This is a genomic window from Streptomyces sp. NPDC048514, assembly GCF_043199955.1.
In the GTDB taxonomy this organism is placed as follows: domain Bacteria; phylum Actinomycetota; class Actinomycetes; order Streptomycetales; family Streptomycetaceae; genus Streptomyces.
On the sequence record NZ_JBICWT010000010.1, the window covers coordinates 1 to 56311 of the forward strand.

Below are 56311 nucleotides of genomic sequence, written 5' to 3' on the forward strand. Positions count from 1 at the left end.
GAACGCGGGAAGAACTCGTACCACGAGCCGTACAGGGCCCGCTCCCGCTCCACCAGCAGCGGCATCGGATCCGAGGCCGTCACCAGCTCCCGCAACGGATGGCGGGCCAGCAGCGACTCCACCTCCGGGGCCAGAGCCGCCTTGAGGCGGTCGTGCACCGACAGCGTGTCGTCGCCGAGGGCGTGTGCGGCGGCCAGCACCAGGTCCCGTTCCGGGCCCCTGGGCACTCCGGCGGCCGCACGCTCGTACAGCTCCGCGCCCTCCTCCAGGACGAGACCGGTGTCGATACCGGCAGGCACCTTGACGGACGCCGTGTGCCGCCACGTCGCCAGCGGATGGCTCCACGCCTCCACGCGGTACGTCCAGCGGCCCGTCGCGTCCGGGGTGATCTCCGCTCCCCAGCGGTCGCTGCCGGGGGACAGCTCCCGCATCGGAGTCCAGGGGCCACGACGGCCCTGGGGATCGCGCAGCACCACATTGGCGCCCACGGCGTCGTGCCCCTCGCGGAACACCGTGGCCGTGACCTCGAAGGTCTCCCCGACCACCGCCTTCGCCGGCCGCCTGCCACACTCCACGGCCGGCCGGACGTCACGTACCGGTACACGGCCGATGGCCGGGGTCCTGCGCATGTATCTCACCTCCGCCGTGCGCGAAGCCGGGCACGCGGCCCGGCTTCGCGATCCGAGACGGGCCGACCGCGTCGGTCCGTGGGGAACGCCTTGTACGGTGCCAGGTCAAGAGCTTGGCGCCGTGGAACGCCGCTCCGGTGGCGGCGCTCTTCTCGCCGCCCGGCGCGACTTCGGCCGTCCGTCCTGCTCGCGCAGGTAGGTGACCAGGTTGGTGCGCAGATAACGCTCCGCCGCCTCCGCGGCCTCGCGGGCGCACCGCTTGCCCATCAGGACGCAGAGCGTGTAGCCCGCATCCTCGAAGGTGGCCCGGACCGTGCGGTCGTGGGGCGAGGCGAGCATCACGCGCTCCCACGCCCGGTAACGCCGCAACTGCCGGGCCACTTCGGCCTTGGCGGGTAGCAGCATTGCCCTCTTCACCCTCCACGCTCTCGACTGGGCGCGTTCCCGGCGGTCGGGTGGTGTCCGCGCGCGGGGAGGCGCGGCACCGTTACGGCGATCGAGGCTTTCACTCATGGTGCACGGACGACGACGCAGCGTCTTGTTGGAGCTTCAACCATTGCTGGTGTCGAGTGCTCGTGTTGCACGAATGGCGTAGTAGCCGCACCGTGGAGGTGACTCAGAAGCGATCAGCGCTCACGCTATGTGTCCGGGATCCCTCCCGGACGGGCGAGGGGAGCGAAAGCTTCGCCGGTGAGGAGCAAGCGACGATGAAGACCGCAGTGCCCTGCTACTACCACCTCGACGTGGAAGTCAGCCCGGAACGGGTAAGTCAGGTCAGCCGCATCCTGGCCGCCCACTTGCGCTACTGGGACCTCGAGAACCTCACGGATCCCGTCTGCCGCGGCGCCGAACTGCTGTTGCGGGCGATCGACGAGCACGCCCGCGACAAGCACACCTCGATCGAGATGTGGTGGAACGGCCAGCATCTCATCACCGCCTTCGGCGACGACGACCCCGATCTCCGCCCCGACCAGGACCTGCGGGCCTGCCTGGCCGACATCGCCGCGATGAGCGACGGCTGGGGCTGCTGCGCCTCGGCGACGGGCAGCAAGATCATCTGGTTCTCGCAGCGCGCCCGCGCCGGCCAGCGTGTCCCGCTGGTCCCCCTCGCCCCCGCGCCGAGTCTGCGCACCGGCCTGAAAGTGCCGCGCTCCGCACGCGTGCCCGCGCTCGCCGCTCCCGCCCGTGCCGACGCTCTGGAGGGCAGCCGGTGACCACCCGCAAGACACGCAAAGGGGTGCCCGTGTGGAGCGGGCACCCCTACCCGTTGGGTGCCTCGTTCGACGGACAGGGCACCAACTTCGCCCTGTTCAGCGAGGTCGCCGAGCGGGTCGAGCTGATCCTGGTCGACGACGCGGGCCGCCGGAGGCCCGTCCCGCTGCACGAGGTCGACGGCTTCGTCTGGCACGGCTACCTGCCCGGTGTCGGCCCCGGCCAGCGCTACGGCTACCGGGTGCACGGCCCCTGGCAGCCCTCGCTCGGCCACCGGTGCAATCCGGCGAAGCTGCTGCTCGACCCGTACGCCCGTGCCGTGGACGGCCAGATCGACAACCACGCCTCCCTGTACGAGCGCGCCCCCGACGGGCCGGCGCCGGCCGACAGCGCGGGGCATTCCATGCTGGGGGTGGTCACCGACCCCTCCTTCGACTGGGGCGACGACCGCCCGCCGCGCACGCCCTACGCGGACTCGGTGATCTACGAGGCACACGTCCGGGGCCTGACCCGCACCCACCCGGACGTCCCCGAGCGGCTGCGCGGCACCTACGCCGGACTCGCCCACCCCTCGGTGATCGAGCACCTGACCTCGCTCGGCGTCACCGCGGTGGAGCTGATGCCGGTGCACCAGTTCGTCCAGGACGGTGTGCTGCAGGACCGCGGCCTGTCCAACTACTGGGGCTACAACACCATCGGCTTCTTCGCCCCGCACAACGACTACGCCGCCTTCGGCAGCCTGGGCCAGCAGGTCGACGAGTTCAAGGCCATGGTGAAGGCGCTGCACGCGGCCGGTCTCGAGGTGATCCTCGACGTGGTCTACAACCACACCGCCGAGGGCAACGAGATGGGGCCCACGCTGTCCCTGCGGGGCATCGACAACGCCTCCTACTACCGTCTGGTGGACGGCGACTGGGGGCACTACTACGACACCACCGGCACCGGCAACAGCCTGCTGATGCGGCACCCCCACGTGCTTCAGCTGATCATGGACTCGCTGCGGTACTGGGTCACCGAGATGCATGTCGACGGCTTCCGCTTCGACCTCGCGGCGACGCTCGCCCGGCAGTTCCACGAGGTGGACCGGCTCTCGGCCTTCTTCGACCTCATCCAGCAGGATCCGGTGATCAGCCGGGTCAAGCTGATCGCCGAGCCCTGGGACCTGGGGGAGGGCGGCTACCAGGTGGGCAACTTCCCGCCGCTGTGGTCCGAGTGGAACGGCAAGTACCGGGACGCCGTACGGGACTTCTGGCGGGCCGAGCCCGGTTCGCTCGGTGAGTTCGCCTCCCGGCTGACCGGCTCCTCCGACATCTACCAGCACAGCCGGCGCCGGCCGCGCGCGAGCGTCAACTTCGTGACCGCGCACGACGGTTTCACGCTGCGCGACCTCGTCTCGTACAACGACAAGCACAACGAGGCCAACGGCGAGGACAACCGGGACGGCGAGGGCCACAACCGGTCCTGGAACTGCGGGGTGGAGGGCGACACCGACGATCCGGCCGTCCTCGAACTCCGGGCCCGCCAGCAGCGCAACCTGCTCGCCACCCTGCTGCTCTCGCAGGGCATCCCGATGCTCTGCCACGGTGACGAACTCGGCCGCACCCAGCGGGGCAACAACAACGCCTACTGCCAGGACAACGAGATCTCCTGGATCGACTGGGAACTCGCGCAGGAACAGCAGGCCCTCGCCGAGTTCACCCGGCACCTGATCGCCCTGCGCGCCGCGCACCCGGTGCTGCGCCGCCGGCGCTTCTTCCGCGGGGAGACCGCCACCAAGCCCGAACAGCCGCTGCCCGACCTGATGTGGCTACGGCCGGACGCCCGCGAGATGACCGGCCGGGACTGGCAACGCGGTGACGCGCACTCGGTGGGGGCGTTCCTCAACGGCGACGCCATCGCCGAACGGGACTCCTACGGGCGCCGTATGGTCGACGACTCCTTCCTGCTGCTCGTCAACGGCTACTGGGAACCGGTCGACTTCCGTCTGCCCGACGGCTCCTTCGGCGAGCGCTGGACCACCCTGATCGACACCGCGGAGCAGGACGGCATCCCCGACGAACGCGAGCGCAAGGCCGGTACCAGGCTCCGCCTGGAGGCCCGCAGCCTCGTCCTGCTGTCCCGGCCTTCACGCACCGCCGGCTAGGTTCGGCCGATCATGTCCGGAGCCGGATGACGGTTGCCGCGGCGATGACGGTGCCCGGATGGACGTACACCTGCACCCAAGATCGGCCGGACAGGACCTAGCGGCGGCCCAGGCCCGGATCGGACGAGGATCCGGGCCCTTGTGGCGTGCGGGTCTCTTCGGTGACGGGTCGCCGGTCTGGTCTCAGGGTCTCAGTGGGCGCGGCGTGACGTCACCGTGAACTGCGCTCCGTCGGCGTCGCGCAGGATCGCCTCGTACGCGTCCTCGCGCAGTACGCTGCCGCCGTGCTTCTCCGCCGCGCGGGCGCAGGCCGCCACGTCTGCCACGGCGAAGTGGATCTGCCAGTGCGGCCGCACGGAGGGATCCGGGGCGGCCTCCACGGCACCCGAGTCGATCCGCGCCACGACGTCACCCTGACTGCGCAGCACGACCTCGCCGCCCTCGTACTCGACCTCGCAGCACCCCGGCTGCCCGGAGGCCCAGTCGAGGATCTCGCCGTAGAAGATCGCCGAATCGAAGGCGTTGCGGGTGTGCAGCCGGATGAACGTCGGCGCCGCCCGCCGCCACGCCTCCCAGTTGGAGACCAGCTCGCCCTGCCAGATGCCGAACGTCGCCCCGTCCCGGTCGGCGAGCAGCGCGGCCCGGCCCGGCGGGAAGGAGAGCGGCCCCACGGCCGTCGTACCGCCGCGCTCCCGCGCCCGGGCCACGGCCACGTCGGCGTCCGGGACGGCGAAGTACGGCGTCCAGGCGACCGCCATCTGCCACATGGCGGCGACGGCGGCGATCCCGGCCACCGGCACGCCGCCCGCCAGGGCGATGCGGAAGTGCTCGCCGAGCTTGGCACCACGCCAGCGCCAGCCGAGCACGGCCGTGTAGAAGTCCTGCGTGGCCTGCAGGTCCCGGCTGGTCAGGCTCACCCAGCAGGGCGCGCCGAAGACGGCGTGCGTGGAGACGATGTCCCTGCGTCTCGGACCGCCGGTACTCGGTGCTTCGCCGGCGGGGTTGACTTGGTTCATGGCGGTCGCGTCCTGCTCTCGGGGCCTGGCGGCCACCGTCCTGTGCCCAGTGTCCAGCGGGAAGGGGCTGATGTGCCTGTCGAGTACCCCAGGTGGCGGGTGTCCAGGCCCCCTGCACACGATGGTGGGACGGGAAGGACCGAACCGGATCGGATCGCCGGGCTGCAGACACAGGCCGGCCAGCTGAAGGAGGCGATGTCCTCCCACGCCGTCTCCTCCGGGCGCCGGCGCGCCGGCCGGTGGGACAATCCCCGGGTGGAGTCACGTCAGGCATGCCGAGCGGCGGGCATCGGCGCGGTCACGGTCAGCGAACACACCGGCCGGCCCCGGCTGCACCGGGCCCTCCCGGCCCTGTCGGCACGCCTGGTCATCAGCCTCGGAGCGCCCATCGAGGTCCGGTACGGCGGCAGCTCCCGGCACCTGCAGTCCGTGGTGGCGGGACTGATGCGGCCCGGCGTGGCCACGCCCACCCTCGTCCTGCGGCCCGGCCAGCCGACGGTGCGCGTCGATCTGTCCGCCGCGGCGGCGCAGCGACTCACGGGGGTGCCACTCGGCGAAGTGGACGCGGGCGGTGTCGGCGCCGAGGCCCTGCTGCCCTGGGTGAGCCGCCTGAGCGAGGAGCTGGCGGACCACCCGGCAGGCCGGCGGGAGCCGATCATGCGGGCCCGGCTGCTCGAGCGGCTGGAACGGGCCACCGAGGCCGACCCGTCCCGGCACGCCCTTGAGGCCCTGCGGATCATCGCGGTCAGCGGCGGGCAGGTGTCCGTGGAGGAGCTGGCCCGCCAGGTGCACCTGAGCCCGCGTCGCCTGCGGGTCGTGATGCACGGTTCCCTCGGGGTGGGCCCGAAGTTCGCCTCGCGTGTCGCGCGGCTGGCGGCCGCCGTCCGCCGGGCCGCGGACGGGGCCGACTCCTGGACCCGGATCGCGGCGGAGAGCGCCTACCACGACCAGAGCCACCTGGTGCGTGACTTCCACGACCTGATGCGGACGACGCCGAACGCCTGGCTCGCCGAGGAGGGCCGAAAACTACAAGGCCGGCGCGGTCCTTCCCCGGGATCATCGGGTCATGACCAGTGAACTCCACCCCAAGCTGCTGGTGTCCGACGCCGACGCGGCGATCGACTACTACACCAAGGCTCTCGGAGCCACCCTGACCGAACGCGTGGCCGACGACCAGGGAGTCGTGATCCACGCCGAACTGGCCCTGGGCTCCGGGACCTTCGCGCTGGCGCAGAGCGTCGACGAGTGGGGGTGGCTCGATCCCGCGTCGGTGGGCGGCTCACCCGTCCTGCTCATGGCCGACCTGCCCGACCCGGCCGGGACAGCGGATCGTATGGCACACCTGGGGGCCGAGATCGTCATCCCGGTCGAGGACCGCCCGTACGGCAAGCGGCAGGGCAGGGTGAAGGACCCGTTCGGGCACCTGTGGGTGCTCAGCGGCGACATCGGCTAGCCGGCCGGACACATCGGGCGGGACGGCCCGGCACGGCCCCGGCGGGGGCCGTGCCGGGGCCGGTCAGCGAACCTGGACCTCGGCGAGCAGCTCCTCGCGCAACCGGTCGAAGCAGCTGCTGAGCAGCCGCGAGACGTGCATCTGCGAGATGCCGAGTTGCTCGGCGATCCGGCTCTGGGTCATCCCCCGGAAGAACCGCAGGTACAGGATGGTGCGCTCACGCTCGGGCAGCGCTTCCAGACACGGCTTGACCGCGGCCCGGTCGACCACGAGGTCGAACCCCGGATCGGCCGCCCCGAGGGAGTCCCCCAGCGCGTAGCCGTCCGTGCCGGACACCTCGGCGTCCAGCGACAGCGCGGAGAAGCACTCCAGCGCCTCCATGCCGGTGCGCACCTCGTCCTCGGTGAGCCGGGTGTACGCGGCGATCTCGGCGACGCTGGGGGACCGGCCCGAGGCGGTCTGCGACAGCTCCTTCGTGGCGGAGCGGACGCGGTTGCGCAGGTCCTGCACCCGCCGGGGCACGTGCAGGGTCCACATGTGGTCACGGAAGTGGCGCTTGATCTCACCGGTGATCGTGGGCACGGCGTACGCCTCGAACGCGCGGCCGCGCTCCGGATCGTAGTGGTCGACGGCCTTCACCAGGCCCAGTGCGGCGACCTGGTACAGGTCCTCCAGGGCCTCCCCACGGCCGCGGAAGCGCACCGCGATCCGCTCGGCCATGGGCAGCCACAGCTCGACCAGCTCGTCCCGCAGCGCCCGTCGCTCGGGGCCGTCCGGCAGCTTCGCCAGCCGCTGGAAGGACTCGGCCGTGTCGGGGGCGTCGTCGTGAGGATGGGACTTCGTGCTGCCGGTGACACTCATCGTGCGCACCTCTCTCGGCAGGTGCTGGATGGACAGACACCGTGGGAGGTGCGCTCGGACCGGGAGAGACGCCGGGGGCGCCCGGCACGGCCGGATCCCGCGGGCGTGCCTCCTGTCCGAAGCACTGTTGTTGGCTTTCCCGCTCACGCAATTCCCAAACAAATCGATATATATGGGACAGAGGGGCGGGTCCGGTCCGGGCTCGACCGGTCCCTGGGGCAATACCTCTGAAGCAGAGGTAATCTTCCGCATGTGGAACCCGAGACTTTCCCCGAGGAGCTGGCCGACACCCTGGTGCGCATCCAGCGGCTGATCCGGCGCCGGCTGCGCGGCCAGCTCGCGGGGCCCCGGCTGCGCGGTGCCGAGGTGGAGCTGCTGCGGCTGGTCGACTCCCGGCCCGGCATCGGCATCTCGGACGCGGCCCGGGAGCTGCACCTGGCGGGCAACTCGGTGTCGACCCTGGTCAACCAGCTCGCCCGGGGCGGCTATCTGCTCCGGGAGACCGACCCGGCCGACCGGCGTGCCGCGCGCCTGCTGCTGACCGAGGCCGCCGAGAAGCGCCTGAGGGACTGGCAGCGGCGCCGGGCCGAACTGGTCGTCCGGCACGTCTCGCGGCTCGGCGAAGCCGACCGGGAGGCCCTGCACGCGGCCTTGCCGGCGCTGCGCAAACTGGCCGTCACCCTGCACGAGGAGGCCGAGGACCTATGACACCGGACCAGCAGACGAGCGACGGCGCGGACCTGCCGGGCACCGCCGCCCCCGCGCCCGCCCCCGCAGCCGCCCCCGCGCCTGCCCCTGTAGCCGCCTCCGCGCCTGCCCCTGTAGCCGCCTCCGCAGCCGCGCCTGCCCGCGCAGTCGCGCCCGGCCGCCCCGCGGCCGTCGCCTGCGCCGGGCTCGTGTACGCCTTCGGTGAGACCAACGCCGTCGACGGGCTCGACCTGACCGTCCGGGAGGGTGAGGTGTTCGGGCTGCTCGGGCCCAACGGCGCGGGCAAGACCACGGCGATCCGCTGCGTCACCACCCTGCTGCCCGTCCCCGCGTGCATGGTCCGCGTCTTCGGGCACGACGCCGCCAGGGAACGCATGGCGGTGCGCCGCCTGCTCGGCTACGTCCCGCAGCAGCTGTCCGCCGACAGCGGGCTGACCGGGCGGGAGAACGTCGCCCTCTTCGCCCGCGTGTTCGACGTGCCGCGCCGCGAGCGTGCCGAGCGCGTCGCCCAGGCCCTCGGCGCCGTCGGTCTCGCCGACGCCGCCGACCGGCTCGCCGGCACCTACTCCGGCGGCATGGTCCGCCGGCTCGAACTCGCCCAGGCCCTGGTCAGCGCGCCCAGGCTGCTCATCCTCGACGAGCCCACCATCGGCCTCGACCCGATAGCCCGCACCGGCGTGTGGGAACACATCAACGCCGTACGCGCCGCCACCGGTATGACCGTCCTGGTCACCACCCACTACATGGACGAGGCCGACCAGTACTGCGACCGGATCGGCCTCATGCACCGCGGCCGTGTCCGCGCCCTCGGCACCCCGGGCGAGCTGCGGGCGGGCCTCGCCGAGCGCCGGGGGACAGGCACCCTGCCCACGCTGGAGGACGTCTTCCGGGACGTCGCCGGCAGCGGCCTCGACGACACCTCCGGAGGAGGATTCCGCGATGTCCGAAGCACCCGCCGCACCGCGCGCCGTGTCGGCTGACGGCACCCTCGACCGCGGCACCGCGCTGCTGCTCAGCCCGCCGGTGCCGCGCCCCGGCTGGCGGCTGCTGCCGGCCCGGGTGGTCGCCATGTGCGCGGTCGAACTGCAGAAGCTGCGCCACGACCGCACCGAGCTGTACACCCGCGCCGTCCAGCCCGCCCTGTGGCTGCTGATCTTCGGGCAGACCTTCACCCGGATCCGGGCGATACCCACCGGCGGCATCCCCTACATCGACTACATGGCGCCCGGCATCATCGCCCAGTCGGCGATGTTCATCGCGATCTTCTACGGCATCCAGATCATCTGGGAGCGCGACGCGGGCGTCCTGAACAAGCTCCTCGTCACCCCGACCCCCCGCTCGGCGCTGATCACCGGCAAGGCGTTCGCCGCCGGGGTGAAGTCGCTGGTGCAGGCGATCGTCGTCATCGTCATCGCCGCCCTGCTCGGCGTCGCCCTCACCTGGAACCCGCTGAAGCTGCTCGGCGTCGCCGTCGCGGTGATCCTCGCCTCCGTGTTCTTCTCCTGCCTGTCGATGACCATCGCCGGCATCGTCCTCAGCCGCGACCGCCTGATGGGCTTCGGGCAGGCGATCACCATGCCGCTGTTCTTCGGCTCCAACGCCCTCTATCCCGTTTCGGTGATGCCGGGCTGGCTGCAGGCCGTCAGCAAGGTCAACCCGCTGAGCTATCAAGTCGACGCCCTGCGCGGCCTGCTGCTCGGCACGCCCGCGCATCTCGCCGCCGACTTCGGGGTGCTGGCGGTGGCCGCCGCCCTCGGCATCACCGCGGCCTCCGCACTGCTCGGCCGCCTCGCCCGGTGATCTCTCCCGGCCACCCGTCCGGTGATCTTGCCGCGGACGTGATGTGCGGCACGCGCGCGTACCCCGCCCGAAGCCGTCGCGAACGGATTCTTCCTGGGCAGCGCTTGATCACCGATCAAATCGGGTGAACCCGCTGGCCACAGCGCATTCCGCTCATTTGACAGTGCGATCGGCACACAGATAGACAGCAGCTCTCGAAGGTCGAGAGGGGAACTGTGTACGAGCCGAACGTGGTCGGGGACTGGCACGAGTACGACGAGCATGCCGGTCTGCGGGTCCGCGTCCACCGTCTGGAGGCGGCCGAGCCGCCGCGCGGACGCGACGACGCCGCCGTCGGGCTGACGTACTTCAGTGTCCGGGTCACCATCGAGAACCGCGGCGAGCGCCACTACGGCATCCATCTGGAGGACGGCCAGCTCGACGTCCGGGTCGGCCCCGACGGCGAGGGCGCCTTCATCGACTGGCGCAGCTCCCAGTTCATCGAGGGCTTCGACGTCTATCCGCTGCGCCGGGCCACCGCCGTCCTCTACGCCGCCGCGCCCGAGGCCGCCCTCTCCCATGTGGACGTGCAGGTGCAACTGAGGGTGGACGAGGAGTGGACTGACCGCCGGCTGTGGGCGGGCGGCATCGGCGTCGTGGAGGCGGCCACCGCGCCGGCCCCCGCCGGCTGCGGCCAGGCCGGCCTGGCCCACCAGGTCAGCGCCTTCCTGCGGGACCAGGCGGAGCCCGGCACCGCCTGAGGCGGGTGGCGGTGGCGCCGTACGGTCAGTGCGCGATGCCGTCGATGATCTCCCGTGCGCCCTGCCGCAGCAACGCCACCGCGACCGACGTGCCCAACGTGGCCGGGTCCAGCCGGCCCGCCCACTCGTGGGCGTTCAGCCGGGTCTTGCCGTCCGGGGTGAACACACAGGCGCGAAGGGACAGTTCACCACTGCGGTCCACGCGCGCGTAGCCGGCGATCGGGCTGTTGCAGTGCCCCTGCAGCACGTGCAGGAACATCCGTTCGGCGGTGGCCTCGCGATGGGTCGCCGGGTCACCGAGCCCGCTCACCACGTCGATCAGCTCGGTGTCGTCCTCCCGGCACTGCAGAGCGAGGATGCCCGCACCGATCGGCGGCATCATCGTCTCCGGTGACAGCACCTCGCTGATGACGTCCGCGCGGCCGATGCGCTCCAGGCCGGACACCGCGAGCAGCAGCGCGTCCGCCTCGCCGGCGGCCAGCTTCTCCAGCCGCCGGTTGGCGTTGCCGCGGAACGGCACGCACTCCAGCTGCGGGTGCGTGGCGGCCAGCTGGGCGATCCGGCGGACGGAGGAGGTGCCGATCCGGGTACCGGCCGGCAGCTCGTCCAGGGTCAGCCCGCCCGGATGCACCAGCGCGTCCCGGACGTCGTCCCGCTTCAGGAAGGCGGCGAACACCGTCCCGGCGGGCAGGGGCCGGTCGGCGGGCACGTCCTTGACGCAGTGCACCGCGAGATCCGCCTCTCCGGCCAGCAGGGCGGCGTCCACCTCCTTGGTGAACGCCCCCTTGCCCTCGACCTGGGACAGATCGCCCATCCACTTGTCGCCGGTCGTTTTCACGGGCACGACCTCGGTCCGCACCCCCGGGTGCAGTACGGCCAACTCGGCGCGGACGCGCTCGACCTGGGCCAGGGCCATCGGCGAGTCACGGGAGACGATACGGATCAGTTCCGGCGCAGACATGGGGACACGATAGACCCTGGCGTCCCGGGCTTTCGGCACGGTCACAGCATGACGTGCTTGACCTGCGTGTAGTCGAGCAGGCCGGTGAGCGACAGGTCGCTGCCGTAGCCGGAGTGCCGTACGCCCCCGTGCGGCATCTCGGACACCGTGGTGCCGTGGGTGTTGACCCAGACGATGCCGGTGTGCAGCGCCCGGCTCGCCCGCATCGCGCGGTCGTGGTCACGGGTCCACACACTCGCCGCCAGCCCCTGGGGAACGGCGTTGGCCAGCCGGATGGCCTCAACCTCGTCGGTGAACGGCTGGACGGTGACGACCGGGCCGAAGACCTCGCCGCGCACGATCTCGTCCTCCTGCCGCACCCCGGTGACCACCGTCGGCCGGTGGAAGAACCCGGGACGGTCCACGACGGTGCCGCCCGTGACGATTTCGGCGTGATCCGGAAGTCCGGCCAGCACCCCGCGTACGGTGGCGAGTTGGGCTGCGTGCGCGAGTGGCCCGAAGTCGGTGTCCGGCGCGTCGGGGGAGCCGGTCCGCAGCCGGGCGGCCCGCTCCGAGAACGCGGTGACGAAGTCGTCATGGAGGTGCCGGTGCACCAGGAGGCGGGTGGCGGCCGTGCAGTCCTGGCCCGCGTTGTAGAAGGCCAGGGACGACAACTGCTCGACCGCGTCGTCGAGATCGGCGTCTTCGTGGACCAGCACCGGGGCGTTGCCGCCCAGCTCCAGGTGCAGCCGCTTGAGGTCCGCCGCCGCCGCCGCGGCGATCTCCCGCCCGGCCCGGACGCTGCCGGTGACGGCCACCAGCCGGACACCGGGATGCGCGACCAGCAGACGCCCGGTGTCGCGGTCGCCGCACACCACGTTGAGCACGCCGGGCGGCAGGTGCTCGGCGGCCAGCCGGGCGAGGAGCGTGGCGGAGGTCGGCGTGGTGTCGGAGGGCTTCAGCACGACCGTGTTGCCGGCGGCCAGCGCGGGCGCGACCTTCCACACCGCCATCATCAGCGGATAGTTCCACGGCGTGATCTGCGCGCAGACACCGACCGGTTCGCGGCGCAGCACGGAGGTGCGGCCCGGCGTGTACTCGGCGGCGGCGGCGCCCGGCAGATTCCGCGCGGCCCCGGCGAAGTAGCGCAACACATCCACGATCGCCGGGAGTTCGTCCGCCAGGAACAGCGCCCGCGGCTTGCCCGTGTCGGCGACCTCCGCGTCGGTCACGGTGCCGGCGTCGCGCTCCAGCGCGTCGGCGATCCTCAGCAGCGCGGACTGCCGCTGCGCCGGGGTGGTGGCCGACCAGCCGGGAAAGGCCAGCTCGGCCGAGCGCTGGGCGGCGTCGACGTCCTCGGCGCCGGACAGCGGCGCGCTGCCGTGGACGCGGCCGGTGGCCGGGTCGGTCAGGCTCAGGGTGGCGCCCGAGGCGGCGGGCAGGTCCTTGCCGCCGACGTGGTTGAGCACGCGGGGCGCCTGCAGGGGATCAGCCACGGCGCAGGGCCTCCTCGGCGGCGGCGCGGCCGGTACGGACGGCGCCTTCCATGTAGCCGGCGACCCACTGGTCGGAGCCGCAGACGTAGAACGGGGGTTCGTGGGTGCCGTGCGACGGGCCGACGGCCATGACCTCGCCCGGCGGCCACTGGGTGACATATCCCCGGGTCGACGGGTCGGTGCCCCACAACCGCAGATGACAGGCGAGCGGACGGTGGGCCGCTTCGCCGAACATGGCGGCGATCTCCGCGAGCAGCTCGGGCGCGCGCCGGTGCGGTGGGATGCCGAGCAGGACGCCGAAGCGCTCGGGCGGTATCAGCGCCGACAGGACGCCCTCGCTCTGCGGCCACGTGCTGCCCAGCACCCCCTCCGCCTCGGACAGGCCGTTCAGACCGGCCGCACGCCAGAAGGGGGTGTCGTAGACGGCGGCGAACTTGGCCGCGACGGCGTGGCGTTGACGGTGCAGGGAGGCGAGGCGGGCGTCGCTGACGCCGGTGACGGACACCGACCGCAGGGGGCCCACCGGGAGGGCGCTCACCACGGCGGCGGCGGTGAAAACCTCGCCGGTGACCAGGCGCACCGTGCAGCGGCCGGGCCGGATGCCGACCCCGGCGACGGGTGACCCCAGGCGGACGCGCCCTTCCAGCTCGCGGCCCATGACCTCCGCGAGGGTCGCCGAGCCGTCGGCGAGCCGCAGCCCCTCCCAGTCCTCGTAGTCGTAGTCGCCGCTGCCGGAACCCGGCACCGCCGCGCTCTTGCGCAGCGCCGCCAGCAGCGAGATCCGCTCGTAGGAGCCGCCCGCGAGGGCGAGCTGGCCGATGTCCCACAGGCGTACGACGGCCGGTGTGGCGTGCCGGGAGCGCAGCCAGTCGGCCACGGACAGCCGGTCCAGGGCGGCCGCCTCCGGATGCGACCAGGGGTCGTCCGGGTCGACGGTGGCCGCGAGGGCCGTGAACTCGGCACCCAGCCGGGTGTGTAGGGCGGGGTCACCGGGGCCGAACCAGTGCGGGGGGTCGCCGGCCGAGTGCCCCTGCGGGGTGGCGCGGGTGATGAGTCCGGGCTCGTCGACATAGCTCGGCACCAGCTTCAGCCCCAGCTCGCCGGCGAGCCGGAGATAGGCGGTGTGGGCGCGGCCCACCACCTCACCGCCCAGCTGGACGGTACGGCCGTCGGGTGTGCGGATCTGCTCGACCCGGCCGCCCACGCGGTCCCGGGCCTCGAGGACGAGTACGTCGGTGCCGGCGGCCGCCAGGTCCCGGGCGGCGGCGAGCCCGGCAAGGCCCGCGCCGAGCACGATCACGTCGTGATGCATCTGCTTCGCTTTCGTCAGGGGGCGGGGTCAGGCCAGGACCAGGCAGTGTTCCGGCCGCCAGCCGAACTCCACCCGCTCGCCACCGCCCCAGCGGTCCTCCATGCGCGCGCGGTCCGTGTTCTGCTCCAGGACGGACAGGGTGACGCCGGGGGCCAGTTCGATGAGATAGGTCGTGGTCGGGCCGCTGTAGACGGTCTCCCGGACGACGCCGCTGAGCAGCGACATGCCCGGTGCGAAGTCGGACAGCCAGATCTTCTCGGGGCGTACGGAGACGCTGACGGCGGTGCCGTCCGCGATGCCGGTACGGCGGCCGACCGGCAGGGCCGGACCCTCGTCCAGGGCGACCTCGCCGCCGCGGTAGGTGCCCGTCATCAGGTTGGAAGTGCCCATGAAGGAAGCCACGAAGCGGCTGGCCGGGTGCTCGTACACGTCCTCGGGGGTGCCGCACTGCTCGACCCGGCCGGCGTTCAGCACGGCGATCCGGTCGGACATGGTGAGCGCCTCGTCCTGGTCGTGGGTGACGAAGACGAAGGTGATGCCCACCTCGCGCTGGATCTGCTTCAGCTCCACCTGCATCTGCCGGCGCAGCTTCAGATCGAGCGCGGCCAGCGGCTCGTCGAGCAGCAGCACCGCGGGCCGGTTGACGAGGGCACGGGCCAGGGCCACACGCTGGCGCTGGCCGCCGGAGAGGGTACGGGGCCGCCGGTCGGCGAGCCCGCCGAGCTGGACCAGCTCCAGCATCTCGGCCACCCGCCTGCGGGTCTCGGCCCGGTCCACGCCCTTGCGCTTGAGGCCGAAGGCGATGTTGTCGGCGATGCTCAGATGGTCGAAGAGGGCGTAGCTCTGGAAGACGGTGTTGACGTTGCGCCGGTTGGGCGGCAGCCCGGTGACGTCCTCACCGGCGAGCAGCACCGAGCCCTCGGTGGGGTCGGTGAACCCGCCGATCATGCGCAGCGAGGTGGTCTTGCCGCACCCCGAGGGGCCCAGCAGCGAGAAGAAGTGGCCGGCCTCGATGTCGAGGTGCAGGTCGTGGACGGCGTAGGAGTCCGCGAACTGCTTGGAGACGCCGTCGAGCCGGACGGCCGGGGTCGCATCGGTCGCGTCCATGGAAGTCACTCTCCGGAGAGGATGTCGAGGCCGCCGCGGCGGCCGAACAGGCGCGGTATGAAGAGCGCCAGGGCGATCAGGCAGATGGAGCCGGCGAGCATCAGGGTGCCCACGGCGTTGATGGTGGGCTGCACCCCGAAACGGATCGCGGAGTAGATCCGCACCGACAGCGGCTGGGGGTCGACGCCGGTGGTGAAGTAGGCCAGCACGAAGTCGTCGAAGACGAGCGCGAAGATCAGTACGGCACTGGCGAGCACCGCGGGCAGCAGTGCCGGCAGGGTGACCAGGCGGACCGCCTGCCAGCGGGTGGCGCCCAGGTCCATCGCGGCCTCCTCCACCTCCGGGTTCAGCGCGGCGACCCGGGAGCGGAGGATGACGGTGACGTACGAGATGGAGAAGGTGATCTCCGACAGCATCACCGTGCTCGTGGACAGCGCCACGCCCAGCCCCTTGAACAGCAGCATCGACGCGACGCCGGTGACGATCTCCGGGGTGATCAGCGGGACGAGCATGACCAGGCCCGCCAGCGAGCCGAGCCGGGTACGGCAGCGCACCAGGCCGAGGGCGAGGGCCACGCCGAGGACGAGCGAACCGGCCATCGCCACCAGGGAGATGCGCAGGCTGGTGCCGAGCGAGGAGATGAGCACGTCGTCGTGGGCGAAGGCCCGGTACCAGCGCAGGCTGAACCCGCCGAAGACGGTCAGGGACTTCCTGGAGTTGAAGGAGAACAGCGTCACGACGGCGATGGGCAGGTAGAGCAGCGCGAAGAACAGGGCCGTGACGGCCGTCAGGACGCGCGGCCGGCGGTCGGCGCGGCCGCGCCGGGTGCGGGGCCGGGTGGTGGGCCGGGAGGCGGCGGTGGCCGAGGGCGGTCGCAGCGGTGTCATCGGCGGGCCTCCGCCTCGTCCTTGCGGGTGCGCCGCAGGTAGCCGAACATCCCGAGCAGCAGCACCAGCATCAGCAGCATGGTGAGCGCCGAGCCGAGCGGCCAGTTCTGGCCCTGGAAGAACTTGTCCTGGATGAGATTGCCGATCATGATCTGGTCCGGGCCTCCCATGAGCTGTGCGCTGACGAAGTCGCCCATGGCGGGCAGGAAGACCAGGACGAGACCGGCCGCCGCGCCCTGCCGGGTGGCGGGCAGGGTGACGAAGACGAAGGTCCGCACCGGCCCGCCGTACAGGTCGCGGCCGGCCTCGATGAGGGAGACGTCCAGCCGTTCCAGGGCCGCGTACAGCGGGATGATCATGAAGACGACGAAGCCGTAGACGAGTCCCGCGACCACGCCGACGCCGGTGTTCAGGATCTTCGTGCCGTCGTCGGCCAGGCCGACCGCGCGCAGGGCGCGCAGCACCGGCCCGTCGTCGGAGAGGACCACCGACCAGCCGTACATGCGGACCAGGTAGTTGGCGAAGAACGGCACCACGATCGCGGCGATCAGCGCGTTCTTGTACCGGCCGCCGTACAGGGCGATGGTGTACGCCACCGGGTAGGCGATCAGCAGGCAGATGACGCAGGTCAGCAGGGCGTATCCGAGCGACCGCGCCAGGACCTCGGTGTACGCCGGGTCGGCCAGGGCGCGCACACCGGCGAGGTCGAAGCCGAAGCGTGGGTTGCCGAGTTCGTCGGTCGTGCCGACGGCGAGGACGGCGACGAGGACCAGCGAGGCGATCAGGAATCCGGTCATCCAGATGGTGCCGGGCAGCATGAACAAGGTCCACATGCGGCTGCCGCTGGGGTCCGGTTTGCGGCGCCGGGTGCGGGAGGAGGAGCGGAGCAGTGCCATGGATCAGCCCGCCTTCACATGGGTCCAGGCGGTGTCGCGTGCGTCCTCGGCCGTGCGGCTGCCGTTGCGGAAGAACAGGTCCGCCTTCAGGTCGTCCTCGGTGACCAGGCACTCGGGGAAGGGTTCGACGAGGTCGGCGTAGATCTTCTCGGAGCCGGCCACCGGCATCGGGTATCCGATGTACTCGATGTTCTTCCGCACGTTCTCCGGCCGGAGCATGTAGTCGATGAAGAGCATCGCGGTACCGGGGTGCGGGGCGTTCCACGGGATGGCGTAGCAGTCGGAGTTGATCGGTGTGCCCTCCCTGGGCGCCTGGAAGCCGAAGACGGAGGGGTCGTCGGCCTGGTTCAGCATGGCGGCCATGTCACCGCTCCAGGCCTGTGTCATCACCGCGTTGCCGTTCAGCAGGTTGTTGTAGCTGTCGCTGGAGAAGCCGCGCAGCCGGGGGCGGAGGGTGCCCAGCAGCGAGGAGATGCGGTGCAGCTCGCCGGGGTCGCCGGTGCTGACGCCGAGGCCCAGCTCCAGGGCGCCCATGCCGAGGACCTCGTCGCGGTCGTCGAGCAGGAACACCTTGCCGCGGGCCTTGTCGCTCCACAGGTCCCGCCAGGAGCCGGTCAGTTCACCGATCCTGTCGCGCCGCCAGCCGATGCCGGTCTTGTACGCGGTGAAGGGGACCGTGTGCGCGGAGCCCGGGTCGTACCAGGGGTCGGCGAAGTAGGTGTACGAGCCGAACACGGCCTTCGCGTGGGGCAGCTGGGAGTGGTCGATGCGGCGCAGCCGGCCGCCGCGGACCAGGCGCTGGGCCCATTTGGCGGTGGGGAAGACGATGTCGTATCGGTTGCCCGCGTTGAGCTTGGCGACCATGCCCTCCATGGAGTCGAAGTTCGACTGGACGACCTTGACGCCGTACTCCTTCTCGAAGCCCTCGAACACGGACGGGTCGACGAAGTCGGCCCAGTTGAAGTAGACGAGATCGCCGTCCACGCGGGCCCGGACGGGGGCGAGGGCCTTGGCGTCGGGTGGCGCGGCGGGCATGAACCCGCAGCCGGCGGCCGCGGCGCCCAGCAGGCCACAGGCCCCTGCCCGCAGTACGGCGCGGCGGGTCGGCGGGGTGGATGGTGGATCGGGGAGAGCGGGGGACATGAAGCGTCCTCTCCGTCGAGGAACGGCGCAAGTCCAGGGCGGACCGGTTGGTCGGCTCACGGAGGCCCTGACTCCGTAGTGAAGACCGGTCTGGGGAGTGTGCGAGCGCGGATCAGCGGGGGAGTGGTAAGCCCCGCAGGCGCAGTGCGCGCCGCGTGCGCGATCCGCCGGGCGTCACCGGGCGTCGCCCTTCAGCTCTTGCGGGACCCGGCGGGCGTCGTTCCGGTCCTGGGCCCGCTGGGCGTCGCCGTGCAGCTCCCGCGGGCCCCGGCGGGCGTCGCCCCCCAGGTCCTCCCGGACCCGGCGGGCGAACCAGCCGACCGCGGCCTCGCGGCGGGAGAGCGGGCCCGGCTCGAAGCCGGGCGTGGTGAGGCCGGCCTGGACGCGTTCCACCAGTTCGGCGTCCTCGTCGTTGGTGACCCAGCCGATGTGGATGTTCAGCCGCCGGGCCAGCCGGGTGCGCACGCTCTCGCCGTGCCGGGTGTAGAAGGCGCCCGGGATCGCCGCCCGGTCCTGGGCGGTCGGCAGGGCGGTCCACGCGAGCACGTGGTCGGGGTAGAAGTCGATGAGCGTGTTCGGATAGATCACGGCGTACCGCCACACCCGCCGGTCGGCCTCGGTGAGGCCCGGCATCGGGGTGGCGAGGCGCTGGTAGAGCCGCTCGGTCCAGTTCGAGGACGGCTTGTCGCGCAGGGGTGACTCGAACAGCACGTAGTTCTCCTGCACGTCCACCGTGTACGCCTGGTAGTCGAGCAGGCGCATCAGTGCCGGGTGGGCCACCGGGACGTGGTAGCCCTCGAGGTAGTTGTCGACGATCACCTTCCAGTTGGCGTTCTGCTCCTCGCCGTCGACGAGGTCGTGGATGCGGTGCTTCCCGACCGGTACGAGACCGGGCCCGGCGTAGTGACCGACGGCCTCGGCCAGTCCGGCGCAGGTCTCGGCGAGGGGCGCGGCCTCCAGGTCGAGGTTGACGAAGACGAAGCCGAGGAAGGATTCGACGTTGACAGGGTGGAGGCCGAGCCGGGGTTTGTCCAGGCAGGGGATCCGGCGGGCTTCGGGGGCGCCGACGAGCCGTCCGTCCAGCTTGTACGTCCAGCCGTGGTAGGGGCAGCGGATCGCCTTGCCCGACGGTTCCGGGGCGGTGACCAGGCGTGTGCCGCGATGCCGGCAGACGTTGAGGTGGGCGGCGAGGGCGCCGTCCTCGGTGCGGACCACCAGAACCTCTCGGCCGGCGACCGTGCCGGTCAGCCGGGCGCCCGGCCCGGGGAGGTCGGATTCGTGGCAGACGAGCTGCCAGGACCTGGCGAAGATGTGCTCGGTCTCCGCCTCGGCGACGGCCGGATCGGTGTAGTAGTGCGCGGACAGTGCTTCCCCGGGATCCCCGGAAGGTGGCTGGCCGGCCCCGGGGGACGGCGGGGAGGCGGCCGCGGGAGTGGCGTCTGCCCGGGTGGTCGAGGGGTGCATGGAGTCCTCCTCCGCGCCGCGGCGGCGGCGATGGGCGGTGAGGCTGCGGGCGGGAGAGCGGGCTGGTCCCACGCGGGACCGGACCTGCCCGTCCCGGCTGACTGATTGGTTAGTCAGACTGGGCTCAGGCCGGGGGCAAGTCAAGACTTGTGGGCTGACTAATTAGTTAGTTAGTGTCGTGGGCAGGTCGGACGCGTCGGCTCCAGCAGAGGGCTGTCCGGGCGTGTCCCCTGATCGCGCGGCCCTGTGAGCCGCCCCGCTCCCCACCACGCCACGGCACCGGAGCACCCCCCAACCCGCCATCGCCGCGCCACCCCGTTCCCGCGACCAGCGGAACGGTGCGCCCCGGGAGGCACGCATGAGCGATCGCCGAAGTCTGGTCTGGCTCGGGCTCACCCCGGAGCCCGAACAGGAGCTGCCCGCAGCGGTGGCCGCCCTGCGGGCCCCCCTGGACGACCGACCGCCGCCGGCCCTCGTCGCCGCCGAGCGGCACCGCGTCGAACGGCTGGTGCTGCGCGGCACGCAGCGCGGCTGGCTGCGCTACCTCCGTGAGGTCACGGAGCTGGTCGTGGCCGCCGCCACGGGACCAGCGGCCGGCGATCCACGGCCCGCGCTGCTGGCGGGGGAGGTCGTCCTCGACCACCACCGCATGCTGATCGGCCTGCCCGGAGCCGGATACGCCCGCACCGCCGCCCAGCGGCGGGACCTGGAACACGCCCTGGACCGCCTGCGATCCGGCAGCGGCACCGGCCCCTTCGGTTCCTCGCACCCCGCCGGCCACTCCGAGCCCAGGAGCACCGCATGACCGGCGTCTTCTCCCTCCTCCCCGACGGACGGCCCGGCCTCCTCGGCCCGCTGCCGTCCGGCGCCCGGCCGTCCGCCGCCGGGGGCGAGGACGCCTCCCGGTACCTGGCCGCGGGCGGCTACGCCCCGCTGCCGGCGCCGGACCGGATGCTCGACCTGATCGCCGCGGCGGGCCTGCGCGGCCGCGGCGGGGCCGGGTTTCCCGCCGCCGTCAAGCTGCGCGCCGTACGCGACGCCCCGGGCCGGGCCGTCGTCGTCGCCAACGGCGAGGAGGGCGAGCCGGGATCCGTGAAGGACCGCTGGCTGCTGCGCCACCGGCCCCACGCGGTCCTGGACGGCCTGCGGCTCGCGGCGGCCATGACCGGCGCCGAACGCGGCTGCGTGTACCTCTCCGACGCCCCGGCCGAGCGGGCCGTACGCCGCGCGCTCGCCGAATGCCCCGCCGACCTGTGCATCGACGTCGTACGGACTGAGCACGCCTACGTCGCGGGCGAGGAGAGCGCGGTCGTACGGCGCATCGACGGCGGCCCGGCGCTGCCCCGGGCGAAACCCCCGCGCCCCTTCGAGAGCGGAGTCGGCGGCGCGCCCACCCTCGTCGCCAACGTGGAGACGCTGGCCCGCGTCGCGCGCATGCACGCACACCCCGAGGCCGCGGACGCCGTCGCCGGAGCACACCTGGTGACCCTGTCGGGAACGAGCCGTACCCGCGCCGAGACGGACACCGGCGGTGCCACGGCGCTGGCCGAGGTGCCCGCCGGTACCCGTCTGAAGGTCCTCGCCGACCTGTGCGGACACGGAGCGGCCGACTCCGTGCTGCTCGGCGGCCTCTTCGGCGGCCTGCACGGAGCCGGCTGGACCGACCTGCCCCTCGACCACGACCGCCTGAGCGCGGCCGGCGGCGCCCTGGGCTGCGGGGCACTGCACTTCCTGCACCCGCGGGACTGCCCGGTCGCCGTGGCCACCGAGGCCGCCGCCTACCTCGCCGCGCAGAGCGCCCGGCAGTGCGGGGTGTGCGTGTCCGGCACCGGGGCCCTGGCCGCGGCCCTGGCGTCCGTCGCGCGCGGCGAGGCGGACGCCGAGACCACCGGCAAGCTGCACCGCTGGTCGCGCCAGCTGCCCGGGCGCGGAGCCTGCGGCCTGCTCGACGCCGCCGCCCGCATCGTCGCCACCCTGCTCGCCCACTTCCCCGACCGGGTGGACGGCCACCGCGGCTCCGCCTGCCCCGCCTGTGCGGGCGCGGCACCCGAGGACGGACGCCGGTTCACGGTGCCGGTGCCCTGACGCGTCTCCCGGCCGCCCCGCACACCTCACGCCCCCACGTCTCCACCGCCCCCGCCGCACCGAAAGGTCCGTGTCATGAAACTGCTGCTGGACGCCACCCGCTGCCAGGGCTACGGCCTGTGCCAGGAACCCGCACCCGAGTTGATCGACCTCGACGAGTGGGGCTACGCGCAGGTGAGCGACACCCCCGTGCCCGAGGGCGGCGAAGAGGCCGCCGCCGAGGCCGTCGCCGCCTGCCCCAACTCCGCGCTGCGGCTGGTGAAGTGACATGGGACGCGATCTGTCGGCACTCTTCGACCCGGTCTCCGTCGCGGTGGTCGGAGCCAGCGACGACCCCGCCAAGTACGGCCACGCCATCGCCGCCCAGGCGCTGCGCGCGAACGGGCGCCGCCCCGTCCACCTGGTCAACCGGCGCGGCGGCACGGTGCTCGGCCGCACCGCGGCCCCCAGCCTGGGCGCGATCGGCGAACCCGTCGACCTGGCCGTGGTCTCGGTGCCCGCCGCGGGCTTCGAGGAGGCCGTCGAGGAGGCCCTGCGGTGCGGCGCCCGGGCCATCGTCGCGATCACGGCGGGCTTCGCCGAGACCGGCGACGCGGGCCGGGTCCGCCAGCGGGCGGTCGCCGAACGGGTGCGGGCCGCCGGTGCCGTCATGGTCGGCCCCAACTGCCTCGGCCTCGCCGACAACACCACCGACCTCTTCCTCGCCTCCGACTCCTTCACGCCCGGCGGTGTCGCCCTGCTCAGCCAGAGCGGCAACCTCGCCCTCGAACTCCAGCTCCGCTTCCGCCCGCACGGCCTCGGCTTCTCCCGGTTCGTCTCGCTGGGCAATCAGGCCGACGTCACCCTCGTGGACCTGCTCGCCGACTGCGCGCGGCACGAGGGAACGCGCGCGATAGCCGTCTACGCGGAGGACTTCGGCGACGGACGCGCCTTCGCCGAGGCCGCCGCCGGCGCCGGGAAGCCGGTGGTCCTGCTGACCGCCGGCCGCGGAGACGCCTCCGCCCGCAGCGCACAGTCGCACACCGGTGCCCTCACCACCTCCGCCGACGTGGTGAGCGCGGCCTGCCGGGACGCGGGCGTGGAACTGGTCGCCGGCCCGCGCGAACTCACCGTCGTACTCGCCGCGTTGGCCGGCGGGCGGCGCTCAACCGGCCATCGGGTCGCCGTCCTCACGGACGGTGGCGGACACGGGGTCGTGGCCGCCGACGCCGTGGAGGGGACCGGCCTGGAGGTGCCCGAGCTGCTGCCGCCGACACGGCAGCGGCTGCGGGAGGCCCTGTGGGAACAGTCGGCCGTCGCCAACCCGGTGGACCTGGCCGGCATGGGCGAGCAGGATCCGGGCTCCTACGCGGAGACGGTGGCCGCTCTGCTGGCCGCCGAGGAGGCCGACGCCGTGCTGCTGACCGGTTACTTCGGCGGCTACGCGGCAGCCGCCGGCGGGCTCGGCGGCGGCGGCACGGCGCTGGCGGACGGGGAGCGGGAAGCCGCACACCTGATCGCCGCCCGTCACCGGGCCTCGGCGAAACCCCTGGTGGTGCAGTCGATGTACCCCGACTCACCGAGCTGCCGCACCCTCACCGCCGTCGGCATCCCGGTGTTCGACGCCACGGAGGACGCGGCCCGTGCCCTCGCCGCCACGGCACGGCGACCACTCGGTACCGTCCTCACCCCCCTGCCGCCGCCCGCCCCACCACTGCGGGCGACCGGCTACCTGGACACGCGCCACGCCCTCGAAGCGGCCGGACTGCCCTTCCCGGCGGCGCGAGAGATCCACGACGAGTCCGAACTCCTCGCCGCAACCGACGAGTTCACCGGCCCGTACGTGCTGAAGGCTCTGCATCTGCTGCACAAGTCCGACGCGGGCGGCGTGGCCCTGAACCTGGCGGGCCCCGCCGAACTCCTCGCCGCCTTCCGTGAGATGCACGCCCGGCTCGGCGCGCCCTCCTACTCCGTGGAGGCCATGGCCGACCTGTCCCACGGCATCGAACTGATCGTCGGCGTCAACCGCGACCCGCGCTTCGGTCCGGTGGCCATGGTGGGCCTCGGCGGAATCCTGGCGGAGGCACTGCGCGACGTCGCCTTCGCTCTCGCCCCCGTCCCCGCCGACCGCGCCGAGGCGCTGCTGCGCGGACTGCGCACCGCCGCCCTGCTGGACGGCGTACGCGGCAGGCCGGCCGTCGACCTCGCCGCGGCCGCGGCCGCCGTCGAGACGATCACCGCGTTCGCCGCCGCGCACCCCGAGATCGCCGAGATCGAGGTCAACCCACTCCTGGTGCGGCCCCACGGCGTCCTGGCCCTGGACTCCCGAGCCGTACCGACCACACCTGACCGCACCTGACCTGCCCCGACCTGACCGGGACGGACCCGGCACAGCACCCGGCCGCCCGGCCCGACCGTGCTCGATCCCACCCCCTGCCCGACCCGACCGCACACCCGGCCCCGCCCCGATGCGATGCCCGGCCCGCCCCACCCACGACCGCACCGCACGCCGTCTCCCGGAAAGCCAGAGGCCCCCATGGACATGCGCTACACCCCCGAGCAGGCCGACCTCAAGCGCCGCGCCGCCGACTACGCCCGGCTGCTGATGCGGTACGAGGACCAGTCCGAGCTGGCCGGCGGCCCGCTGCCCGAGCAGCTCGTCGCGGAACTGACCCGGGCCGCCATGGACGCCGGCGTCTACGCCATCAACATGCCCGCCGAGTGGGGCGGCGCCGGGCTGAGCCTGCTCGACCAGGTCATCGTGGAGGAGGAGTTCGGCAAGGTCACCAACTGCCTGTGGGACATCCCCTGGCGGCCCGCCAACGTCCTGGCCCACGGCGACGAGCGGCAGCGCGAGAAATACCTGATGCCCGTGATCCGCGGCGAGAGGTTCGACGCGTTCGCCGTCACCGAGCCCGGCGCCGGATCCGACCCGTCCGCCGGCACCTCCACCGCCACCCGGACCGACGGCGGCTGGCTGCTGAACGGCGAGAAGTGGTTCGTCACCTGCGGGGACGTCGCCGACTTCCTGCTGGTGCAGGCGGACGCGGGTCCGGAGAAGCTGCCCACCCTGTTCTTCGTCGACAAGACCGCGCCCGGCGTCGAGCTGACCCGCCTGCCCCGCTTCATGCACTCCGCGGTCAACGGGCACCCCGAGTTCACCTTCACCGACGTGTTCGTGGCCGACGAGGACGTGCTCGGCGGCGTCGGCAACGGCTACGAGCTGACCAAGGAGTGGTTCACCGACGAGCGCCTGATGATCGCGGCGCGTACGGTCGGCGCGGCCGAGCGGGCGCTGGAGCTGGCCCGCGACTGGGCGGTGGAGCGAGAGCAGTTCGGGGCGCCGATCGCCTCGTACCAGCTGATCCAGGGCATGCTCGCCGACTGCGCCGTGGACATCGCCGTCAACCGGGCCTACACCCACCAGGTCGCCTGGGAGGCCGACCGGCCGGACACCGACCGCAAGACCCTGCACGCCAAGGCCTCCACCGCCAAGCTCGCCGCCAGCGAGGCCGCCGGCCGGGTCGCCGACCGCTGTCTGCAGATCTTCGGCGGCCGTGGCTACGACCGCACCTACCCCGTCGAGCGCATGTACCGCGAGCTGCGCGTCGACCGGATCTGGGAGGGCACCTCCGAGATCCAGCGGCTGATCATCGCCAACGAGCTGATCAAGCGCGGCACGGGCGCCCTGGCGCTGCCCACCGCCTGAGCCCTTCGCCCCTCATCCCCCGAACAGCGAGGACTTCCATGGACTTCCGCCTCACCCCGCGCCAAGTGCAGCTCAAGGCCGACGCGCGCGCCCTCACCGACCTCATCGCCGGCTACGAGCTGCAGTGCGAGGAGAACAACGGTCTCCCCGCCGACGCACACGCCAAGATCCGGGACGCGGTCCTGGAGTCCGGGCTGCAGGCCGTCAACATGCCGGCCGAATGGGGCGGCGCCGGTCTCACCATCGCCGAACAGGTCACGGTCCAGGAGGAGCTGGGGCGCCTCACGGGCGCCCTGTGGGACATGGTGTGGCGGCCCGCCAACGCGCTCCGGTTCTGCACCCCCGAGCAGCGCGAGCGCTTCCTGATCCCGGTGATCCGGGGCGAGCGGCGGGACTGCTACGCCGTCACCGAACCCGGTGCGGGGTCGGACCCCCAGAACCTCGCGACCACCGCCACCAAGAACGACCTGGGGTGGGTCCTCGACGGCGAGAAGTGGTTCGTCACGGTCGGCGACCACGCCGACTTCATGATCGTCCTCGCCGCGGCGGGCCCCGAGCGCGCCCCCACCCTGTTCCTCGTCGACAAGGACACCCCCGGCATCGAGATGACCCGGGTCCCGCGCTGGATGCACACCTTCGTCTACGAGCACCCCGAGTTCACCTTCACCGGCGTCCAGGTGGGCGACGACGCCGTGCTCGGCGGCATCGGCGAGGGGTACGACATCACCCGATCCTGGTTCACCGAGGAACGCCTGATGATCGCGGCCCGCACAACCGGCGCGGCCGAGCGGGCGCTGGAGCTGGCCCGCGACTGGGCGGTGGAGCGAGAGCAGTTCGGGGCGCCGATCGCCTCGTACCAGCTGATCCAGGGCATGCTCGCCGACAGTGCCGTGGACATCGCCGTCAACCGGGCCTACACCCACCAGGTCGCCTGGGAGATCGACCAGGCCTCGGCCGAGGACCGCAAGCGGCTGCACGCCAAGGCGGCCATCGCCAAGCTCTCGGCGAGCGAGGCCTCGGGCCGGGTGATCGACCGGTGCCTGCAGATCCACGGCGGACGCGGCTACGACCGCTCGTACGCCGTCGAACGGCTCTACCGCGAGCTGCGCGTGGACCGCATCTGGGAGGGCACCTCGGAGATCCAGCGACTGATCATCGCCAACGAACTGGTGCGGCGCGGCACCGGGGTCCTGGACCTGCCCACCGCCTGAGACACCGGCCGACACAGATCGAAGGGAAGCTCGGATGACCGGCATCGAACGCGTCGGAGTCGTCGGCTGCGGCCTGATGGGCGCGGGCATCGCGGAGGTCTGTGCGCGGGCCGGCCTGCCGGTGACCGTGGTCGAACGCGACGCGCAGGCGGCCCGCTCGGGGCGCCTGCGCATCACCCGCTCACTCGACCGGGCCACCACCCACGGCAGGCTCACGAAGGAGCGGCGCGACTCCGCCGCCGGGCTGATCACCGTGACCGACGCGATGGAGGCGCTCCACGACCGCGACCTGGTGATCGAGGCCGTGGCCGAGGACGAGCGCCTCAAGCTCGAGGTCTTCACCCGGCTGGACTCCGTCCTCACCGACGACCACGCCCTCCTCGCGACCAACACCTCCTCCATCCCGGTGATCCGGCTCGCCGCCGCGACCACCCGCCCGGCACAGGTCGTCGGCGTGCACTTCTTCAACCCCGTACCGGTCCTGCCGCTGGTCGAACTCGTCCCGTCCCTGCTCACCTCGGCCGACACCGTGACCCGGGCCGAGGCCTTCGTGACCGGCGGGCTCGGCAAGGAGGTCGTCCGCACCCGGGATCGGGCCGGGTTCGTCGTCAACGCCCTGCTCGTGCCGTACCTGCTGGCGGCCGTCCGCATGGTGGAGGCGGGTGGCGCGAGCGTGGGGGACATCGACCGGGCCATGGTGCTGGGCTGTGCGCACCCCCTCGGCCCGCTCGCCCTGACGGACCTCATCGGCCTGGACACCACGAGGGCCATCGCCGAGTCGCTGTACGCCGAGTTCCGCGAGCCCCAGTACTCGCCACCGCCGCTGCTGTCCCGGATGGTGGAGGCGGGCCTGCTGGGCCGGAAATCGGGGCGCGGTTTCCACACGTACCCGGACACCGGCGGGACGGCCGTACCGGCGGACCGGCCGTGAGGGAAAATGGTCCCGGCGTACGACCACCGAACGAGGGGAGCCGCAGGGTGCCGACCAAGATGCGCAACACGGCGGAGACGCGCGAGCGCATCCTGACCGCGGCATGCGAGGTCATCGCCGAGACCGGCTTCGAGAAGATCCGGATGCGCATGGTCGCGGAGCGGGCCGGTGTGTCCACCGCGCTGCTGCACTACCACTTCGACACTCGCGAGAAGCTGTTCACCGAGGCGATGACCCACTCCTTCGCCCACACGGCCCTGGACGCCGAACGCGACGCGGGGACGGCGCCCGCGGCGGTCGTCCTGGCCCGCATCCTGCGCAACCTGCTGCCGACCGACCCCGAACTGCACCAGGACTGGCGGCTCTGGCAGGAACTGTGGGCCCGGGCGCTGCGCGACGAGACGACCCGGGTCTTCGCCGTCGACCTCTACGCCCAGCTGCACGCGTGGGTGGCCGGTGCGATCCGCCGCGGCATCGCCTCCGGGGAGTTCACGCCGGCCGACGTGGACGACCTCGGCACCCTCGTGCTGTCCCTCAGCGACGGCTACGGGATCCGCCTGATGCTGCGCGACCCCACGGTCACCCTGGACACGGCCCTCACGGCGATCTGGCGGCACGTGTCCGGCGCACTGGGCCTCCCCGAGGCATTCCCGGAGACCTAGGACCGGCCCGACGGATCCTGCCGGGCCGACCAGGCGCAGGCGTACATGGACATCGCCGCGCGCCGTGGGTACGAGGCCGTGATCACGGTGTCGAACGACGTCGCGCTGGAGGGCAGCCCGCTCGTCGACGTCAAGATCGACGGACGCCGGAAGCACAAGGTGGCGCTCCGGCACCTCTCGTGGGCGGAAGTCGCGCACCAGGCGCAGCTGCTGATCCGGCACGAGGGTGTCGGCAACGGCGCGCACGCCTGGCTCCTGCAGGAACTGCTCCACTACCTGCAGCACGAGAACTCGGGCTGCCACGGCTTCCAGAACATGGGCCGGGCCTGGGTGCCGGTCCGCAACGGCATCGACGACGAAACCCTGTGTCAGGGGGATCCGCGGGCCCTGGAGGTCGTCGAGAGCTGGGAGCGGCTGGTCCGGCAGGTGTGCCTCGCTCTCGGCGGGGAGCTGGGGCAGAAGGTACTGCCCGTGCAGCGCGTCAAGCGGGGAACGGATCCGGGAGCACGGCGGAGCGGTCTCGCCGATCAGCTCTGCCGCGACGGAAGGCTGCAGGCCGAGCTGCGCATCGAGGGCATGCCCGGCATCCTGGCGATCAGCGCGGACCTCCGTACGGGCAGGCTGCGCACCTCCATCGAGATCCCGGCACCCGAGCAGGGCTACCCCCTCTCCTGGGCGAAACGGCTCATCCGGCAGCTGGCCGAGGCACCGGCGGACCTCCATGTCGAGACGCTCGTCGAGGGGGAGACGAGCGGCCCTAGAAGCACGCTGGAGCGGCTGCGTCCAGAGCCGGCGGACATACTGCCGAGGGACGGCGCGCGCATCACGGGCTTCCGCCTGTCCCTGCTCAAGGGCATGGGCAGCAGCCGCGGCAACGCCGAGTCCGGCTTCATCCGCAGCGTCGACGACGCGGTCCACCGCTTCTACACCGCGGTGGTGGTTCCCCTGGACCGAGCGGCACCTCGCCGCACGGCTCTCAGGGACCACGTGATGCCGGGATGAGTCCGGTCTCCCGCCCGCACCGCGCGGCCGCACGCCGCGGACACGCCGCCCCGGTGGGTTGCCGATCCGCGAAGACGCCGTCCCGGGCGACCGGTGCGTTGCCGATCTGCCAAGACGCCGTCCCGGGCGATCGGTGGGCTGCCGGTCGGTGGAGGCGTTGGCCGGGGTGATCGGTGGGTTGTCGTTCGGTGGCGGTGTCGGCCGGGGTGATCGGTGGGTTGTCGGTCGGTGGCGGTGTCGCCGGGGCGACCGGTGGGCTGCCGGTCGGTGGAGGGTGCCGGCCCGGGTGGCGGGCGGCCGCCGGCCGGGTGACCGGTGGCCTTCCCGGTGGGTCCGGGCCGCCGCTTCACCGTCACGGGCCGAGGTCCTCCGGCAGGTCCGCCGCCGATTCATCGGGTGCGAGGTCCGGGCGCAGCCGGAGCCAGGACGGCTGGCGCAGCATTCCGGACCGGGTGCGGGTGCTGTAGCCGACCTCGCCGACCAGCCGGGGCAGCACCCAGTGGGCGTCCGCGATCCGTGGCGCGGGCTCGAAGGGGCACCGGCTGCTCGCGGCGGCCCGCAGCAGCCGGGCCAGCTCGGTCCGTTCCGCCTCGCTCCAGCCGGTGCCGACCCCGCCGACGTAGCGCAGCCGGCCGGCCGCCCGCTGACCGACCAGCACCGCGCCCGGCAGCCCGGTCAGCCGCCCCTTGCCGGGGAGCCAGCCACCGACGATCACGTCCTCGGACCGCATGTTCCGGATCTTGATCCAGGCCCGGGACCGCACCCCAGGCTCGTACACCGAGTCCAGGCGCTTGCACACCAGGCCCTCCAGGCCGTGCTCCCGGGTCGCCGCGAGCGCCTCGGCGCCGTGCCCGGTCACGGCCCCCGGCGTCGACCAGTACGGCCCCGCCAGTCCCAGCTCCCGCAGCCGTGCCCGCCGTCGTACGTACGGCAGCCGCACCAGTGACTCCGCCAGGTACGGAACGTCGAACAGCACCAGGTGCACCGGCACCCGGCTGGCCCGGCGGGCCGCCCGCGCGGGGGCGTGCGCGAGGCCCATCCGGCTCTGCAGCAGCTGGAAATCGGCCCGGCCCCGCTCGTCCAGGGCCAGCACCTCGCCGTCCAGGACCGCGGGCGTCCCGGACAGCGCGGCACCCAGGGGCCGCAGTTCGGGGTAGGCCGCCGTGATGTCCTCGCCCGAGCGGGCGCGCAACAGCACACTGCCGTCGCCGGGCAGGTAGACCATCACCCGCTGGCCGTCCTGCTTGGTCTCGTACGCCCACCGCTCGTCCTGGGCGGCGGGCGGCAGGCTGCCGGGCGTGGCGAGCATGGGCGGGATGAGCGGCAGGGTCACGGCGGTCACGGCTGAAGGTCTCGACCGCTGCCCGGACCCTCACGCGCCTTTCGTCACCGGTTCGCCTGAACGGGCCCGGGACCGCCCGTGCCGTACGACGCGTGACCGAGCCCGCGCGCAATCGGCTCGCCTGCCCTCGGCTTCCCCCGCTCCGGTGGGCGGACGGCTCGCCTGCCCTCGGCTTCCCCCGCTCCGGTGGGCGGACGGTTCGCCTGCCCCCGGCGTCCCCCTCGCCGGTGCGGGGGAGGTGCGGCCAGTGGCCGGCACCGGTCAGCCCCACCCGCTGACCCCCGGCACCGTCGTAGCCCGGCCGGGCTTTCAGTGTGCTCGCGGTTGTCCGGCCCAGCCCAGGGACCGTTCCACCGCCCGCTGCCAGTTGTCGTACTCCGACTCCCGCGGCCCGGGGTCCATGCCGGGCAGCCACTGGGCGGCGCGGTGCCAGTTGTGGCGCAGTACCTCGAGGTCCGGCCAGTAGCCGGCGGCGAGTCCGGCGGCGTAGGCGGCGCCGAGGGAGACCGTCTCGGCGACCATGGGCCGCACCACGGGAACGTCGAGCACGTCGGCCACGAACTGCATGAGCAGGTTGTTCGCGGTCATGCCCCCGTCCACCTTGAGCTCCTGCAGGGAGACCGGGAAATCGGCGTTCATGGCGTCGACCACCTCGCGGGTCTGCCATCCGGTGGCCTCCAGGACGGCACGCGCCAGGTGTCCCTTGGTGACGTACGAGGTGAGTCCGACGATGACCCCGCGCGCGTCGCTGCGCCAGCGGGGCGCGAACAGGCCGGAGAAGGCGGGGACGATGTAGCAGCCGCCGTTGTCCTCGACCGTCCGCGCCAGCGTCTCGATCTCCGGGGCGCTGCTGATCAGACCCAGGCGGTCGCGGAACCACTGGACGAGGGCGCCGGTGATGGCGATCGACCCCTCCAGGGCGTAGACCGGCTGCTGGTCCCCGATCTTGTACGCGACGGTCGTGAGGAGCCCGTTCCGGGACCGCACGATGTCGCGCCCGGTGTTCAGCAGCAGGAAGCTGCCCGTTCCGTAGGTGCACTTGGCCTCGCCGGGGGAGAAGCAGGTCTGGCCGAAGAGGGCGGCCTGCTGGTCGCCGAGGGCGGCCGTGATGGAGACGCCGGGCAGCAGCGAACGGGCCTCGCCGTAGGTCTCGGCGGAGGACCTGATCTCGGGCAGCATCGAGCGGGGCACGCCGAAGAAGGCCAGCAGCTCGTCGTCCCAGCCGAGCGTGCGGATGTTCATCAGCATCGTGCGGCTGGCGTTGGTGGCGTCGGTGATGTGCAGGCCGCCGTCGGCGCCTCCGGTGAGATTCCAGATCAGCCAGCTCTCCATCGTGCCGAACAGCACCTCGCCGTCCCGTGCGCGCTGCTCAAGCCCCTTGACGTGGTCGAACAGCCACCGGATCCGCAGCGCCGAGAAGTAGGTGGAGGGCGGCAGAGCACACCGTTCCAGGAAGAACGCCTCTCCGGGGTGCTGCCCGAGGTCGTCGACGAGGGATGCGGTGCGGGTGTCCTGCCAGACGATCGCCCGGCCGAGCGGGGCTCCGGTCCGCCGGTCCCAGAGCACCGTCGTCTCCCGCTGGTTCGCCAGGCCGATGGCGATGACCTGCCCGCTGTCCACACCGGCTTCGGACAGGGCCTCGGGTACGACCCGTCGCAGGTTCTGCCAGATCTCGACGGCGTCGTGCTCGACCCACCCCGGCCGGGGGAAGTGCTGCTGGTGCTCCTTCTGCGCGACCGAGACCAGGCGCCCACGGTGGTCGAACAGGATGCATCGGGTGGAGTTGGTGCCCTGATCGATGGACATTACGTACCGTTCAGCCATGATCGGGTCTGCCTTCCGACGGATCGAGGGGCGGCTGTCGTGGCCCTACCAGCGGGCGGCTCCCAGATCCCTGGAGACCGCCCGCGCGGCTTCCCGGATCAGGCTGATCAGCGGCGGGCGAGGGCGGCCCTGGGCGTCGCAGATCCGCTCGACCGGCCCGGACAGCCCGATGGCGCCGACGACGAGCCCGCCGTGCCCCCGGATCGGAGCGGCGAGGCCGGCCTCGCCCATGCTCATCTCCTGCGTCTCGGCGGCCCACCCGACCTCCCTGACCTCGGCGAGTGCCCGGGCGAGCTGCTCGGGGTCGACCAGGGTGTGGCGGGTGTACGCCTCGAGCCCCGGCTCCCGGGCCGGCTCGACGGTCGCGGTCCCGTAGGCCAGCAGCACCTTGCCGAGCGAGGAGGCGTGCAACGGCAGCAGCGCGCCCACGTCCAGGGTCTGGAAGGTGTCGTCCGGCCGGAACACGTGGTGGACGATGAGCACCCTGCCCTCCAGCGGAGTGCCGAGGCGTACCGCCTCCCCGCTGCGGGCGGCCAGGGCATCGGCCCAGTTGAGAGAGCGGGAGCGCAGCTCGTTGACGTCCAGGTAGCTGGTGCCGAGGTGCAGCAGGGCCGCTCCGAGCTGGTACTTCCCGGTAGCCCCGTCCTGCTCCACGAAGTCCACGTGCTGGAGCGTGCGCAGAATGCCGTGGGCGGTCCCCTTCGCCAGCCCGAGCGACGCCGCCACCTCGCCGAGCCCGAGTCGGCGAGGCCCACCGGCGAGCAGGCGCAAGATCGCCGCCGCCCGTTCGATCGACTGGACCGGGCCCGTCATGAAGCGAGCCTATTACCGACTCGCACGCCCTGCCCGTGGACGGAGGGACGTCCCGAGAGCGGTCCCGTTCGGTAATGCCGACCATCGTTCATTGACCAGCCCGATTTGTCTCCATACGGTGCCTGAAGGTCTGGAACGCGCCGGATCGCGGCGCGGAGCCGGCAGCACACACCACCGGGAGAGAACATGGCGGCACAGCTCAACACGCTGCTTCGGGCGGCATGCGAACACGTGTGTCCGGTCCCGCCCGTCGCAGGCGCCGTCCCGGCCGTACGCCGGCGGGTGGCCGCGGTCCTCGCCGACTGGAACGTGTGCCCGGAGATCGTCGAGGACTCGCTCCTGGTGGTGTCGGAACTGGCCACCAACGCGATCATCCACGCCCGGCCGCCGGCCGTGCTGAAACTGTCGTGGACGTGGATCGCCGGCGGCGGCACCCTGCGGGTCGAGCTCACGGACGCCGGACCCACGCTTCCCCCGGGCCGGTCCCCGGCCGGGATCGACCCGGACGAGCACGGCCGGGGTGAGGCGATCGTGCACGCCCTGGCGACGCGCCACGGCCTACGGGCCCACCCCGCCGGAATCACCCGGTGGGCCGAACTCGTCGCGCTCTAGAGCGCGGGTGCCCAGGAAGGCACCCGAACCGGCTCGTCCGCCGTCTTGCGCAACAGGAGCAGGGCGGCATCGTCATGCAGCCGGCCGCCCACATGGGCCAGGAGCTCGTCGTGGAGCGCGGTGAGGGTGCGGGCCGGCTCGTCGCAGACATGGCGGGCCACCCCTTCGGCCAGCGGATAGAACGCGCGCGTGTGGTCGCGGGCCTCGGTGACCCCGTCGGTGTGGAGCAGCAGTTGCTCCCCCACCGCGAAGGGCAGCCGCTGCAGGCGGGGGGCCTGGCCCGACAGGGCGCGCAGCCCGAGCGGCGGCGCGGGATGGTCGGCCTCCACCGCCCTGACCTCTCCCGAGGCGGATATCAGCAGCGGAGGCGTGTGCCCGCAGTTGACGATCTCCAGCTGTCCCGACCCGCTGTGTCCGGCGACCACGGCGGTCACGAAGTCGTCGGGGCCGAGGTTGCGCGCCAGGCTCCGCTCGATCCTGCCGACGACGGAGAGCAGGTCGGGCTCGTCGTACGCGGCCTCGCGGAACACGCCGAGCACGAGCGCCGCCGTTCCCACGGCGGGCAGCCCCTTGCCGCGCACGTCGCCGACGATCAGCCTGATCCCGTGCGGGGTGGGCACCAGGGCGTAGAGGTCCCCGCCGATCCGGGCCTCCGCGGCCGCGGCACTGTAGCGGACGGCCACCTGGAACGGCCCGACGGTCTCGGGGACGGGCTGGAGCAGTGCGTGCTGGGCGGCCTCGGCGACCGAGCGGACGGCCGCGAGCACTCGCTCACGGCGGCCGCGCAACGCGCTGGCCAGACCGCTCGCCGCGGCGACGGCCGGTACGGCGGACAGTACGGCCGCCAGCTCGTGGACGGGAACGCCGTGGGCGATGCCCAGCGCCGCGCCCATCGCCGCGGCGAGGAGGCCGACGCAGAGCACGCCGCGCGGCCCGTTGGTGGCGGCCGCCAGGGCGGGTCCGGCCGCCAGCAGCGGCAGCCAGATCGCCCCCGTCCCGCCGGCGAGGTCGACGAGCAGGACCGCGACGAGGACCAGGACCGGCAGCACGGGCAGGCCCGCGGCCAGCTGCCCGGCGGCGCGCCGGGGGACCCACCCCCGGGCGCCGGCCGCACGGTTTCTGAACAGCCGCATCGACGCGTGGTCGCCGCCATGGATTCGGGCCTGGCTCATGTTCTGTCCGCAGTCCTCATCTGTACGGGGTGCACACCCGGAATGTCCCTTTCGTCCAGAGAACATGCTGGGCCAGGCGGCCACAAGGAGCGGAATTTCAGATAGTGAGCGAGAGGCTCCTGGTCACACGGCTGGCGGCGGAGAGCAGCCGTGCCCGGATCTCGGCGAGCGGCACCTGCCGCTCCACCGGTATGGAGACGCCGAGCGAGCCGAGTACGTCCCCGCGGTAGACGGGCACGGCGACGCACATGGTGCCGAGCGCGTACTCCTCCAGGTCCGTGACGGCCGGTGCCAGGGGCGGGGACTCGATCCTGCGGAGCAGCTCCGGGAGACTGGTGATCGTCCGGGGCGTGAGGTCGGCGAGGTGGTGCCGGGACAGGTATTCCCGGCGGCCGTCCTCGTCCAGCTCACGCAGCACGGACTTGCCCAGGGCGGTGGCGTGACCGGCGTCCTCGAAACCGACCCAGAGATCCACCCGCGGGGTGCGGGGGCCGTCGACGATCTCGGCGACCCTGATCTCGCCCTCCTCGTAGAACGTGAGGTAGGCGGCGCCGGACAACTCGTCCCGCAGGGCGGCCAGCGCCGGCCGGGCGCGGCTGAGCAGCGTCTGCGCGCCGCCCGCCGTGGACAGGTGGCTCAGCTTGTCGCCCAGGATGAAACCGCCGTCGTCCAGTTTCCGTACGTATCCGTCGTGGACCAGCGTGCGCAGCAGGTGGTAGGCGGTCGCCAGGGGCAGCTGCGTCTCGCGTGCCAGCTGCTTCGCCGGCGCGCCGTTCTCGTGCGCGCTCACCGCCTCCAGCAAACGGAAGGCCCGCTGGACGGATGCGATGAGCGTGGGACCGTCCTGAGCGCCCATAGCCCCAGCGTGCGCCGGCCACCCGGCCGGGGCAAGACAGGAATGCCGTGGTGGTGGCGGGGGTGGGTGGTGAGCCGGCCCGGGTGGTGAGGCGTCGAGGTGGTGCGGGGTGGCGGGGTCGGGTGCTGAGACGTCGAGGTGGTCACCCCTGGGTGCCCGGCGTCACGTCCAGTCCCGTGCAGGCCAGCTCTCCGGCCACCTCGGCGCACGCCTCCACACCCCGGGGCGAGGACACCGGCAGCATCGGACTGCTGTAACCGGTGGAGTTCTCGGCCGGATAGCTGGCCGAGAGCACGGCCCGGCCCGCCCGGATGGACACCTGGCGTGAGCGCGGGGAGCGGATCCGCACCTCGGACCAGGCGGTGCCGCAGCCCGGTGAGTAGCGCAGCCGCACTGCGTACCCGGCGTCGGTGACCGTGCTCCGGGTCTGCGCGTCCCGGGCGCAGGCCGAGGTGTCGGGCAACTCGCCCTGGCAGGAGTGGCCGTGACAGCCGGGCGGTGCCGGCAGAGGCTGCGAGGCGGGCACGGGACCCGCCCGTCCGGACAGGGCGAAGGCCGCGGCGAGCCCCGTCACCGCACCGCCCAGCACGAGGGCCGACAGCGGAAGCCAGCGGCGCCGGCGGTTCCGCGCGGGCGCCTCGGCCGCCGCCGGGTGCGGGTCCGGCGCAGGCCTCGCGGCGCTGGCGTCCCACCGGGCCAGTTCGGGCTGGGGGTCCACGCCGGCCAGGCGGCACAACGCCTCCACCGCCGCCCTGGGCGGCCGCTGGGCGCCGGACAGGTAGCGGTGCCAGGCGGACTTGCTGTACGGGGTGCGCGCGGCCAGCGCGGCGAGGCTCAGTCCCGTACGGTCCTTCAACTCGCGCAGTCCCGCCAGTGGTGGCCCGTCCGGCGTGGTCGATCCTCGGGGGTGCCGCATCGTGCGTTCCTCGACTCCCACTCCGCTATGGGCGCATTTCGCCCCTGTTGCCGGAATGGCTTCCCGTTCGAGCGGCGCCTGGAACTCCGGCGAGGCAGGAGAAGCGTGAGGCGGCGACGCACCGAAGGCCCGTTCGAGGGTCGTCGAACGGGCCTTCGGCGGTCAGGGGACGGGATGGTGAGGGGACGTCAGCACCAGGGGAGAGCGCGGTTCAGGCGTACGTAGCGGCCGGAGACGTAGCCGTGGTGGTGCGGGAGGCGGTACCAGGTGCGGTTGCCGAGCACCGCGGAGCCGGGGGTCTTGCAGGTGAGCGCCACGAGCCGCCGTGCGTGCCGGTGACCGACCACGCGGTAGCCGGTGCCCGGACCGGAGCGGACGTTGAGCCGGGCGTGGCGCGTGACGACGCGGCCGGTGGCGGCGAGGCGGAAGGGGGCGCCCGCGTGGTGGTGCCGCACGATGGCGCCGGGTACCGGCTGCATGGTCGTGGTGCTCGCCGACGCGGCGCCGGCCGCCGCCGGCAGGAAGGCGAGGGCCGCGAGCATGGCCGGCAGACCGCTCTGGAGAGTACGTCGGATCATGGAAACCTCCGCTGTCGTTCTCGTGACCACGAGCAGTGATCACGACAGCCAGGCTTGCCGTGACAGGCCCCCGGAATGCCCTTCCCGTGTCCCGGGGGACGGCCGGGACGTCCCCCGGGACGTGCACGCCCGAGCGCGGACCGGCCCGCCCGGTGTTCGGCGGGGAGGCGGCCCCCGTCCTCCCCGTCCCCGGGAAGGGCCGGGCCGGTGGCCGCCGGAGAGGGACGGGGTCACCGAGGCGTCTACTGTCGAGTAATATCCGGCGGCAGGTCGTCAGAGGAGGAACAGTGTCCCGGTCCGAACGTTCGCCCCTGCTACTCGCCGGCCTGCTGGCCGCCGCGGGAGTCGCCCACTTCGCCGCCCCGCGGCGGTTCGACGCGACCATTCCCCGGATGCTGCCGGGCTCGCCCCGCGCCTGGACGTACGGCAGCGGAGTCGTCGAACTGGCCCTGGCGGCCGGGATCGCCGCACCCCGGACCCGTGCGGTGGCCGCGAAGGCGGCGGCTGCCTTCTTCGTCGGGGTCTTCCCGGCCAACGTGCAGATGGCAGTCGACTGGCGGCACCGGCCCGCACCGCTGCGGAGGGCCGCCGTGGCGCGGCTGCCGCTGCAGGTGCCGCTGGTCCTGTGGGCGCGCGGGGTCGCCCGGAACGGGGAGGGGCGGTAGTGCGGGGACGCGTCGAGGTCGGGGACAAGGCCGAGGACTTCGCCCTCCCCGACGAGACGGGCACCGTCCGGCGGCTCGGCGAGCTGTTGACCGACGGGCCGGTGGTGCTCTTCTTCTATCCGGCCGCCCTCACCCCCGGCTGCACCGCCGAGGCCTGCCACTTCCGCGACCTCGCCACCGAATTCGCCGGCCTGGGGGCCCGCCCCGTGGGGATCAGCGGGGACGGCGTCGAGAAGCAGCAGGAGTTCGCCGGGACGCACGGCCTGGGCATGCCGCTGCTCTCCGACGCCGACGGCGCGGTCCGCGAGAGCTTCGGTGTCAGGCGGGGCTTCTCCCTCGCCCCCACCAAGCGCGTCACCTTCGTCATCGCCGAGGACCGCACGGTGCTGGAGATCGTCCGCAGCGAACTGCGTATGAACACCCACGCCGACCGCGCCCTCGCCGCCCTGCGCGCCCACCGGGGCTGAGCGGCTCCACCCCCCAGCCGGGATCGACGGGCGCCGACCGCTGTGCCGCCCAGGGGACTGAGGGGCGCCGCCCGCCGGGCCGCCCGCGCGACCGAGGGCGCCGCCCCCCCCGCGGCCGATCTCCACCGGCCCCCCCCGCGGTCGATCTCCACCGGCCCACCCGCGGCTGGTCCCTCCCGTGCCGCGGTTGATGAGCCGGGACAATCGGATCATCCTGGGAGATATGGAGCATGTCGCCGCCGTGGCGGTCATCGACGCCCAGGGCAGGGTGACCGGATGGAGCGAGGGCGCGCGGCTGCTCACCGGACATCCCGCCGGAGAGGTGGTCGGCCGGCCGGCCGCGGGCCTGCTGGCCGAGGACGTGCCGCCCGGCATCCTCGCCGCACGCACCGGCACCGTCGCCCTGCGCCGTCGCGACGGCCGGCGCGTCGACCTTGCCCTCACCGCCTGCCCGGTCACCGGGCACGGCGGACAGGCGGCCGGCTTCGTCGTGACGGCCACCCCGGCGGACACCCTGCTCGCCGCCCGCGCCTTCGAGCAGGCCTCCATGTCCATGTCGGTCTTCGACCTCCAGCAGCGCTATCTGCTGGTCAACGACACCGCCTGCAAGGTGATGGGCGTGGACGAGGCAGCTCTGACGGGGCGGTTCTTCTCCGACACCGTGCAGGGCACCGACTCCGACCGGGGCTACCTGCGCCATCTCCGCGAGGTCGCGGGGACCGGCCGGCCCGTCCGCTACGAGAGCTTCGCCCGCGCGCCCGCGCTGAACCGCGAGCACCTGTGGAGCATCGAGATGTGGCCGCTGCGCGCCTCCTCGGGCCAGCTGGCGGGCGTCGGCATGGCGGCGTTCGACAACACCGAGCAGTACTGGGCCCGGCGCCGCCTCGCCCTGCTGAACGAGGCCGCGACCGGGATCGGCACCACCCTGGACGTGGTCCGCACCGCCGAGGAACTGATCGAACTCCTCCTCCCGCGGTACGCCGACTTCGCCAGCGTCGATCTGCTCGACTGGGTGCTCGGCGCGGACGAGCCGCCGATGATGCCCGACGGCGCCGTCGTGCTGCGCCGAGTCGCCCACGGCTCCAGCCGCCCGGGCAACCCCGGTGCGGCCGTGCACATCAACGAGACCCATCTCTACGAGTCGCCCTCACCGCCGGCCACCGCCCTGCGTGCCGGCCACGCGGTGCTCAGCCAGGCCGGCGAGCCCGAGTTCGTCCAGTGGCTCGACGAGCGCAACGCGCTCTCGCCCCAGGGCCGGCCTTTCCGGGAGGGCGTCCACTCCATGATCGCGGTGCCGCTGCGGGCCCGCGGCACCACCCTGGGCGTCGCGGTCTGCGTCCGCTCGACCCACCCGGACGACTACGCCCCCGACGACGCCGTGTTCGCCGAGGAACTCGCCAGCCGGGCCGCCGTCTGCATCGACAACGCCCGCCGCTTCGCCCGTGAACGCTCCACCGCGCTGGCCCTCCAGCACAGCCTGCTCCCGAGGGGCCTGCCCGGGCAGGCCGCGGTCGAGGTGGCCCACCGCTATCTGCCGTGCGGATCACTGGCCGGCGTGGGCGGCGACTGGTTCGACGTCATCCCGCTCTCCGGCGGCCGGGTCGCCCTGGTCGTGGGCGACGTGGTGGGTCACGGCATCCAGTCCTCGGCCACCATGGGCCGGCTGCGCACGGCCGTACGCACTCTCGCCGACGTGGACCTGCCGCCGGACGAGCTCCTCACCCACCTCGACGACCTGGTCACCCACCTGGCCGCCGGCGACAGCGGCGACGAAGTCGCCGAGCTGGGCGCCACCTGTCTGTACGCCGTCTACGACCCCGTGTCCCGCCGCCTGTCGATGGCGGCCGCCGGCCACCCCACCCCGGCCGTCGTCCTGCCGGGCGGCACCGCGGAGTTCGTCCCCATGACCGCCGGGCCGCCCCTCGGCGTCGGCGGGCTGCCCTTCGAGGCGGCGGAACTCGTACTTCCCGAGGGCTCCCTCGTCGCCCTCTACACCGACGGCCTGCTGGAGGACCGCGCGCGGGATCGGCCCGGCGCGTCCGACGACCTGCGCCGGGCCCTCGACGCACCCGCGGACACCCTCGAAGCCCTGTGCGACAGCGTCCTGAAGGCCGTCATGCCGGTGCAGCCCGGCGACGACGTCGCCCTGCTGCTCGTCCGCACCCGGGCCCTCGGCGCCGACCGGATCGCCACCTGGGACGTCGCGCCCGACCCCGCCCAGGTCGCCGTTCTCCGGCAGGCGGCCGGCGACCTGCTGACCGAGTGGGGCCTGGAGGAGACCGCCTTCGTCACCGAACTCGTCGTCAGCGAACTCGTCACCAACGCCATCCGCTACGGTGCTCCGCCCATCCAGCTCCGCCTCATCCGGGACCGCGCGCTCATCTGCGAGGTCTCCGACGCCAGCTCCACCTCACCGCATCTGCGGCGGGCGCACGCCTACGACGAGGGCGGCCGCGGACTGCTCCTCGTCGCCCAGCTCACCCAGCGCTGGGGCAGCCGGCAGACGGGCAGCGGCAAGACGATCTGGGCGGAGCAGCCGCTTCCCGACACCGAAAGGCCGGCCGGGGCCGGAGCCGCGTGATCGGAGGTCAGGGGTCAGGCCGCGGGGCGCTACGCGCACCAGGTCCCGTGGCCGCTTGTCCTCGCGCAGCCCGAGGAACCGCGGATGGCGCAGCATCCCGTCCCGGGTCCACTCGGTGAACGAGACCTGTGCGACCGGCTCCGGCTCCGTCCAGCCGGCCCGCGACTCCCGCACCATCCCGGTGACGGGTGAGCCGTCCCGGCGCAGCCCGTCGAGCCGCTCGCGCGACTCCAGCAGCGTGCGCCGGTCGAAGCCGGTGCCGACCTTGCCCACGTAGCGCAGCCGGTCACCCTCGGTAGTACGTCACCGCGACCCCGGACGCCTCGATGTCCCGGAGCCGGGTCAGTCGGCGCCCGGCGCGCTGGTCGCAGCGGCCGCTGCCGCTCCGCGGGCAGGGAGTCCAGCGGCCCGGCCACCGCCGTCACTCCTCGCCGGCGGCCGCGACCTGGGCGAGGGTGCGTCCGGTGCGCACCGAGCGGGCCCGCCGGGGATCCGGGGTGCCGTGCTTCTCCGACCGCGCCGGGCCCTTGCGCACCAGCAGCCAGGCGTCCTCGTCGTCGCTGCCGCGGAAGCGGGTGAGCGCGTACTCGCCGTGCAGCTTCGTGCCGTGCAGCCGGAAGGTCGCGTGCCCGCGCTCCAGCGACTCCGCGAAGTCCACCGGGTGCCCCCGGCGGTCGTGGCTCAGCGGCTCGTAGGTCCCGTGATCCCACACGATCACGGTGCCTCCGCCGTACTCGCCCCTGGGGATCACGCCCTCGAAGTTCTCGTAGTCCAGCGGATGGTCCTCGGTCGGCACGGCCAGCCGCTTGTCGCCCGGGTCGGTGGACGGCCCCTTGGGGATCGACCAGGACTTCAGGACGTCGTCCACCTGGAGCCGGAAGTCGAAGTGCATCCGCCTCGCGTCGTGGATCTGGACCACGAACCGGGGCTCGTCGCCCGCGTCCCGGGCCGCCTGGCCCGACGGTTCGCGCGTCCGCTCGAAGTCTCGCTTGCCGCGGTACTTCCGCAGCCGGTCCTCCGCTGCCACGTGCGGCTCCTTTCCGTCGTCCGCCTCACCGGGCCCCGGGTACCCCGCACCACCGCACTCAGCCGGCGCCGCCCTCCGCCGGCACGCACACCGCGCCGCGCCGACCCCGCCCCGCGTGCCGTGCGTCCGGCCGGCGGCGTCGCCGGAGCCCCGGACCGGAAGGGGGTACGGCCCCGGCGCGGCCGGGAGGTCTTCCACGTCGAGCCCGGTGGCCGCGGCGCCGAGCCGCCGGACGTCCCCGGCAGCCGCACGTCCCCTCGGGCGGCAGCGCAGCGGAACGCGTGGACGAGCGGCAGGTCACCGCACACGTGCGGACTCCGGCGAGGGCCGCCGGCGGCGGGCCACGGCGTACCCGGCGGTGACGGCGCCCGACAGCGCCGCGACGCACACCAGGCCGGGGCCGGGCCCCAGGCGCAGCAGCAGGGCGCCGATGACTCCGCCGGCGAAGACACCGAGGACGGTGCCGAGACGGCGTGCCTGCGGCAGCAACGGCTCCCGGGCGGCGGCCGAACCGCCCGGCAGCAGGCCCGAGAGAAACTTGACCAGGGTGATCTGCATGACCGTCGTCGGCATGTCGGGAATGCTCGCCTGCATCATCACGCGATTGCGCCATCCCATGGCGGCCGCGAGCAGCGCGACGGCGATGGTCGTGGCGGACTCCGGTGGAATGCGCCGACCGCTCACGCCCACCACGATCAGCCCGGCGAGCAGCACCGTCGCCGCCTCCAGACACAGGGCGGGGACGAACCACCGGCGGCCTCGCCGATCCAGCCGTGTGACCGCCAGGTGGGCGGCGACGGCCCCGGCCACGAAGGCGGCGAGGGCCTCGGCGGGCCGGGCGACCGGCGTCCCCGCCTGCACCACCCCGAACCCGAGGAACAGCAGGTTGCCGGTCGTCAGCGCGGCGAACGCGTGCCCGAGCCCGAGAAAGGTGATGGCGTCGACGGCGCCCGCGATCACGGTCAGCGCGAAGAGGACGACGGCGATGCGGACCTGTGTGCGCGTCGGGCCACCGTTCACATCGTCCGCCGATCGGCCGCACAGCAGGGAAGGGACGGGCACCCGAACCGGCCGCCGGTCCCGGGCGCGCCCGGGACTCATCATCCGGCGCCCCGCCGCGCCCCGCATCCGGAACCACCCCCGCGCCCACCGCCGGGGCGGGCGGGAAGCGAGAGCTGTGGCCGTCGGCCGGACGTGAGGGGAGAAGCGCGAACGCCCGGGCGAACGACGGGCTGGATGGGCGAGCGGCGGACGGCGGGTGAACGACGGGTCGGGTGAGCCGAGCGGCGGATGGCGGGCGAACGACGGGCTGGATGGGCCGAGCGACGGACGGCGGGTGAACAACGGGTCGGGTGGGCGAACGGCAGCTGGCGGGCGAAGGACGGGTCGGGTGGGCGAGCGGCGGACGGCGGGCCGCATGGGCGGTGCGGCGCGTCCTGGGTGCCGTGCACCGGGGTTCGCCGTGCGCGGGGGGCAGGTGCCACGATCTGTGGTGGACCGGTACCGGACGAGCATCGGAGCGCGCATGACGACGCACAGGGCCACCGCGGGGCGGACGGAACGGCCGGAGCAGGTGGCCGGCGTGGAGGTGAAACCGGTCGCCGGGCACATCGGCGCCGAGATCACAGGCGTCGACCTCGCGGAGCCGCTGGTCCCCGCCGTGGTGGCCCTGGTCCGGCAGGCCGTGCTGCGCTGGAAGGTGGTGTTCTTCCGCGGGCAGCGGCTCGACCACGCCGGGCATGTCGCCTTCGCCCGCCGCTTCGGGGAACCGGTCGTCCTCGGCCGGCGGGGCGGCGCCTCACCGGCCGGCTTCCCGGAGGTGGAGACCACCGCGGACCGCCTGGAACTGGGCGGCCGGTTCGGCATGGAGCACGAGGAGTGGCTGCAGCGGCGCCGGCACACCCTGCTGCGCGGCTGGCACTGCGACCACGGTGCCCGGATCGACCCGCCGGCCGCGACCGTCCTGCGCGCCGAGACCGTCCCGCCCTACGGCGGTGACACCACCTGGGCCAACCTGGCCGCCGCCTACGCCGGGCTGTCGGCGCCGGTCCGCGCCTTCGTGGACGGCCTGCGCGCCGAACACCGGCTCGGCGTCGGCTACCAGCCCCGGCCCGGCGACGACGCCTACCTGCGCCATCTGCTCGACCACCAGGTCGCCTCCGTGCACCCGTTGGTGCGGGTGCACCCGGAGACGGGCGAGCGGGTGCTGTTCGTCAACGGCTACTACCTGGAGCAGATCGTGGACGTCTCCCGCCCGGAGAGCGCGGCCCTGCTGGAGATGCTGCTGGAGCAGGTGGTGCGGCCCGAGTACACGGTCCGCTTCCGCTGGGAGCCCGGCAGCGTGGCCTTCTGGGACAACCGGGCCACCGTCCATCTCGCCCCGAGCGACAACGCCCACCTGGGCCGTCCCCGGATCATGCACCGCGTGATGCTCGCCGGAGACGTGCCCGTGGGCGTGGACGGAAGGCCCTCCGAGGCGGTCACCGGGACCGTGCCCGGCCGCTGGTGAGACGGCGCGGGCGAACGCCGGCGCACCGGCCGGCCCGCCGGGTACGGCAACCGCGTGATGAGCACACCGGGTGTGACCACCGGGTGATCAGCACAGCGGGATGGTGACCTTGTCCTCCACCGGCGGGTCGATCTCCTGGGCGCGGTTGCCGGTCGCGGCGAAGCAGCGCAGCCGGACCGCGTCCGCCGTGACGTCCAGGCGCAGGAAGCTCTTGAAGAACGGCGGGCTGTAGGTGGTCGAGGACGGCGAGAACAACTGCGTGTAGATCTTGCGCACCGGCAGCCGGAGGCGGGCGGCGCGTTCGGGGCGGCGTCCGGTGCCGAGGAGGCTCGCGACGAGCCGGGTGCGCCGGGTGACCCGCGCGCCGGCGTCCGGTGCGCGGCCGGGCTCGATGCCGAGGCGTTCGGCGACGACCGCGGTCGCCGCGGCCTCGCTCAGATCGAACAGGCGCGGCAGCCGCAGCCGGCGGCCGTAGAGGCGGCTGTAGAAGGCCAGCGAGTCACCGCGCAGCGGGTAGCAGCGGAAGTCGCGCTCGGTGACACCCCCGACCGACACCCGTGGGATGGTGTGCGTAGCGTGCATGAAGGCGCCGCCGCCGCCCGCGACGACGTACTGGACGAGGCGGCCGTCCACGTCGACCGGATAACGCTGGTAGTTGTGGATGTCACCGCCGATGGCGGCCACGTAGTGATGCTCGGCGGCCCGGACGATGTCGTCCACGGTGCCGCCGCCCTCCACGGGACAGGGGTGGTGCTCACCGTCGACGTACAGCGGTGACCCGGTGATCAGGATCTTCGGCCTCGCCCCCCGGGACACCTCGCGCAGCCACGCGCCCTGTTGGGCGTCGATCGTGCCCAGCAGGCCGGTGTCGATGCCGACGATCCGCACCGGCCCGGCGTCGATCGCCCAGTAGGGGCCGGGCTGTTCGGCCTGCTGGGCCGGGGCCGGCCGCAACGCCCTCGCCGCCGCGAGACGTTGCTCGTCCGTGGGACGCGGCCGGTGCCACAGCAGGGAGCGCCACCAGGCGCGGGTGAGCGGGCGGGGACGGGGCTCGGGGTCGAGCGCGGGGGTGTCGGCGCAGAAGACGCGCATGAAGGCCCCGAGGTCCTCGTACCAGTCGTGGTTGCCCGGTATCGCGTACACGGGCGCCGGATAGCCCTGGTACGGCCGGAAGAACTTGTCGCCGTAGTCGTCGGCCCTGCCCACGGGATAGTTGACGTCGCTCGCGATCACCGCGAACTCGGTGCCCTGACCCGCCTTCAGAAAGCCGGGGACGACGGCGTACTGCGAGGCGTCGCCCTCGCCGGTGTCCCCGATGACCATGAAGGAGAACCGGTCCGGGACCTCGTGCCGGACCACCTTGTCGGCGGGTGCCCCCGCGGCCTCCCGCCGCGCGACCCATCGGCTGCGCGTCCGGCCGGTGGGATCACCGAACCAGGACGCCAGCACGCCGTTGCGGGCGGCCCACAGGGTCCGCGGGTTCAGCCACGACAGCTTCTCGACATGATCGGGCATCAACTGCCGGTAGGCGCCCTGTTCGGCCGGGCCCCAGCCGGCGCCCTGTGCGGTATCGCGTGAGGAGTCAGACACGCGGTGCACCGTAACAACGCGCCGTCCGGGAACGGGATGCGGGGCGCGCGAACCCCGGCACCGCCTGGCTGCCGGCGAAGCACCTCAGGCCCGGCCGGCGGCCCGGCCGGCACCGGTGACGCCCGGTCCGCCCGAAGCCGGCGGCATAGGGAAAACCCTCGAAAGACCTCCAATGACTGACATGTTCGAGTCAGAGCTGGAATTCTCCCCCTGGCACACCGCACCTGCATGGTGTGTGCACGGATCACGGTCCCCCGCACAGCTCAGCTCACCCGGGCAGCAGACCCGTCTGCCCGGTCTGTCACCGGCCGCGACCCGGCGGCCGCAGCAGGAGGAGTACGAGTGAGACGCCTTCCCCACAGACCCCTTCCCCACAGAGGTCACCTGCGGGCCACGGTCGGAGCCGCCCTGGTCTCCACCGCAGCCCTCCTCGCCGTCGGCATGCAGGCGGTCCCTGCGACCGCCCACCCGGCCGCCGCGCACCCCACCCCGGTGCGCACCGGCGGCCAGGAGGCCAAGCTCTCCCCGGCCCAGCACCAGGCGCTGTTGAAGAGCGCCCAGCAGCAGACCACCGCGACCGCCCGTACCCTCGGGCTCGGCGCGAAGGAGAAGCTGGTCGTCAAGGATGTCGTCAAGGACAACGACGGCACCGTGCACACGCGGTACGAGCGCACCTACGCCGGCCTCCCCGTCCTCGGCGGCGACCTCGTCGTGCACACCCCGCCCGCCTCCCTGGCCGCGGGAACCGTGAGCACCACGTACAACAACAAGCACCGCATCCAGGTCGCCTCGACCGCCGCGACCGTCACCAGGTCGGCCGCCGAGGCCAAGGCCCTCACGGCGGCGAAGGCCCTCACGGCCGTGAATCCCACCGCCGACAGCGCCCGCAAGGTGATCTGGGCCGGCACCGGCACCCCGAAGCTCGCCTGGGAGACCGTGATCGGCGGTTTCCAGGACGACGGCACCCCCAGCAAGCTGCACGTCATCACCGACGCCGCCACCGGCAAGGAGCTGCACCGGTTCCAGGCGGTCAGGACGGGCACCGGCAACACCCAGTACAGCGGCACGGTCACCCTGAACACCACGCTGTCGGGGTCGACTTACCAGCTCTACGACACCACGCGTGGCGGCCACAAGACCTACAGCCTCAACAAGGGCACCTCGGGCACCGGCACCCTGATGACCGACGCCGACGACGTCTGGGGCGACGGGACCGGCTCCAACACCCAGACCGCCGGCGCCGACGCCGCCTACGGCGCACAGGAGACCTGGGACTTCTACAAGAACACCTTCGGCCGCAGCGGCATCCGCAACGACGGTGTCGCCGCCTACAGCCGCGTCCACTACAGCAGCGGTTACGTCAACGCCTTCTGGGACGACGGCTGCTTCTGCATGACCTACGGCGACGGCTCGGGCAACACCCACGCCCTGACCTCGCTGGACGTCGCCGGTCACGAGATGACCCACGGCGTCACGTCCAACACCGCGGGCCTGGAGTACAGCGGCGAGTCGGGCGGGCTCAACGAGGCCACCTCCGACATCTTCGGCACGGCGGGCGTGGAGTTCTACGCCAACAACGCCAAGGACGTCGGTGACTACCTCGTCGGCGAGAAGATCGACATCAACGGCGACGGCTCGCCGCTGCGTTACATGGACAAGCCGAGCAAGGACGGCGGTTCGGCCGACAGCTGGTACAACGGGGTCGGCGACCTCGACGTGCACTACTCCTCGGGCCCGGCGAACCACATGTTCTACCTGCTGTCCGAGGGCAGCGGCACCAAGGTCATCAACGGCGTGACCTACAACAGCCCGACGTCCGACGGGGTCGCCGTCACCGGCATCGGCCGCGCCGCCGCGCTGCAGATCTGGTACAAGGCGCTGACGACCTACATGACGTCCAGCACCGACTACGCCGCCGCCCGCGCCGCCGCGCTGCGTGCCGCGACCGACCTGTACGGCGCCAACTCCGCGCAGTACGCCGGGGTGGGCAATGCCTTCGCCGGCATCGCCGTCGGCGGCCACATCAACCCGCCCGCCAACGGCGTGACGGTCACCAACCCGGGCAGCCAGTCCGCCACCGTCGGTACCGCCGTGAACCTGCAGATCCAGGCGAGCAGCACCAACAGCGGCGCGCTGACCTACAGCGCCTCCGGTCTGCCCGCCGGCCTGTCGATCAACGGCTCGACCGGCCTGATCTCCGGCACGCCCACCACGGCGGGCTCGTACAACACCACCGTGACGGTGACCGACTCCACCGGCGCGACCGGCACGGCCACCTTCGCGTGGACGGTCAGCACGACCGGCGGCGGCTGCAGCTCCAAGCAGCTGCTGAACAACCCCGGCTTCGAGTCCGGCAGCACCGGCTGGACCGCCACCAGCGGCGTCATCACCAACGACACCGGCGAGGCGGCCCACAGCGGCTCCTACAAGGCGTGGCTGGACGGCTACGGCTCCTCGCACACCGACACGCTGTCCCAGTCGGTGACGATCCCCACGGGCTGCAAGGCGAGCCTGACCTTCTACCTGCACATCGACACCGCGGAGACCACCGGCACCGTCCAGTACGACAAGCTGACGGTGACCGCCGGTTCGAAGACCCTGGCGACCTACTCGAACCTCAACAAGGCCGCCGGCTACAGCCAGAAGACCTTCGACCTGTCCTCGCTGGCGGGCCAGACGGTCACGCTGAAGTTCAACGGCGTGGAGGACTCCTCGCTGCAGACCAGCTTCGTCGTGGACGACACGGCCCTGACGACCAGCTGATCCGGCCCTGACGACAGCGGTCCCGCACCCGGACGTCCGGGTGCGGGACCGCTGCCGTGTCAGCTCAGCGGATCCAGCGTCAGATACGCCTGCTGCGGGCCGCCGTCGTGCACCAGCGACTCCTGATTGCCGACGTCGTCGAAGGCGAACGCGTACGCCTTCCCGTCGGCCATCTGCGCGTGGATCTTGCGCGCGTACTGGTTGGTCACCGGGTCCTGGTAGAAGTTCGCCGAGGTGGTGTCCGGCTGGTTGGGGTTGACCAGCAGTGTCGAGCGGTTGAAACCGGCGCACAGCGTACGGGAGATGGGGCCGCGCACGGTGTCGTTGGGTGCGTCCAGCAGCTTGTGGCAGCCGAACACGCTGGACGCGTCCGGCTTCTGGAAACTGGTGACGACCGCGCCCGAGGAGTTGGTGAAGTTCATGACGTTCCCCGCGACCCGGCCGAAGTACCTGGTGTTCGGCTGGTCGGCGAAGGGGGTGACGGTCAGCGTCGACGTCGTGTACTTCTGCCAGACCCGGTTCACGTAGTCGTCCATCACGTTCGCCGGCAACGCCCCCGTCTCCACGCCGTACAGCGGGGACAGGGCGCGCAGCACGGTGCCGTCGGAACGCGTCTGCACCAGGCCCGCCCAGCCGCCCGGCTGTCCGCGCAGCGCGTTGAAGAAGCCCGTGTAGCCACCGGACTTGAGATGCCCGGTGGTGCTCACCGTGCCGTCGGCCCGCTGCACCCCGACCGCGTACGGAGCCGAGAACATGTCGACCTGGGTGCTGTTGAGCCACAGCCCGGCGTCGTTGAGCGTGTACTCCGACCAGTTGAAGAGGATGTCCCGGTTGGGGTCCGAGGGGTTCTGCACGGCCGGCTGCACGAGCCCGCCGGTGGTGAGCCTGAAGTCGAGCTTGCGGCCGTAGGAGAAGTAGATCCGGCCGGAGAACTTCGGTATGCGGATCGTCCTGGACTGCCCGGCGGCGGGGCCGGGGATCGCCGCGTCCGGTGCGGGCGTCGGCGGGTTGCCGCCCGCCGGCCAGGCGTGGAAGGTGCCGTTCGCGTCGGCCCAGCCCTGCCGTCCCGAGGACAGCTGGGTGCCGAGGTCGTAGACGTACACGGGTTCGGAACGGCCCGAGTTGTTGGTGATCTTCAGGGGGATGGTGTCGGGTACGGCGGCCTCGGCGCGGTCGGTCGCGCCGAGCGCGAGGAGTCCGCCGACCAGGGCCGCCGCGGCCGCCAGGGGCAGCGCGGGGCGTGTGAGCCGTTGAGGCACTCTCCACCTCCGTGTGGGGTCGGGGTCGCACGGACAATTGGTCCGTACCTGTTTGAGAGCGCTCTCAGATTCGTGCCGGGGTGCGTCCATGTCAATAAGTAGGACGAGATCGGCCTCGGCGCCCACCCCGCGGCGGGCGCCGGGAACCGGGTCAGAACGTGCGCGCGAGCAGGTCGAGCAGTGCGGCCCAGTGCCGCTCGTCGGCCGCGCGGTCGTAGGCGGGGGTGTCCGCCTGCGTGTAACCGTGGTGGGCGCCGGGGTAGACCTCGCAGATGTGCCGTACCCCCGCGGTGGTCAGGGCCTCCTCGAAGCGCGCGATCTGCTCCGGGGGCAGCGAGGGGTCGTCGTCGGCGTGGCCGAAGTACAGCTCCGCGGTGATGTTCGGGGCGCCCACGTGCGGGCTGCCGGCGTCGTCGGTGGCGAGCCGTCCGCCGTGGAACCCGGCCGCCGCGGCGACCCGGTCCGGGAACGCGGCCGCTGTCCACAGGGCGAGCCGGGCGCCCGTGCAGTAGCCGGTCAGCGCGACCGGCCCGTCGGCCGCGAGCGGGCTGTCGGCCAGCCAGCGCAGGTAGGCGCCCGCGTCCCGCTCGACCAGGTCCGGCGTCAGCGACGACACGACCGGGCCGAGCCGTTCCCAGATCGACGGGTCGGCACCCGGGTCGATGAACTCGGGCAGGTCGACGACCGGGGCCCGGCCGAGGCGGTAGAAGACGTTCGGGACCAGCACCGTGTACCCGGCGGCGGCCAGCCGGTCCGCCATCGACCTCAGGTGCCGGCGCAGGCCGTAGGCGTCCTGGTAGAGCAGTACGGCCGGACGGGGCCGCGCGTCGGCGGGGTGGACGAGGTAGGAGTCGGCGACGCCGTCCCCGGTGGGGATGTCGACGGCGGATCCTCGTACATCGGACATGGGGGAAGGGCCCTCCCTGGGGAACGTGCGTCGGGCGCCGGACGATTTCCCGGCGCCCGGCTCCGGCCCATGCTGTCACGCGTGATCCGGCCCGGCGCTCCCGGCGGCCCGTGCCCTCACTCGAAGCGGCTGGTGTCGCCCGCGCCCCGGCGGACGATCTCCGCCTCGCCGCCGGAGAAGTCGACCACCGTCGTCGGCTCCGTACCGCAGTCGCCCGAGTCGACCACCGCGTCGACCGCGTGGTCGAGCCGGTCCTTGATCTCCCAGCCCTGGGTCAGGGGCTCCTCCTCGTCCGGCAGCAGCAGCGTGCTGGACAGCAGCGGCTCGCCCAGCTCCGCCAGCAGCGCCTGGGTGACCACGTGGTCGGGGATGCGCACGCCCACCGTCTTCTTCTTCGGGTGCAGCAGCCTGCGCGGCACCTCGCGGGTGGCCGGGAGGATGAAGGTGTAGCTGCCGGGCGTCGACGCCTTCACCGCCCGGAACACGTCGTTGTCCACCCGCACGAACTGGCCCAGCTGCGCGAAGTCCCGGCACACCAACGTGAAGTGGTGCCGGTCGTCCAGACGGCGGATGGACCGGATCCGGTCCATCCCGTCCTGGCTGCCGAGGCGGCAGCCCAGCGCGTAGCAGGAATCGGTCGGGTATGCGATGAGTGCTCCCGAGCGCACCGCGTCGGCGACCTGGGCGATGCTGCGCGGCTGCGGGTTCTCGGGGTGCACGTCGAAGTACTTCGCCATCCGTCGAGCTTATGCCGTCGCCCGGCGTCGCCGGCGCAGACCCGGCAGCCGGGCCGTATCAGACCGAGCGGTCGGTTTCCGGCCATCCCTGGTCCGTCCCGGAGTTCCCGTGTGTAGCGCGCGGGATTCGGGGCATCGGACCTCTGAGCCGTCCGGGGCATCCCCCCGCTCCGGACCTGGCGTCTCCGCCGGCGGCCCCACCCCCCCCGGGCCGTCGGCGGAGCTCTGTCCGGAGGCGCCGGGCCGGGCGCCGGTAAGCGGCGTGGGGTCATCTGGCCGCGGGCTCGGCCGGCAGGTTGAAGACGTGCCGTGGGGAGACGGTCTCCGTGACCGCCCGACCGATCAGCGTGCTGGGTTCCTCGTCGTCGTGGCCGATGTCGGTGTTCAGGAGCGCCACGAGCGTGGTCCGCGTCGCCGGGAGGTAGATGGTCAGGGACTCGTACCCCGGCAGGGAGCCGTTGTGGCCGATCCACCCCTGCACGTCGAAGATGCCCAGCCCGTACCCGGCGCCCGGGATCGGGGTCGGCGGGGTGACGAGCCGCTGCCTCTGCATGGCGGGGCTGATCATGCGCTTGCCGTCGGGCAGTCGGCCGGTGGCGACGGTGCGGGCCCAGATGCGCAGGTCGTCCAGTGTCGAGATCATCGCGCCGGCCGCCCAGCCCCAGGACGGGTTCCAGTCGGTCGTGTCGGCGACCCTTCCGTCGGCCGTCTGGTCCGTGTAGCCCTGCGCGTGCGGTGCGGGGAACTCGTTGCCCGCCGGGAAGAGGGTGTCCTTCATGCCGGCCGGACCGAGGATGTGCTGCTTGATGTAGTCGCCGAGGTGCCGACCGCTCTCCTTCTCCACCAGCAGGCCGAGCAGGATCAGGTTCGTGTTGGAGTAGGAGAACTTCCGCCCCGGCTCGAAGAGCACCGGATGCCTGAAGGCGTAGTCCAGCAACTGCTGTGGGGTGAAGGCGCGTTCGGGGTCGGACGTCAGGGCCTTGAAGAAGCCGTCGTCCTCGGAGTAGTTGAACAGCCCGCTGCGCATGCCGGCCAGCTCGCGCAGGGTGATCCGGTCGCCGTTCGGGACGCCGCCGATGTACTTGCCGATCGGGTCGTCCAGGCCGACCCTGCCCTGGTCCACCAGCTGCAGCAGTGCGGTCACGGTGAACGTCTTGGTCTCGCTGCCGATGCGCGTGTACAGGTCCGACGCCATCTTCCGGCCACTCGCCTTGTCGGCGACTCCGAACGAGCGGACGTAACTCGGCTGTCCCGGCGTCCAGATGCCGACGGTCACGCCGGGCACGTGCGCCTCCCGCATCACGCGCCGGACGGACGCGTCGACTTGCCGTGCGACATCGGGGGTGAGGGCGCGGACGTCCGGCTTCGGGGGAGCCGGGCTGGGCGACTCGGCGGCGAAGGCCGGTACGGAGGCCGGTACGGCCCCTGCGGCGAGGGGCGCCAGCAACGTCCCCGCCGACACGGCGACCAGGACCCCTCGGCACAGACGTGCGGTGGCATGGGACATGGGCTGCCTCCAGGCACGGGAGACGAGACCGTGCGGTGAGCGGGACCCCGGAGCCCGGACCGTCTCAGCATAGGAGCGCCCGGCCCGCCGCGCCCGTCGGCAGAAACCCCTCACGCCCGGGGCGAAGAGGGTGTGGAACGCCCGCCCCACGGCCGGAACACTCGCGCCGCGGGCCTGCCGCCTCGTGCCGCGCACCCGTCACCCCCCGCCACGGGCGCCGAGGTCAGGCGACCGGGGGCTCGGGTGCCAGCACCAGCATGGTGGCGTCGTCCCGGACCGCGTAGTGCAGCCGCCTCAGGTCCGCCCAGACCGCGTCGGGCAGCTCGGCGGTCGCCGTGCCGGTCAGGGCGGCCAGCCGTTCGGTCAGCGGATAGAAGGCACCGGCCGGGTCACGGGCCTCCCACACACCGTCGGACGCCACGAACAGCCGGTCGCCCGGGCCGATCGCCACGGTGACCTCCTTCGGCGGATCGAGGCCGACCAGCCCGACCCCCAGGGGTGGCCCGGGCACGACCGACACGTCCACCGCCTGTCCCGCGCGCAGCAGGACGGGCGCCGGATGCCCGCAGGCCACCACCCGCACCGTGCGCGCGTCGGGCGAGAACTCCAGCAGCACCCCGGTGGCGAACAGCTCCGCGTGCCGCACGGCCGCCGAGTCGACCCCCAGTCTGCGGTCCATCCGCGCCGCCACCGACTCCAGGTCCGGCTGGTCGAGGGCGGCCTCCCGGAACGCCCCCAGCAGCGACACCACCGTCGCCATCGCCGAGAGCCCGTGCCCCTGGACGTCGCCCATCACCGCCCGCACGCCGTTGGGACCCGGCCGCACGTCGAAGAAGTCGCCGCCCACCAGCGTCCCGTCCTGCGCCGCCCGGTAGAAGCCCGCGCAGCCGATGCTCGCGACCCGCTTCGGCAGCGGCGGCATGACGGCCCGTTGCACGGCCTCCCCGATCGCCCTCTCCGTATCCAGCTGGGCGTCCCGGTGGCTGCGGACATAGGACACGAACACACTCAGCGCGGCCACGAACGCGATGGTGAGCAGATCGGTGTCGCCGGGGCGGTTCAGATGGGTGCTGGGAAGATTCAGCACCACGATCACGCCCACGCCGAGGACCGCGGTCGCCAGCGGGCCGTAGGAGAGCACCGCCAGCGGGGGAATGGCACCCAGCAGGAAACCGAGATCGGCGGAGTGCGAAGTCACCAGCGTCGCCGTGGTCACCGCGGCGAGCAGCAGCACGGGCAGCACCCGGATCCACCACGGTGGCGGCGCGCCCCGCAACCAGCCGCGAGCCTCAGGTAGTCCACGCGACCCCGGGCCGCGCACCGATCCCACATCCCCACGCTACGCCGCCGGCCACGACCCGGCCTCCTCCCGGCCGGGACTCGCGGAGCGGCCGGTGAAAAACCGGTGGAGTCCCGGGCGGCGGTCCGCATACAGTCTGAGCGCACGCCCGAGACCGACGGAAGGAGGGGAGTGTCATGGCCACTGTCATCCCGCGCTCCCCCCTCCCCGTCGCCCGGGTGTGCCACGTCTGACCGGGAGCGCTCCCCGCTGAACGCAGCACGCACCCCGGAGGACCCGTGACCGACCTGGTCATCCGCACGCTCGACGAGAGCAGTGCGCACCTTTTCGACACCATGCCCGACCCGCTGGGCTTCCGCGAGAAGCACCGGCACACCCGCTACCGCCCCGACTGGCAGCGCATCGCCCGGCGCGACGGCCGCACCGTGGCCCGCGCCGCCTGGTGGGGCCGGCCCGAGGACACCGAGCCGCTCCTGATCAACTGGCTGGACGTGGCCGAGGGGGAGGAGGAGGCAGGAGCCGAACTCGTGCGGACCGCGCCCTGGCGGCCCGACGAACTCGATCTCGACCTGCCCTCCGGCTGGCGCGACGACCCCCGCCTGCGGGCGGCCGTCGAAGTGCGCGCCGCCGCCGCGCGCGGAGCCGGCTACGAACCCCTCGTGGAGCGCTTCCTCTACCGCTGGACCCCGGAATGCGGCCTGCCCCGGCGACCCGGGCGTCTCGTGTTCGGCGGGGAACCGGACGACTCCGTCTTCTTCGACCTGCTGCGCCGCATCCACTCCGTCACCCTGGACGCACACGCCCGCCGGGCCATCGAGCAGGGCGGAGTGGACCTGGCCGCACAGTCGGAACTCGACGTCTTCCACTGGATGCCGTCCCCGCGCAGCTGGTGGCAGATCGCCCGGACACCCGGGGGCGAGCCGGTCGGCGTGCACATCCCCGCCCGCAACCCGTCCGGACCGTGCATCGGGTTCATCGGCGTCGTGCCGGAACAGCGCGGCCACGGGTACGCCTACGACCTGCTCGCCGAGTGCACCCACTTCCTGGTCGGACACGGAGCCGAGTTCATCGCCGCCGCCACCGACCAGGGCAACTTCCCCATGGCCGCGCACTTCACCAGGGCCGGCTACCCCGTCGTACGGGAACGCGTCAATTACTGGGCCGACCACGCTCCCGGCGCCGGGTGACGTACCGAAGGGTGCGGTGACCGCACCGCGGCGTGGCGGGCAACCGGTCGTGACCGTTCGTCTCCGTCAGCCACCCTCCCGGCCACCGTCGCCGCGGTCACCCTCATATCGATGGCCACGGCCGCCATGACCACCGTCCGGTCAACGGGCCCGGTCGTCCGAACCGGCCCAGTCGTCTGAACCGGCCCAGTCGGCGGAGGCCCGGTCGGCGGCGGCCGCCAGCCGGGCCTCCGCCGCCGAGAGGATCTCGGTGACGCGCAGGCCGAACGCGGCGTCACAGGCGTGCGGGCGGCCCGTGCGAGCGGCCGCCACC

52 protein-coding genes and 2 pseudogenes (1 of these 54 cut by a window edge) are annotated in these 56311 nt (G+C 72.9%); 25 read left to right on the plus strand and 29 right to left on the minus strand.

Annotated elements, in window-relative coordinates:
• The coding region (locus ACGFT2_RS22225; RefSeq protein WP_393280989.1) for a maltotransferase domain-containing protein at positions 1-629 on the minus strand (629 nt) is incomplete at its 3' end.
• A 105-nt stretch (positions 630-734) separates the two neighbouring features.
• Positions 735-1034 carry a DUF5133 domain-containing protein gene (locus tag ACGFT2_RS22230; RefSeq protein ID WP_353605546.1) on the minus strand — a complete coding sequence of 100 codons (300 nt, stop codon included), beginning with the start codon at positions 1032-1034 and terminating at the stop codon, positions 735-737.
• 302 nt (positions 1035-1336) lie between these two features.
• Here ACGFT2_RS22230 and ACGFT2_RS22235 point away from each other — a divergent pair, with 302 nt between their 5' ends.
• Entirely contained in the window at positions 1337-1843 is a 507-nt protein-coding gene (locus ACGFT2_RS22235; protein ID WP_393280992.1) for a pep a2, read from the plus strand.
• Positions 1840-3984, plus strand: coding sequence for a glycogen debranching protein GlgX (gene glgX, locus ACGFT2_RS22240; protein ID WP_393280995.1), 2145 nt, complete (start codon positions 1840-1842; stop codon positions 3982-3984). Before ACGFT2_RS22235 ends, glgX begins: the two co-directional genes overlap by 4 nt.
• A 191-nt stretch (positions 3985-4175) precedes the next feature.
• On the opposite strand, the gene ACGFT2_RS22245 is transcribed toward glgX, so the two are convergent.
• Positions 4176-5000 carry a VOC family protein gene (locus ACGFT2_RS22245; protein WP_393280998.1) on the minus strand — a complete coding sequence of 275 codons (825 nt, stop codon included), beginning with the start codon at positions 4998-5000 and terminating at the stop codon, positions 4176-4178.
• A 195-nt stretch (positions 5001-5195) separates the two neighbouring features.
• Between ACGFT2_RS22245 and ACGFT2_RS22250 the strand changes: the two genes are divergently transcribed.
• Positions 5196-6077: a helix-turn-helix domain-containing protein gene (locus tag ACGFT2_RS22250; RefSeq protein WP_393281001.1), complete on the plus strand. Its 882-nt coding sequence runs from the start codon at positions 5196-5198 to the stop codon at positions 6075-6077.
• Complete coding sequence (locus ACGFT2_RS22255) at positions 6067-6453, plus strand: VOC family protein (protein ID WP_393281004.1); 387 nt, start codon at positions 6067-6069, stop codon at positions 6451-6453. The genes ACGFT2_RS22250 and ACGFT2_RS22255 overlap by 11 nt, the downstream gene beginning before the upstream one ends.
• A gap of 63 nt (positions 6454-6516) precedes the next feature.
• Here the strand turns inward: ACGFT2_RS22255 and ACGFT2_RS22260 are convergent, their stop codons facing one another.
• Positions 6517-7314 (minus strand): RNA polymerase sigma factor SigF, encoded by a 798-nt coding sequence (locus tag ACGFT2_RS22260; protein WP_393281006.1) that lies wholly within the window; start codon positions 7312-7314, stop codon positions 6517-6519.
• A 252-nt stretch (positions 7315-7566) separates the two neighbouring features.
• Between ACGFT2_RS22260 and ACGFT2_RS22265 the strand changes: the two genes are divergently transcribed.
• The 4 genes from ACGFT2_RS22265 to ACGFT2_RS22280 all read left to right on the plus strand — a co-directional run bounded on the left by ACGFT2_RS22265 (position 7567) and on the right by ACGFT2_RS22280 (position 10562).
• A complete protein-coding gene (locus tag ACGFT2_RS22265) occupies positions 7567-8022 on the plus strand; it encodes a MarR family winged helix-turn-helix transcriptional regulator (protein ID WP_393281009.1) in 456 nt (151 codons plus the stop codon).
• Positions 8019-9002, plus strand: a complete 984-nt coding sequence (locus ACGFT2_RS22270) for an ATP-binding cassette domain-containing protein (RefSeq protein WP_393281012.1) — start codon at positions 8019-8021, stop codon at positions 9000-9002. The genes ACGFT2_RS22265 and ACGFT2_RS22270 overlap by 4 nt, the downstream gene beginning before the upstream one ends.
• Entirely contained in the window at positions 8962-9822 is an 861-nt protein-coding gene (locus tag ACGFT2_RS22275) for an ABC transporter permease (protein WP_393281015.1), read from the plus strand. Before ACGFT2_RS22270 ends, ACGFT2_RS22275 begins: the two co-directional genes overlap by 41 nt.
• Before the next feature lie 215 nt (positions 9823-10037).
• Positions 10038-10562, plus strand: coding sequence for a hypothetical protein (locus ACGFT2_RS22280; RefSeq protein WP_393281018.1), 525 nt, complete (start codon positions 10038-10040; stop codon positions 10560-10562).
• 25 nt (positions 10563-10587) lie between these two features.
• Here the strand turns inward: ACGFT2_RS22280 and hemC are convergent, their stop codons facing one another.
• The 8 genes from hemC to ACGFT2_RS22320 all read right to left on the minus strand — a co-directional run bounded on the left by hemC (position 10588) and on the right by ACGFT2_RS22320 (position 19807).
• Positions 10588-11523 carry a hydroxymethylbilane synthase gene (gene hemC / locus ACGFT2_RS22285; RefSeq protein ID WP_393281021.1) on the minus strand — a complete coding sequence of 312 codons (936 nt, stop codon included), beginning with the start codon at positions 11521-11523 and terminating at the stop codon, positions 10588-10590.
• A gap of 41 nt (positions 11524-11564) precedes the next feature.
• Entirely contained in the window at positions 11565-12998 is a 1434-nt protein-coding gene (locus ACGFT2_RS22290) for an aminobutyraldehyde dehydrogenase (protein WP_393281024.1), read from the minus strand.
• Positions 12991-14310 carry a flavin monoamine oxidase family protein gene (locus ACGFT2_RS22295; RefSeq protein ID WP_393281026.1) on the minus strand — a complete coding sequence of 440 codons (1320 nt, stop codon included), beginning with the start codon at positions 14308-14310 and terminating at the stop codon, positions 12991-12993. The genes ACGFT2_RS22290 and ACGFT2_RS22295 overlap by 8 nt, the downstream gene beginning before the upstream one ends.
• Positions 14311-14337: 27 nt before the next feature.
• On the minus strand, positions 14338-15417 hold the full coding sequence (locus tag ACGFT2_RS22300; protein WP_393281029.1) for an ABC transporter ATP-binding protein: 1080 nt from the start codon (positions 15415-15417) through the stop codon (positions 14338-14340).
• 5 nt (positions 15418-15422) lie between these two features.
• Complete coding sequence (locus ACGFT2_RS22305) at positions 15423-16304, minus strand: ABC transporter permease (protein WP_393281032.1); 882 nt, start codon at positions 16302-16304, stop codon at positions 15423-15425.
• Positions 16301-17200 carry an ABC transporter permease gene (locus ACGFT2_RS22310; RefSeq protein ID WP_393281035.1) on the minus strand — a complete coding sequence of 300 codons (900 nt, stop codon included), beginning with the start codon at positions 17198-17200 and terminating at the stop codon, positions 16301-16303. Before ACGFT2_RS22310 ends, ACGFT2_RS22305 begins: the two co-directional genes overlap by 4 nt.
• A gap of 3 nt (positions 17201-17203) precedes the next feature.
• Positions 17204-18343, minus strand: a complete 1140-nt coding sequence (locus tag ACGFT2_RS22315; RefSeq protein WP_393281038.1) for a spermidine/putrescine ABC transporter substrate-binding protein — start codon at positions 18341-18343, stop codon at positions 17204-17206.
• Positions 18344-18517: 174 nt separating this feature from the next.
• Complete coding sequence (locus tag ACGFT2_RS22320) at positions 18518-19807, minus strand: aromatic ring-hydroxylating dioxygenase subunit alpha (protein ID WP_393281041.1); 1290 nt, start codon at positions 19805-19807, stop codon at positions 18518-18520.
• 358 nt (positions 19808-20165) lie between these two features.
• Here ACGFT2_RS22320 and ACGFT2_RS22325 point away from each other — a divergent pair, with 358 nt between their 5' ends.
• The 9 genes and pseudogenes from ACGFT2_RS22325 to ACGFT2_RS22365 all read left to right on the plus strand — a co-directional run.
• Entirely contained in the window at positions 20166-20612 is a 447-nt protein-coding gene (locus tag ACGFT2_RS22325) for a hypothetical protein (protein ID WP_393281043.1), read from the plus strand.
• The gene (locus tag ACGFT2_RS22330) at positions 20609-21892 is read left to right on the plus strand and encodes an NADH-ubiquinone oxidoreductase-F iron-sulfur binding region domain-containing protein (RefSeq protein ID WP_393281046.1); all 1284 of its coding nucleotides are present in this window, start codon (positions 20609-20611) and stop codon (positions 21890-21892) included. Before ACGFT2_RS22325 ends, ACGFT2_RS22330 begins: the two co-directional genes overlap by 4 nt.
• 75 nt (positions 21893-21967) lie before the next feature.
• Positions 21968-22159: a ferredoxin gene (locus ACGFT2_RS22335; protein WP_393281049.1), complete on the plus strand. Its 192-nt coding sequence runs from the start codon at positions 21968-21970 to the stop codon at positions 22157-22159.
• A 1-nt stretch (position 22160) separates the two neighbouring features.
• Positions 22161-24230, plus strand: coding sequence for an acetate--CoA ligase family protein (locus tag ACGFT2_RS22340; protein ID WP_393281052.1), 2070 nt, complete (start codon positions 22161-22163; stop codon positions 24228-24230).
• Positions 24231-24407: 177 nt separating this feature from the next.
• Positions 24408-25580, plus strand: a complete 1173-nt coding sequence (locus tag ACGFT2_RS22345) for an acyl-CoA dehydrogenase family protein (RefSeq protein ID WP_393281055.1) — start codon at positions 24408-24410, stop codon at positions 25578-25580.
• A 38-nt stretch (positions 25581-25618) separates the two neighbouring features.
• The gene (locus ACGFT2_RS22350; protein WP_393281058.1) at positions 25619-26791 is read left to right on the plus strand and encodes an acyl-CoA dehydrogenase family protein; all 1173 of its coding nucleotides are present in this window, start codon (positions 25619-25621) and stop codon (positions 26789-26791) included.
• 34 nt (positions 26792-26825) lie between these two features.
• Positions 26826-27722 (plus strand): 3-hydroxybutyryl-CoA dehydrogenase, encoded by an 897-nt coding sequence (locus ACGFT2_RS22355; RefSeq protein ID WP_393281061.1) that lies wholly within the window; start codon positions 26826-26828, stop codon positions 27720-27722.
• Positions 27723-27769: 47 nt separating this feature from the next.
• Positions 27770-28384 carry a TetR/AcrR family transcriptional regulator gene (locus tag ACGFT2_RS22360; RefSeq protein ID WP_393281064.1) on the plus strand — a complete coding sequence of 205 codons (615 nt, stop codon included), beginning with the start codon at positions 27770-27772 and terminating at the stop codon, positions 28382-28384.
• 21 nt (positions 28385-28405) lie between these two features.
• Positions 28406-29386: pseudogene (locus ACGFT2_RS22365) on the plus strand (TerD family protein); the annotation flags it as partial.
• Between the two features lie 352 nt (positions 29387-29738).
• On the opposite strand, the gene ACGFT2_RS22370 reads toward ACGFT2_RS22365, so the two are convergent.
• From ACGFT2_RS22370 to ACGFT2_RS22380, 3 genes are all read right to left on the minus strand, one after another.
• Positions 29739-30719 carry an ATP-dependent DNA ligase gene (locus ACGFT2_RS22370; protein ID WP_393281624.1) on the minus strand — a complete coding sequence of 327 codons (981 nt, stop codon included), beginning with the start codon at positions 30717-30719 and terminating at the stop codon, positions 29739-29741.
• A 318-nt stretch (positions 30720-31037) separates the two neighbouring features.
• The gene (gene glpK, locus ACGFT2_RS22375; RefSeq protein WP_393281067.1) at positions 31038-32552 is read right to left on the minus strand and encodes a glycerol kinase GlpK; all 1515 of its coding nucleotides are present in this window, start codon (positions 32550-32552) and stop codon (positions 31038-31040) included.
• Between the two features lie 45 nt (positions 32553-32597).
• Complete coding sequence (locus tag ACGFT2_RS22380) at positions 32598-33365, minus strand: IclR family transcriptional regulator (protein WP_393281070.1); 768 nt, start codon at positions 33363-33365, stop codon at positions 32598-32600.
• Between the two features lie 186 nt (positions 33366-33551).
• Here ACGFT2_RS22380 and ACGFT2_RS22385 point away from each other — a divergent pair, with 186 nt between their 5' ends.
• Positions 33552-33977, plus strand: coding sequence for an ATP-binding protein (locus tag ACGFT2_RS22385; RefSeq protein ID WP_393281073.1), 426 nt, complete (start codon positions 33552-33554; stop codon positions 33975-33977).
• On the opposite strand, the gene ACGFT2_RS22390 is transcribed toward ACGFT2_RS22385, so the two are convergent.
• From ACGFT2_RS22390 to ACGFT2_RS22405, 4 genes are all read right to left on the minus strand, one after another.
• On the minus strand, positions 33974-35149 hold the full coding sequence (locus ACGFT2_RS22390) for a PP2C family protein-serine/threonine phosphatase (RefSeq protein ID WP_393281076.1): 1176 nt from the start codon (positions 35147-35149) through the stop codon (positions 33974-33976). The genes ACGFT2_RS22385 and ACGFT2_RS22390 overlap by 4 nt on opposite strands.
• A 97-nt stretch (positions 35150-35246) precedes the next feature.
• Positions 35247-36005, minus strand: coding sequence for an IclR family transcriptional regulator (locus ACGFT2_RS22395; RefSeq protein WP_393281079.1), 759 nt, complete (start codon positions 36003-36005; stop codon positions 35247-35249).
• Between the two features lie 142 nt (positions 36006-36147).
• The gene (locus tag ACGFT2_RS22400) at positions 36148-36921 is read right to left on the minus strand and encodes a DUF2690 domain-containing protein (RefSeq protein ID WP_393281082.1); all 774 of its coding nucleotides are present in this window, start codon (positions 36919-36921) and stop codon (positions 36148-36150) included.
• A gap of 188 nt (positions 36922-37109) precedes the next feature.
• A complete protein-coding gene (locus ACGFT2_RS22405; protein WP_393281085.1) occupies positions 37110-37499 on the minus strand; it encodes an SH3 domain-containing protein in 390 nt (129 codons plus the stop codon).
• 287 nt (positions 37500-37786) lie between these two features.
• Here ACGFT2_RS22405 and ACGFT2_RS22410 point away from each other — a divergent pair, with 287 nt between their 5' ends.
• From ACGFT2_RS22410 to ACGFT2_RS22420, 3 genes are all read left to right on the plus strand, one after another.
• Complete coding sequence (locus ACGFT2_RS22410) at positions 37787-38164, plus strand: DoxX family protein (protein WP_393281088.1); 378 nt, start codon at positions 37787-37789, stop codon at positions 38162-38164.
• On the plus strand, positions 38164-38631 hold the full coding sequence (locus ACGFT2_RS22415; RefSeq protein ID WP_393281090.1) for a peroxiredoxin: 468 nt from the start codon (positions 38164-38166) through the stop codon (positions 38629-38631). The genes ACGFT2_RS22410 and ACGFT2_RS22415 overlap by 1 nt, the downstream gene beginning before the upstream one ends.
• Before the next feature lie 223 nt (positions 38632-38854).
• Positions 38855-41212, plus strand: a complete 2358-nt coding sequence (locus tag ACGFT2_RS22420; RefSeq protein WP_393281093.1) for a SpoIIE family protein phosphatase — start codon at positions 38855-38857, stop codon at positions 41210-41212.
• Between the two features lie 66 nt (positions 41213-41278).
• On the opposite strand, the pseudogene ACGFT2_RS22425 reads toward ACGFT2_RS22420, so the two are convergent.
• The 3 genes and pseudogenes from ACGFT2_RS22425 to ACGFT2_RS22435 form a co-directional block, all read right to left on the minus strand.
• Positions 41279-41494, minus strand: a pseudogene (locus tag ACGFT2_RS22425) (ATP-dependent DNA ligase); the annotation flags it as partial.
• 139 nt (positions 41495-41633) lie between these two features.
• Complete coding sequence (locus ACGFT2_RS22430; RefSeq protein WP_393281096.1) at positions 41634-42239, minus strand: DNA polymerase ligase N-terminal domain-containing protein; 606 nt, start codon at positions 42237-42239, stop codon at positions 41634-41636.
• A 297-nt stretch (positions 42240-42536) separates the two neighbouring features.
• The gene (locus ACGFT2_RS22435) at positions 42537-43301 is read right to left on the minus strand and encodes a YoaK family protein (protein WP_393281099.1); all 765 of its coding nucleotides are present in this window, start codon (positions 43299-43301) and stop codon (positions 42537-42539) included.
• Between the two features lie 463 nt (positions 43302-43764).
• Here ACGFT2_RS22435 and ACGFT2_RS22440 point away from each other — a divergent pair, with 463 nt between their 5' ends.
• Positions 43765-44748, plus strand: a complete 984-nt coding sequence (locus ACGFT2_RS22440) for a TauD/TfdA dioxygenase family protein (protein WP_393281101.1) — start codon at positions 43765-43767, stop codon at positions 44746-44748.
• An 87-nt stretch (positions 44749-44835) separates the two neighbouring features.
• Here the strand turns inward: ACGFT2_RS22440 and ACGFT2_RS22445 are convergent, their stop codons facing one another.
• Positions 44836-46338 (minus strand): metallophosphoesterase family protein, encoded by a 1503-nt coding sequence (locus ACGFT2_RS22445; protein ID WP_393281104.1) that lies wholly within the window; start codon positions 46336-46338, stop codon positions 44836-44838.
• Between the two features lie 181 nt (positions 46339-46519).
• Between ACGFT2_RS22445 and ACGFT2_RS22450 the strand changes: the two genes are divergently transcribed.
• Together ACGFT2_RS22450 and ACGFT2_RS22455 are read left to right on the plus strand one after the other, a co-directional pair.
• Positions 46520-46684, plus strand: a complete 165-nt coding sequence (locus ACGFT2_RS22450) for a hypothetical protein (protein WP_393281107.1) — start codon at positions 46520-46522, stop codon at positions 46682-46684.
• A gap of 95 nt (positions 46685-46779) precedes the next feature.
• Positions 46780-49101 carry a M4 family metallopeptidase gene (locus tag ACGFT2_RS22455; RefSeq protein WP_393281626.1) on the plus strand — a complete coding sequence of 774 codons (2322 nt, stop codon included), beginning with the start codon at positions 46780-46782 and terminating at the stop codon, positions 49099-49101.
• A gap of 59 nt (positions 49102-49160) precedes the next feature.
• Here ACGFT2_RS22455 and ACGFT2_RS22460 read toward each other — a convergent pair whose 3' ends face one another.
• The 5 genes from ACGFT2_RS22460 to ACGFT2_RS22480 all read right to left on the minus strand — a co-directional run bounded on the left by ACGFT2_RS22460 (position 49161) and on the right by ACGFT2_RS22480 (position 54841).
• Complete coding sequence (locus tag ACGFT2_RS22460) at positions 49161-50360, minus strand: glycoside hydrolase family 64 protein (protein ID WP_393281110.1); 1200 nt, start codon at positions 50358-50360, stop codon at positions 49161-49163.
• Positions 50361-50511: 151 nt separating this feature from the next.
• On the minus strand, positions 50512-51267 hold the full coding sequence (locus tag ACGFT2_RS22465; protein ID WP_393281113.1) for a dienelactone hydrolase family protein: 756 nt from the start codon (positions 51265-51267) through the stop codon (positions 50512-50514).
• A 116-nt stretch (positions 51268-51383) separates the two neighbouring features.
• Complete coding sequence (locus tag ACGFT2_RS22470; protein WP_393281116.1) at positions 51384-52004, minus strand: L-threonylcarbamoyladenylate synthase; 621 nt, start codon at positions 52002-52004, stop codon at positions 51384-51386.
• A 268-nt stretch (positions 52005-52272) separates the two neighbouring features.
• Entirely contained in the window at positions 52273-53511 is a 1239-nt protein-coding gene (locus ACGFT2_RS22475) for a serine hydrolase domain-containing protein (protein WP_393281119.1), read from the minus strand.
• Between the two features lie 223 nt (positions 53512-53734).
• Positions 53735-54841, minus strand: a complete 1107-nt coding sequence (locus tag ACGFT2_RS22480; RefSeq protein ID WP_393281121.1) for a PP2C family protein-serine/threonine phosphatase — start codon at positions 54839-54841, stop codon at positions 53735-53737.
• A 248-nt stretch (positions 54842-55089) separates the two neighbouring features.
• Between ACGFT2_RS22480 and ACGFT2_RS22485 the strand changes: the two genes are divergently transcribed.
• Positions 55090-55998: a GNAT family N-acetyltransferase gene (locus ACGFT2_RS22485; protein ID WP_393281124.1), complete on the plus strand. Its 909-nt coding sequence runs from the start codon at positions 55090-55092 to the stop codon at positions 55996-55998.
• 141 nt (positions 55999-56139) lie between these two features.
• Here the strand turns inward: ACGFT2_RS22485 and ACGFT2_RS22490 are convergent, their stop codons facing one another.
• Positions 56140-56311, minus strand: partial view of a Gfo/Idh/MocA family protein gene (locus tag ACGFT2_RS22490; RefSeq protein ID WP_393281126.1) — the 3' portion only. It continues 776 nt past the right edge of the window; only the last 172 of its 948 coding nucleotides appear in the window; its start codon lies beyond the right edge, outside the window — the gene reads right to left on this strand; it ends in the stop codon at positions 56140-56142.

Coding starts and splice junctions, on each gene's coding strand:
- ACGFT2_RS22230 (WP_353605546.1), bottom strand. CDS start 1,034: ATGCTGCTACCCGCCAAGGCCGAAGTGGCCCGGCAGTTGCGGCGTTAC.
- ACGFT2_RS22235 (WP_393280992.1), top strand. CDS start 1,337: ATGAAGACCGCAGTGCCCTGCTACTACCACCTCGACGTGGAAGTCAGC.
- ACGFT2_RS22245 (WP_393280998.1), bottom strand. CDS start 5,000: ATGAACCAAGTCAACCCCGCCGGCGAAGCACCGAGTACCGGCGGTCCG.
- ACGFT2_RS22250 (WP_393281001.1), top strand. CDS start 5,196: ATGTCCTCCCACGCCGTCTCCTCCGGGCGCCGGCGCGCCGGCCGGTGG.
- ACGFT2_RS22255 (WP_393281004.1), top strand. CDS start 6,067: ATGACCAGTGAACTCCACCCCAAGCTGCTGGTGTCCGACGCCGACGCG.
- ACGFT2_RS22260 (WP_393281006.1), bottom strand. CDS start 7,314: ATGAGTGTCACCGGCAGCACGAAGTCCCATCCTCACGACGACGCCCCC.
- ACGFT2_RS22270 (WP_393281012.1), top strand. CDS start 8,019: ATGACACCGGACCAGCAGACGAGCGACGGCGCGGACCTGCCGGGCACC.
- ACGFT2_RS22275 (WP_393281015.1), top strand. CDS start 8,962: ATGTCCGAAGCACCCGCCGCACCGCGCGCCGTGTCGGCTGACGGCACC.
- hemC (WP_393281021.1), bottom strand. CDS start 11,523: ATGTCTGCGCCGGAACTGATCCGTATCGTCTCCCGTGACTCGCCGATG.
- ACGFT2_RS22295 (WP_393281026.1), bottom strand. CDS start 14,310: ATGCATCACGACGTGATCGTGCTCGGCGCGGGCCTTGCCGGGCTCGCC.
- ACGFT2_RS22300 (WP_393281029.1), bottom strand. CDS start 15,417: ATGGACGCGACCGATGCGACCCCGGCCGTCCGGCTCGACGGCGTCTCC.
- ACGFT2_RS22305 (WP_393281032.1), bottom strand. CDS start 16,304: ATGACACCGCTGCGACCGCCCTCGGCCACCGCCGCCTCCCGGCCCACC.
- ACGFT2_RS22310 (WP_393281035.1), bottom strand. CDS start 17,200: ATGGCACTGCTCCGCTCCTCCTCCCGCACCCGGCGCCGCAAACCGGAC.
- ACGFT2_RS22315 (WP_393281038.1), bottom strand. CDS start 18,343: ATGTCCCCCGCTCTCCCCGATCCACCATCCACCCCGCCGACCCGCCGC.
- ACGFT2_RS22320 (WP_393281041.1), bottom strand. CDS start 19,807: ATGCACCCCTCGACCACCCGGGCAGACGCCACTCCCGCGGCCGCCTCC.
- ACGFT2_RS22325 (WP_393281043.1), top strand. CDS start 20,166: ATGAGCGATCGCCGAAGTCTGGTCTGGCTCGGGCTCACCCCGGAGCCC.
- ACGFT2_RS22330 (WP_393281046.1), top strand. CDS start 20,609: ATGACCGGCGTCTTCTCCCTCCTCCCCGACGGACGGCCCGGCCTCCTC.
- ACGFT2_RS22335 (WP_393281049.1), top strand. CDS start 21,968: ATGAAACTGCTGCTGGACGCCACCCGCTGCCAGGGCTACGGCCTGTGC.
- ACGFT2_RS22340 (WP_393281052.1), top strand. CDS start 22,161: ATGGGACGCGATCTGTCGGCACTCTTCGACCCGGTCTCCGTCGCGGTG.
- ACGFT2_RS22345 (WP_393281055.1), top strand. CDS start 24,408: ATGGACATGCGCTACACCCCCGAGCAGGCCGACCTCAAGCGCCGCGCC.
- ACGFT2_RS22350 (WP_393281058.1), top strand. CDS start 25,619: ATGGACTTCCGCCTCACCCCGCGCCAAGTGCAGCTCAAGGCCGACGCG.
- ACGFT2_RS22355 (WP_393281061.1), top strand. CDS start 26,826: ATGACCGGCATCGAACGCGTCGGAGTCGTCGGCTGCGGCCTGATGGGC.
- glpK (WP_393281067.1), bottom strand. CDS start 32,552: ATGGCTGAACGGTACGTAATGTCCATCGATCAGGGCACCAACTCCACC.
- ACGFT2_RS22380 (WP_393281070.1), bottom strand. CDS start 33,365: ATGACGGGCCCGGTCCAGTCGATCGAACGGGCGGCGGCGATCTTGCGC.
- ACGFT2_RS22385 (WP_393281073.1), top strand. CDS start 33,552: ATGGCGGCACAGCTCAACACGCTGCTTCGGGCGGCATGCGAACACGTG.
- ACGFT2_RS22390 (WP_393281076.1), bottom strand. CDS start 35,149: ATGAGCCAGGCCCGAATCCATGGCGGCGACCACGCGTCGATGCGGCTG.
- ACGFT2_RS22395 (WP_393281079.1), bottom strand. CDS start 36,005: ATGGGCGCTCAGGACGGTCCCACGCTCATCGCATCCGTCCAGCGGGCC.
- ACGFT2_RS22400 (WP_393281082.1), bottom strand. CDS start 36,921: ATGCGGCACCCCCGAGGATCGACCACGCCGGACGGGCCACCACTGGCG.
- ACGFT2_RS22405 (WP_393281085.1), bottom strand. CDS start 37,499: ATGATCCGACGTACTCTCCAGAGCGGTCTGCCGGCCATGCTCGCGGCC.
- ACGFT2_RS22420 (WP_393281093.1), top strand. CDS start 38,855: ATGGAGCATGTCGCCGCCGTGGCGGTCATCGACGCCCAGGGCAGGGTG.
- ACGFT2_RS22440 (WP_393281101.1), top strand. CDS start 43,765: ATGACGACGCACAGGGCCACCGCGGGGCGGACGGAACGGCCGGAGCAG.
- ACGFT2_RS22450 (WP_393281107.1), top strand. CDS start 46,520: ATGTTCGAGTCAGAGCTGGAATTCTCCCCCTGGCACACCGCACCTGCA.
- ACGFT2_RS22455 (WP_393281626.1), top strand. CDS start 46,780: ATGCAGGCGGTCCCTGCGACCGCCCACCCGGCCGCCGCGCACCCCACC.
- ACGFT2_RS22465 (WP_393281113.1), bottom strand. CDS start 51,267: ATGTCCGATGTACGAGGATCCGCCGTCGACATCCCCACCGGGGACGGC.
- ACGFT2_RS22470 (WP_393281116.1), bottom strand. CDS start 52,004: ATGGCGAAGTACTTCGACGTGCACCCCGAGAACCCGCAGCCGCGCAGC.
- ACGFT2_RS22475 (WP_393281119.1), bottom strand. CDS start 53,511: ATGTCCCATGCCACCGCACGTCTGTGCCGAGGGGTCCTGGTCGCCGTG.